Annotated in this window: 61 protein-coding genes and 1 CRISPR repeat array (1 of these 62 running past the window's edge); of the genes, 54 read left to right on the top strand and 7 right to left on the bottom strand. The window is 42.3% G+C overall.

What is annotated here, in order from left to right; all coding sequences use genetic code 11:
* Positions 1-273: 273 nt before the first annotated feature.
* From rpsO to BWR56_RS06955, 6 genes are all read left to right on the top strand, one after another.
* The gene (rpsO, locus tag BWR56_RS06980) at positions 274-543 is read left to right on the top strand and encodes a 30S ribosomal protein S15 (protein ID WP_001018251.1); all 270 of its coding nucleotides are present in this window, start codon (positions 274-276) and stop codon (positions 541-543) included.
* A gap of 342 nt (positions 544-885) precedes the next feature.
* Positions 886-1505: direct repeats of the CRISPR family, unit length 35 nt; unit sequence GTTTTATCGGTCACAATTTTGGAGACTACAAAAAC.
* 297 nt (positions 1506-1802) lie between these two features.
* The gene (locus BWR56_RS06975; protein WP_000531728.1) at positions 1803-2414 is read left to right on the top strand and encodes a CadD family cadmium resistance transporter; all 612 of its coding nucleotides are present in this window, start codon (positions 1803-1805) and stop codon (positions 2412-2414) included.
* Between the two features lie 162 nt (positions 2415-2576).
* Positions 2577-3623 (top strand): FecCD family ABC transporter permease, encoded by a 1047-nt coding sequence (locus BWR56_RS06970; RefSeq protein WP_071851230.1) that lies wholly within the window; start codon positions 2577-2579, stop codon positions 3621-3623.
* 1 nt (position 3624) lies between these two features.
* The gene (locus BWR56_RS06965; protein ID WP_049505280.1) at positions 3625-4380 is read left to right on the top strand and encodes an ABC transporter ATP-binding protein; all 756 of its coding nucleotides are present in this window, start codon (positions 3625-3627) and stop codon (positions 4378-4380) included.
* A 19-nt stretch (positions 4381-4399) separates the two neighbouring features.
* Entirely contained in the window at positions 4400-5410 is a 1011-nt protein-coding gene (locus BWR56_RS06960) for an ABC transporter substrate-binding protein (RefSeq protein WP_071851228.1), read from the top strand.
* Positions 5391-6083, top strand: a complete 693-nt coding sequence (locus BWR56_RS06955) for an alpha/beta hydrolase-fold protein (protein WP_071851226.1) — start codon at positions 5391-5393, stop codon at positions 6081-6083. The genes BWR56_RS06960 and BWR56_RS06955 overlap by 20 nt, the downstream gene beginning before the upstream one ends.
* 42 nt (positions 6084-6125) lie before the next feature.
* Here the strand turns inward: BWR56_RS06955 and BWR56_RS06950 are convergent, their stop codons facing one another.
* Positions 6126-6875 (bottom strand): lysophospholipid acyltransferase family protein, encoded by a 750-nt coding sequence (locus BWR56_RS06950; protein ID WP_071851224.1) that lies wholly within the window; start codon positions 6873-6875, stop codon positions 6126-6128.
* A gap of 132 nt (positions 6876-7007) precedes the next feature.
* Between BWR56_RS06950 and BWR56_RS06945 the strand changes: the two genes are divergently transcribed.
* The 6 genes from BWR56_RS06945 to BWR56_RS06920 all read left to right on the top strand — a co-directional run bounded on the left by BWR56_RS06945 (position 7008) and on the right by BWR56_RS06920 (position 14115).
* A complete protein-coding gene (locus tag BWR56_RS06945) occupies positions 7008-9344 on the top strand; it encodes a cation-translocating P-type ATPase (protein WP_071851222.1) in 2337 nt (778 codons plus the stop codon).
* 101 nt (positions 9345-9445) lie between these two features.
* Complete coding sequence (locus BWR56_RS06940; RefSeq protein ID WP_076984717.1) at positions 9446-10123, top strand: tRNA (adenine(22)-N(1))-methyltransferase; 678 nt, start codon at positions 9446-9448, stop codon at positions 10121-10123.
* Complete coding sequence (locus BWR56_RS06935) at positions 10110-10907, top strand: Nif3-like dinuclear metal center hexameric protein (protein ID WP_076984716.1); 798 nt, start codon at positions 10110-10112, stop codon at positions 10905-10907. The genes BWR56_RS06940 and BWR56_RS06935 overlap by 14 nt, the downstream gene beginning before the upstream one ends.
* A gap of 16 nt (positions 10908-10923) precedes the next feature.
* Entirely contained in the window at positions 10924-12027 is a 1104-nt protein-coding gene (locus tag BWR56_RS06930) for an NAD(P)/FAD-dependent oxidoreductase (RefSeq protein ID WP_076984715.1), read from the top strand.
* A 101-nt stretch (positions 12028-12128) separates the two neighbouring features.
* Positions 12129-13148, top strand: coding sequence for a UDP-glucose 4-epimerase GalE (gene galE, locus BWR56_RS06925; RefSeq protein ID WP_049505285.1), 1020 nt, complete (start codon positions 12129-12131; stop codon positions 13146-13148).
* A 1-nt stretch (position 13149) separates the two neighbouring features.
* On the top strand, positions 13150-14115 hold the full coding sequence (locus BWR56_RS06920; protein ID WP_076984901.1) for a glycosyltransferase family 2 protein: 966 nt from the start codon (positions 13150-13152) through the stop codon (positions 14113-14115).
* Positions 14116-14190: 75 nt separating this feature from the next.
* On the opposite strand, the gene BWR56_RS06915 is transcribed toward BWR56_RS06920, so the two are convergent.
* Positions 14191-14394, bottom strand: a complete 204-nt coding sequence (locus BWR56_RS06915; RefSeq protein WP_002874767.1) for a ferredoxin — start codon at positions 14392-14394, stop codon at positions 14191-14193.
* A 45-nt stretch (positions 14395-14439) separates the two neighbouring features.
* Here BWR56_RS06915 and BWR56_RS06910 point away from each other — a divergent pair, with 45 nt between their 5' ends.
* The 9 genes from BWR56_RS06910 to whiA all read left to right on the top strand — a co-directional run bounded on the left by BWR56_RS06910 (position 14440) and on the right by whiA (position 21499).
* Entirely contained in the window at positions 14440-14946 is a 507-nt protein-coding gene (locus BWR56_RS06910) for an SAG1386/EF1546 family surface-associated protein (protein WP_076984714.1), read from the top strand.
* Between the two features lie 9 nt (positions 14947-14955).
* On the top strand, positions 14956-15630 hold the full coding sequence (cmk, locus tag BWR56_RS06905; RefSeq protein ID WP_076984713.1) for a (d)CMP kinase: 675 nt from the start codon (positions 14956-14958) through the stop codon (positions 15628-15630).
* A 118-nt stretch (positions 15631-15748) separates the two neighbouring features.
* A complete protein-coding gene (locus BWR56_RS06900) occupies positions 15749-16255 on the top strand; it encodes a dihydrofolate reductase (RefSeq protein ID WP_000162310.1) in 507 nt (168 codons plus the stop codon).
* Between the two features lie 201 nt (positions 16256-16456).
* On the top strand, positions 16457-17689 hold the full coding sequence (gene clpX, locus BWR56_RS06890) for an ATP-dependent Clp protease ATP-binding subunit ClpX (RefSeq protein ID WP_076984712.1): 1233 nt from the start codon (positions 16457-16459) through the stop codon (positions 17687-17689).
* A gap of 8 nt (positions 17690-17697) precedes the next feature.
* Entirely contained in the window at positions 17698-18285 is a 588-nt protein-coding gene (gene yihA, locus BWR56_RS06885) for a ribosome biogenesis GTP-binding protein YihA/YsxC (protein ID WP_000405196.1), read from the top strand.
* Between the two features lie 9 nt (positions 18286-18294).
* Positions 18295-18675 (top strand): RidA family protein, encoded by a 381-nt coding sequence (locus tag BWR56_RS06880; RefSeq protein WP_001140423.1) that lies wholly within the window; start codon positions 18295-18297, stop codon positions 18673-18675.
* A gap of 51 nt (positions 18676-18726) precedes the next feature.
* A complete protein-coding gene (gene rapZ, locus BWR56_RS06875; RefSeq protein ID WP_000163046.1) occupies positions 18727-19617 on the top strand; it encodes an RNase adapter RapZ in 891 nt (296 codons plus the stop codon).
* Positions 19614-20591, top strand: a complete 978-nt coding sequence (locus tag BWR56_RS06870; protein WP_049505289.1) for a YvcK family protein — start codon at positions 19614-19616, stop codon at positions 20589-20591. Before rapZ ends, BWR56_RS06870 begins: the two co-directional genes overlap by 4 nt.
* Positions 20588-21499, top strand: a complete 912-nt coding sequence (gene whiA, locus BWR56_RS06865) for a DNA-binding protein WhiA (protein WP_049505290.1) — start codon at positions 20588-20590, stop codon at positions 21497-21499. Before BWR56_RS06870 ends, whiA begins: the two co-directional genes overlap by 4 nt.
* Before the next feature lie 32 nt (positions 21500-21531).
* On the opposite strand, the gene BWR56_RS06860 is transcribed toward whiA, so the two are convergent.
* Complete coding sequence (locus tag BWR56_RS06860) at positions 21532-22500, bottom strand: NAD(P)/FAD-dependent oxidoreductase (protein WP_076984711.1); 969 nt, start codon at positions 22498-22500, stop codon at positions 21532-21534.
* Between the two features lie 136 nt (positions 22501-22636).
* Between BWR56_RS06860 and cdaA the strand changes: the two genes are divergently transcribed.
* From cdaA to BWR56_RS06810, 9 genes are all read left to right on the top strand, one after another.
* A complete protein-coding gene (gene cdaA, locus BWR56_RS06850; protein WP_049505292.1) occupies positions 22637-23494 on the top strand; it encodes a diadenylate cyclase CdaA in 858 nt (285 codons plus the stop codon).
* On the top strand, positions 23481-24278 hold the full coding sequence (locus BWR56_RS06845; RefSeq protein ID WP_049505293.1) for a CdaR family protein: 798 nt from the start codon (positions 23481-23483) through the stop codon (positions 24276-24278). The genes cdaA and BWR56_RS06845 overlap by 14 nt, the downstream gene beginning before the upstream one ends.
* Positions 24279-24308: 30 nt before the next feature.
* Positions 24309-25661 (top strand): phosphoglucosamine mutase, encoded by a 1353-nt coding sequence (glmM, locus tag BWR56_RS06840; protein ID WP_049505294.1) that lies wholly within the window; start codon positions 24309-24311, stop codon positions 25659-25661.
* Positions 25662-25735: 74 nt separating this feature from the next.
* Positions 25736-26110 carry a DUF1149 family protein gene (locus BWR56_RS06835; protein ID WP_049505295.1) on the top strand — a complete coding sequence of 125 codons (375 nt, stop codon included), beginning with the start codon at positions 25736-25738 and terminating at the stop codon, positions 26108-26110.
* Positions 26111-26112: 2 nt separating this feature from the next.
* Complete coding sequence (locus BWR56_RS06830) at positions 26113-26961, top strand: DegV family protein (protein ID WP_049505296.1); 849 nt, start codon at positions 26113-26115, stop codon at positions 26959-26961.
* 152 nt (positions 26962-27113) lie between these two features.
* On the top strand, positions 27114-27881 hold the full coding sequence (dapB, locus tag BWR56_RS06825; RefSeq protein ID WP_076984710.1) for a 4-hydroxy-tetrahydrodipicolinate reductase: 768 nt from the start codon (positions 27114-27116) through the stop codon (positions 27879-27881).
* A complete protein-coding gene (locus tag BWR56_RS06820) occupies positions 27878-29077 on the top strand; it encodes a CCA tRNA nucleotidyltransferase (protein ID WP_076984709.1) in 1200 nt (399 codons plus the stop codon). The genes dapB and BWR56_RS06820 overlap by 4 nt, the downstream gene beginning before the upstream one ends.
* Complete coding sequence (locus BWR56_RS06815) at positions 29074-30942, top strand: ABC-F family ATP-binding cassette domain-containing protein (RefSeq protein ID WP_049505299.1); 1869 nt, start codon at positions 29074-29076, stop codon at positions 30940-30942. Before BWR56_RS06820 ends, BWR56_RS06815 begins: the two co-directional genes overlap by 4 nt.
* Positions 30939-31550 carry a hypothetical protein gene (locus BWR56_RS06810; protein WP_076984708.1) on the top strand — a complete coding sequence of 204 codons (612 nt, stop codon included), beginning with the start codon at positions 30939-30941 and terminating at the stop codon, positions 31548-31550. Before BWR56_RS06815 ends, BWR56_RS06810 begins: the two co-directional genes overlap by 4 nt.
* Positions 31551-31603: 53 nt before the next feature.
* Here BWR56_RS06810 and mntE read toward each other — a convergent pair whose 3' ends face one another.
* Positions 31604-32797 carry a CDF family manganese efflux transporter MntE gene (mntE, locus tag BWR56_RS06805; RefSeq protein WP_049505301.1) on the bottom strand — a complete coding sequence of 398 codons (1194 nt, stop codon included), beginning with the start codon at positions 32795-32797 and terminating at the stop codon, positions 31604-31606.
* A gap of 306 nt (positions 32798-33103) precedes the next feature.
* Between mntE and BWR56_RS06800 the strand changes: the two genes are divergently transcribed.
* The 5 genes from BWR56_RS06800 to yaaA all read left to right on the top strand — a co-directional run bounded on the left by BWR56_RS06800 (position 33104) and on the right by yaaA (position 38948).
* Positions 33104-35800, top strand: coding sequence for a cation-translocating P-type ATPase (locus BWR56_RS06800; protein WP_049505302.1), 2697 nt, complete (start codon positions 33104-33106; stop codon positions 35798-35800).
* Between the two features lie 104 nt (positions 35801-35904).
* The gene (locus tag BWR56_RS06795) at positions 35905-36315 is read left to right on the top strand and encodes a peptide deformylase (protein WP_049505303.1); all 411 of its coding nucleotides are present in this window, start codon (positions 35905-35907) and stop codon (positions 36313-36315) included.
* Between the two features lie 11 nt (positions 36316-36326).
* On the top strand, positions 36327-37922 hold the full coding sequence (locus BWR56_RS06790) for a hypothetical protein (RefSeq protein ID WP_061420548.1): 1596 nt from the start codon (positions 36327-36329) through the stop codon (positions 37920-37922).
* 86 nt (positions 37923-38008) lie between these two features.
* Positions 38009-38140, top strand: coding sequence for a DUF3953 domain-containing protein (locus BWR56_RS09905; protein WP_231071304.1), 132 nt, complete (start codon positions 38009-38011; stop codon positions 38138-38140).
* A gap of 79 nt (positions 38141-38219) precedes the next feature.
* The gene (gene yaaA, locus BWR56_RS06785) at positions 38220-38948 is read left to right on the top strand and encodes a peroxide stress protein YaaA (RefSeq protein ID WP_076984707.1); all 729 of its coding nucleotides are present in this window, start codon (positions 38220-38222) and stop codon (positions 38946-38948) included.
* 31 nt (positions 38949-38979) lie between these two features.
* On the opposite strand, the gene BWR56_RS06780 is transcribed toward yaaA, so the two are convergent.
* Complete coding sequence (locus tag BWR56_RS06780) at positions 38980-39528, bottom strand: NADPH-dependent FMN reductase (protein ID WP_076984706.1); 549 nt, start codon at positions 39526-39528, stop codon at positions 38980-38982.
* 91 nt (positions 39529-39619) lie between these two features.
* Complete coding sequence (locus BWR56_RS06775; RefSeq protein ID WP_081390680.1) at positions 39620-40066, bottom strand: MarR family winged helix-turn-helix transcriptional regulator; 447 nt, start codon at positions 40064-40066, stop codon at positions 39620-39622.
* Positions 40067-40184: 118 nt separating this feature from the next.
* Between BWR56_RS06775 and BWR56_RS06770 the strand changes: the two genes are divergently transcribed.
* The 19 genes from BWR56_RS06770 to BWR56_RS06680 all read left to right on the top strand — a co-directional run bounded on the left by BWR56_RS06770 (position 40185) and on the right by BWR56_RS06680 (position 55759).
* The gene (locus tag BWR56_RS06770; RefSeq protein WP_076984705.1) at positions 40185-40661 is read left to right on the top strand and encodes a cell wall elongation regulator TseB-like domain-containing protein; all 477 of its coding nucleotides are present in this window, start codon (positions 40185-40187) and stop codon (positions 40659-40661) included.
* Between the two features lie 9 nt (positions 40662-40670).
* Positions 40671-41849, top strand: a complete 1179-nt coding sequence (locus tag BWR56_RS06765) for a pyridoxal phosphate-dependent aminotransferase (RefSeq protein WP_076984704.1) — start codon at positions 40671-40673, stop codon at positions 41847-41849.
* A 152-nt stretch (positions 41850-42001) separates the two neighbouring features.
* The gene (gene asnS / locus BWR56_RS06760; protein ID WP_049505310.1) at positions 42002-43345 is read left to right on the top strand and encodes an asparagine--tRNA ligase; all 1344 of its coding nucleotides are present in this window, start codon (positions 42002-42004) and stop codon (positions 43343-43345) included.
* 148 nt (positions 43346-43493) lie between these two features.
* Positions 43494-43784 carry a 30S ribosomal protein S6 gene (rpsF, locus tag BWR56_RS06755; protein WP_049505311.1) on the top strand — a complete coding sequence of 97 codons (291 nt, stop codon included), beginning with the start codon at positions 43494-43496 and terminating at the stop codon, positions 43782-43784.
* Between the two features lie 11 nt (positions 43785-43795).
* Positions 43796-44266, top strand: coding sequence for a single-stranded DNA-binding protein SsbA (gene ssbA, locus BWR56_RS06750; RefSeq protein ID WP_000609595.1), 471 nt, complete (start codon positions 43796-43798; stop codon positions 44264-44266).
* A gap of 31 nt (positions 44267-44297) precedes the next feature.
* Entirely contained in the window at positions 44298-44537 is a 240-nt protein-coding gene (gene rpsR, locus BWR56_RS06745) for a 30S ribosomal protein S18 (protein ID WP_000068664.1), read from the top strand.
* 259 nt (positions 44538-44796) lie between these two features.
* Positions 44797-45306: a GNAT family N-acetyltransferase gene (locus tag BWR56_RS06740; protein ID WP_049505312.1), complete on the top strand. Its 510-nt coding sequence runs from the start codon at positions 44797-44799 to the stop codon at positions 45304-45306.
* Between the two features lie 436 nt (positions 45307-45742).
* Positions 45743-46891: a non-hydrolyzing UDP-N-acetylglucosamine 2-epimerase gene (gene wecB, locus BWR56_RS06735; RefSeq protein ID WP_076984703.1), complete on the top strand. Its 1149-nt coding sequence runs from the start codon at positions 45743-45745 to the stop codon at positions 46889-46891.
* 6 nt (positions 46892-46897) lie between these two features.
* Positions 46898-47677 (top strand): hypothetical protein, encoded by a 780-nt coding sequence (locus BWR56_RS06730; protein ID WP_076984702.1) that lies wholly within the window; start codon positions 46898-46900, stop codon positions 47675-47677.
* Between the two features lie 142 nt (positions 47678-47819).
* Complete coding sequence (locus BWR56_RS06725) at positions 47820-49130, top strand: glycosyltransferase family 2 protein (protein WP_000625493.1); 1311 nt, start codon at positions 47820-47822, stop codon at positions 49128-49130.
* A gap of 8 nt (positions 49131-49138) precedes the next feature.
* A complete protein-coding gene (locus BWR56_RS06720; RefSeq protein ID WP_076984701.1) occupies positions 49139-50242 on the top strand; it encodes a family 8 glycosyl hydrolase in 1104 nt (367 codons plus the stop codon).
* A 122-nt stretch (positions 50243-50364) separates the two neighbouring features.
* Positions 50365-51765 carry a bifunctional Cof-type HAD-IIB family hydrolase/peptidylprolyl isomerase gene (locus BWR56_RS06715; RefSeq protein WP_000338987.1) on the top strand — a complete coding sequence of 467 codons (1401 nt, stop codon included), beginning with the start codon at positions 50365-50367 and terminating at the stop codon, positions 51763-51765.
* Between the two features lies 1 nt (position 51766).
* Complete coding sequence (locus tag BWR56_RS06710; protein ID WP_076984700.1) at positions 51767-52126, top strand: S1 RNA-binding domain-containing protein; 360 nt, start codon at positions 51767-51769, stop codon at positions 52124-52126.
* A 53-nt stretch (positions 52127-52179) separates the two neighbouring features.
* Entirely contained in the window at positions 52180-52929 is a 750-nt protein-coding gene (locus tag BWR56_RS06705) for a tRNA1(Val) (adenine(37)-N6)-methyltransferase (protein WP_076984699.1), read from the top strand.
* Positions 52919-53203 (top strand): GIY-YIG nuclease family protein, encoded by a 285-nt coding sequence (locus tag BWR56_RS06700; protein WP_000349631.1) that lies wholly within the window; start codon positions 52919-52921, stop codon positions 53201-53203. The genes BWR56_RS06705 and BWR56_RS06700 overlap by 11 nt, the downstream gene beginning before the upstream one ends.
* A gap of 85 nt (positions 53204-53288) precedes the next feature.
* Positions 53289-54224, top strand: a complete 936-nt coding sequence (locus tag BWR56_RS06695; RefSeq protein ID WP_044020472.1) for a manganese-dependent inorganic pyrophosphatase — start codon at positions 53289-53291, stop codon at positions 54222-54224.
* Positions 54225-54309: 85 nt separating this feature from the next.
* A complete protein-coding gene (locus tag BWR56_RS06690; RefSeq protein ID WP_076984698.1) occupies positions 54310-54822 on the top strand; it encodes a YiiX/YebB-like N1pC/P60 family cysteine hydrolase in 513 nt (170 codons plus the stop codon).
* Entirely contained in the window at positions 54806-55456 is a 651-nt protein-coding gene (locus tag BWR56_RS06685; RefSeq protein ID WP_076984697.1) for a DUF1803 domain-containing protein, read from the top strand. Before BWR56_RS06690 ends, BWR56_RS06685 begins: the two co-directional genes overlap by 17 nt.
* Positions 55457-55558: 102 nt before the next feature.
* Positions 55559-55759, top strand: coding sequence for a CsbD family protein (locus BWR56_RS06680; RefSeq protein WP_000051185.1), 201 nt, complete (start codon positions 55559-55561; stop codon positions 55757-55759).
* Positions 55760-55794: 35 nt separating this feature from the next.
* On the opposite strand, the gene BWR56_RS06675 is transcribed toward BWR56_RS06680, so the two are convergent.
* A protein-coding gene (locus BWR56_RS06675; protein WP_076984696.1) for a UDP-N-acetylmuramoyl-L-alanyl-D-glutamate--L-lysine ligase crosses the window boundary here: on the bottom strand, positions 55795-56086 show its 3' end. Its footprint extends 1154 nt past the window's final position; the window shows 292 of its 1446 coding nt (coding positions 1155-1446); the start codon falls outside the window, past its right edge — the gene reads right to left on this strand; the stop codon is at positions 55795-55797.

Here is a 56086-nt window from a genome sequence, read left to right as displayed (position 1 = left end):
GGAATTCCTAGGCTTTCTTGTGTTTGCTCCTAGTTTTCAACTAGTTGAAAAAGCGTTATAATGATAGTAAGGAGTGACTTGATTGTAAGAAAGGTAGATATGCTCGAAGCCCTGAAATCAGTAGAGTAATTCACGGTCTTGAACAGTAAATCAGTTGACAAAGTCTCTGCTTCTTGGTAGAATAAGAACTGTCGTAAAGACAAATAACTTCTTCTTGGTTACAGGCATGCCAACCTGTCACTCGGATGAAGCCAAATAAAAAGGAGAAACATCATGGCAATCTCAAAAGAGAAAAAAAATGAAATCATCGCACAATATGCACGTCACGAAGGTGATACAGGTTCAGTAGAGGTTCAAGTTGCTGTCCTTACTTGGGAAATCAACCACCTTAACGAACACATCAAACAACACAAAAAAGACCACGCTACTTACCGTGGATTGATGAAGAAAATCGGTCGCCGTCGTAACTTGCTTGCATACTTGCGTAAAAACGACGTTAACCGTTACCGTGAGTTGATCAACTCTCTAGGACTTCGTCGCTAATCTGCTTTATTTTCCACTTACATTGCGTTGTCACCTTACCTCGATATACTCAAGTATAATCTTCGGTTACGGTTCCTAGCACTGTAAGGTAAAATAAACCAGATCATCTCCCTTCGGGGAGATTTTTTGTTTCACTAACATTTTTGTACAATCTTCGGCTTGCCGCTTAGTCTATAAACGTTTTATCCAGCAAGAATCATGATGCTAAGGGCGTTAAAAATCAGTATGAAAATAGGGAAAGGACACAGTGTTCGATGAACACAAGGAGTTTTATCTTTTTCACTAGGATTTTAGCCCAAGCTCAAATCAGCTCTCTGATATTCAGAGGGCTTTTTTATTGAGGTTTTATCGGTCACAATTTTGGAGACTATAAAAACAATCATTCTCAGTACCTCGAAGCGCATTGAGTTTTATCGGTCACAATTTTGGAGACTATAAAAACATAGTCGCTAGTGTATACATGGTTTCCGTAGTTTTATCGGTCACAATTTTGGAGACTACAAAAACCTAAAGAAAAAGTAACAGGAGCTGAGATTGGTTTTATCGGTCACAATTTTGGAGACTACAAAAACCAACTTCAACGTTGTCAAATTCATTCTTTTGTTTTATCGGTCACAATTTTGGAGACTACAAAAACAATGATCTTGGCTGTTGCAGCTCCAACATTGTTTTATCGGTCACAATTTTGGAGACTACAAAAACGCTTCAAACTCGATGGTGATAGGGCGAAGGGTTTTATCGGTCACAATTTTGGAGACTACAAAAACTCTTCGGTTATCTGCCACAAACTGTTTAGAGTTTTATCGGTCACAATTTTGGAGACTACAAAAACACAGTTTAATTTGTTTGAACGCCGAACTGCGTTTTATCGGTCACAATTTTGGAGACTACAAAAACAGGAAAATATAGACAAATTATAGATCTTTTGTTTTATCGGTCACAATTTTGGAGACTACAAAAACTCAAATGGTATCAGCTAATTACACCATAAAGGTGCGCAGCTACTCGGCTTGAAAAGTCGAGTAGCTGTCTGCAAGCCCCCTCGGAGAGCCCACACTTTACGAAGTAAAGTATAGTATGTTATACTTTACATGGAAGTAGTCACCGAATTCCAGTTAGAAATTACTTTGTAACTACGTTTTGAGGAGGAGTAAAATGCTTTCCTACGTTCGACATTACCCACTAGCGATAGCAAAATTAATGTGTCTGTGCTCTCCTAAAATCTGCTGATTTATTACTAACTAATACAGGAGGTTTTTATGGGACAGACAATCATATCTGCTATTGGTGTTTATATTTCCACCAGTATCGATTATTTAATTATTTTAATTATTTTATTTGCACAGCTATCACAGAATAAACAGAAATGGCATATTTATGCGGGGCAATATCTAGGAACAGGCTTACTTGTAGGGGCGAGTTTAGTTGCTGCTTATGTCGTTAATTTCGTGCCTGAAGAATGGATGGTTGGATTGCTTGGTTTAATCCCTATCTATTTAGGGATTCGCTTTGCAATTGTTGGAGAAGGTGAGGAAGAAGAGGAAGAAATTATTGAAAGATTAGAACAAAGCAAGGCAAATCAACTGTTTTGGACAGTTACATTGCTGACAATTGCGTCTGGCGGAGATAATTTAGGTATCTATATACCTTATTTTGCTTCGTTAGATTGGTCACAGACCCTCGTGGCGTTGCTTGTGTTTGTAATCGGCATAATTATCTTTTGCGAGATTAGTCGGATGTTATCCTCTATTCCGTTAATATTCGAGACAATTGAAAAATACGAGCGAATCATTGTGCCCATAGTATTCATTCTACTTGGACTATACATCATGTATGAAAATGGCACGATAGAGACTTTTCTGATCGTGTAGATTTTTTTGTTTCACTAGGATTCTGGCTCTAGTTCAAATCAGCTCTCAGATTTCAGAGGGCTTTTTCTATATATATTTCCATCCTTGTTCATCTAATAGAAATATGGTATACTTTTCATGAGAATTTTCTAAATTTTTAAGATTCTATCAAAGGAGGTTTGCATGCTTTCCAAATTTTCTGGAAGCCGACGGGACCTGCAATTTTTGTTACTTTTAGGTATTTTGCTAGCTGTTTTAGGGATTTCCCTCTTTCTAGCAGTTTCTATGGGATCCGTTGCGATTAATTTAGGCGATACCTATCGGATTATTTTGAGCAGGTTGGGTTTTCCTCTTGAGATAGGAGAGGTTTCCAAGTCCACTCTTGCCATTGTATGGAACATGAGATTCCCCCGAGTGTTGCTGGGTCTGATAGTAGGGGCTGGTCTTTCTATGTGTGGTAGCGTGATGCAGTCTACAGTGAACAATCCCATCGCAGAGCCTTATGTCTTAGGAATCTCTGCGGGTGCAACTCTAGGAGCAACCTTAAGCATCATTCTTGGTTTAAAATTGGTGATTAGCCTTGGAGCTTTTTTAGGAGCTATTTTGGCAACAATTGCTGTCCTTATCATTGCCTCTATGCAGGGCAGGATGACGACTTCCAGTCTGATCTTATCAGGAACGGTTGTCAATGCTCTCTTTCTGGCATTTTCCAACTTTATTATCTCAGTTGGCGCTAATGCGGACAGTGTGATGACCATTAAGTTTTGGACCATGGGCTCGCTTGCCGGGACTACCTGGTCTGACTTAGTCCTGCCAACTATAGTAGTAGGAATGGCCTTTCTATTTTTCTCTACTCAGTATCGTGTTTTTAATGCGATGATGATGGGAGATGAGGCTGCTTTAACTTTGGGAATTCCCTTACGCTTCTATTGGTATCTTTACGTGACCGTGGTGGCTGTGCTGACAGCTGTCTTGGTGGCAACTTGTGGGATTATTGGATTTGTTGGTCTGATTACTCCTCACTTAGCTCGAGGGTTAGTAGGAACGAATTACAGGAGACTTTTTCCTGTTGCGACCTTGCTGGGTGCCCTCTTTGTCATCTGGGCAGATGTACTCTCCCGTATCATCATTCCAAACGCTGAGTTGCCGATTGGTATTTTCACAGCCTTGGTAGGTGCTCCCTTCTTTATCTACATTGTTGGAGGTAGGCGAAGGGAGGTGAGGGCCTGATATGGACTTGATTTGTCAGGATGTCCACTTTGGACTAGGAGAGAAAAAAATCCTCAAAGGAGTTTCTCTTAAGGTTGAGGGGCATCAATTTCACACGATACTAGGACCAAATGGAAGTGGAAAGACCAGCCTGCTTAAACTTCTCTATCGTCAGGAAAAGGCGGACAAAGGCTTGATAAGACTAGATGAAAAGCCACTGGAGCATTGGTCACTCAAAGAAACAGCCAAGCAAATGGCAGTTGTAACCCAGTTTAATCAATTGCAGTTTGATTGTACAGTTGAGGAAATTGTCTTGCTGGGAAGAACGCCCCACCTGTCTTTTTTACAGAAGGAAAAGGAAAGAGATTATGCCCTCGTTCAAGATGCTCTCGTCAAGGTGGATATGCTTGAGAAGAAAACTCGTCTCTATTCGTCTCTGTCAGGGGGGGAGAAACAACGAGTCTTATTAGCCCGCGCCTTGGCGCAAGAACCGACTCTCTTGCTCCTGGACGAACCTACCAATCACCTGGATATCAAGTACCAGTTAGACTTGTTGGCCATTGTGAAGAATCTCAAGGTCAATGTTCTAGCTGTCCTACATGACATTCAACTTGCTTGTCGCTATTCGGATTATCTCTATCTGATGAAGGAGGGGGAAATCCTTTACCAAGGTATTCCAAAGGAGACCATCACCCCTGAGTCATTGCAAACTGTATACGGAGTTCAAAGTCAGGTTACTTGGACCGAGGATCAGCAAGCCATGATTCACTATTTATAAGAAAGAAAAGGAAAACAAGATGAAAAAAACACTAAGCATTTTACTCGTAACAGTAGCTACCCTAACTATGACAGCTTGTGGCAATACTACTACAGAAAAAACTACCACACAGTCTAGTACAGAAACAAGTCAAAAGGCCAGCACAGAGACGACTTATCCACTTACGGTCAAAACCTATGATGCTAAGGGAAATGAAGTCGAACAAGTCTTTGATAAGGCACCTGAAAAAGTTATCACCAACAATCTTTCAACCACTGAAATCTTATTGGAGTTAGGCTTGAAGGATAAAATTGCTGGCATGCTTAACCCTGATAATGCCGTGACTGACAAATACAAGGATGCGATTGCGACGATTCCTCAAATTGGGGATAAAAAAACAGTCTCACAAGAGACAGTCCTTTCTTATGAGCCAGATGCTGTGATGGGTCGAAACATGATGTTTTCTGAAAAATCCTTGGGGACAGTTAGCACTTGGAATGAAAATAAAATCCCAGTCTATACGCAAAAAGCTTCTCTCTCAACGATTCAGCAAGATTTGGGGAATATTGTAGAAGATGTCAAAAATCTGGGAATGATTTTTAATGTTCAGGACAAGGCTAACGAATACGCAGCTCAATTACAAGCTAAAATTGACGCTGTTAAGAAAGCAAACCCAGAAAGCCAAGGTGAGAAGAAAAAGGCTTTGATTATGGTTGCATATAACGACGAAACCTTCGGTGCTTACAAGTCTGCTTTGCAAGAAAGTTTGTTGAATCAACTTGGTTATACCAACGTTGCAACGGGAACATCAGGATTGACCTTGGAAAATCTCGTGTCAATGGATCCTGAGTTGATTATCTATGTAACCAGTGACCGCAATAAAAAATTGGATACCAACGCAGTAGAGTTGATGAAGGCAAATGAAGTTTTAGAAAACGTTCCTGCAATTAAGAATCAAAAAATCATGACCATTTCTTACGATGAGTTGATGGACTATGGTCCAGCAGTGATTGATTCCCTTGAGAAAATCAATGACTTTATCAATAAATAATGAGTTTGATTGGGAAGGGATCCAAGTCAAGATCAGTCTTCCTTCGACCTATGATCCCAATCAAACCTATCCAGTTATTCTCTTGAATGATGGAAACTTGGATTTCCTATCTTCCCTTTCAGAATCTGTGATTTTAGTGGGCTTGACCTCTAAAAATCGCCTAAACGACTACACTCCCTGGAAGGCATCTGCTCTGAGATATGGAGCTCCAAATTTTGGCGGTCAGGCAAATGCCTATCATGGTCATTTATTTGGAGGTCTTTTAGATAAGTTGCGGTCTCTTTATCGCCTGGACGAAGATCGCCTTGCCTATGGAGGATACTCATTAGGTGGACTGGCGGCAGTCTACAGTCTATTCAGCTTTGACAAGGTCTCCTGTATCTTCTCTATCTGCGGTTCCTTTTGGTATCCTGATTTTACGACTTATTGCAAGGATGAAAGGGTGAAAAATTTAGATTGTTTACTGTATTTACAGAATGGTCAAACAGAAGGAGTTCATCATACCAATCGTCTGGCTCAGGCACCAGCCTATGCTGAGCAGATCCATACCAGTCTTCAGAAACGTTATCCGACTGGTCAGTTTGTCTTTGATCCTTATGGGCATCATGAGCAAGTGGCTGAGCGCTTTCTAGCCTTTTCCAACTGGTTGGCCCAAAAGTGGAAAATCGAATAAAAGAAATATCCCTTGGCAAAAGCCAAGGGATATTTGTATTTTTTAACCAAGAGCCTCTCTCTTCTTATCTGGATTCCAGATAAAGCTTGCAATGAAGGTAAAGATAATCGTTAGGATACCAACAATCACAGCAAGGATGAGGGCTGGGATGCGGACAAACCACCAGAGTGGGTTTGGTTTTTTATCATTGTGCCATTGCTTGGTTTCTTCGTCTAAACGTTGGAATTCAGCTTGGATGCGGTCTGCAACCATTTCGATTCCTTCATCATTCATTTTCTTGATATCTGAGATATCGATTGGATTTCCAAAGTTCATATCGACACGTTCACGGCTGACCAATCCCTTCAAGGTCATAGGACCTGTGTAGGTAACCGGCATGATACGGACCTTGGCCATTTTAGCAATCAAGGCAACTCCACCCTTGACATCGTTTGAATGACGGCTCCCACTTGGGAACATGATGAGAGAGCGATCGCTTTTTTTGAGGACATTGATAGGGAACTTGATGGCAGAAGCGCTAGGATTTTCCCGGTCGATAGGGAAAGCACCACACATACGGATCCACCAGCCAAAGATACGGTTGTTAAACAGCTCTTTTTTGGCCATAAAGATGAACTGTTTTGGCTTGGTCGCAAAGGCCATGTAAACAGGATCCCACCAGGTACGGTGAGGTGCGACGAGGATATAGTTTTCGTCCCGGCTAGGGATTTTATCAGTATTGTGATAGTGGGCATTGCCATTGATGGACCACAAGATCAGCATGACTAGTCCACGTAAATAAGTATAAAACATGAGATCTCCTTCTATTGTATTGCTTTTATTATTATACCTTATCAAAAGACTGCTGGCAAACTTTTTCAGTTATCAGCCAACAGTTTTAGATGGGATTAGAATTCTTTTAAAAAAAATGATATGATAGAATTTATGGATAAAAAAAAGATTATGGGATTAACCCAAAGAGAAGTCAAGGAAAGACAGGCTCAAGGTTTGGTCAATGACTTTACCGCGTCGGCCAGTACCAGTACTTGGCAAATCTTCAAACGAAATGTTTTTACACTTTTTAACGCATTAAACTTTGTTATTGCCCTAGCGCTGGCCTTTGTGCAGGCTTGGAGCAATCTGGTCTTCTTTGCCGTTATCTGCTTTAACGCTTTTTCTGGGATTGTGACTGAGCTACGGGCCAAACATATGGTGGACAAGCTCAATCTCATGACCAAGGAAAAGGTCAAAACCATCCGTGATGGTCAAGAAGTTGCTCTCGATCCAGAAGAGTTGGTTCTAGGAGATGTCATTCGTCTGTCTGCTGGAGAGCAAATCCCTAGTGATGCTCTGGTTCTGGAAGGATTTGCGGAAGTCAATGAAGCCATGTTGACGGGTGAGAGTGATTTGGTGCAAAAAGAAGTGGATGCCTTGCTTTTATCAGGGAGTTTCCTAGCCAGTGGCGCAGTTTTGGCTCAAGTTCACCATGTCGGGGCAGACAACTATGCTTCCAAACTCATGCTGGAAGCTAAGACTGTGAAACCGATCAATTCCCGTATCATGAAATCGCTGGACAAGCTAGCTGGTTTTACTGGGAAGATTATCATTCCCTTTGGTCTAGCTCTCTTGTTAGAAGCCTTGATTTTAAAAGGCTTACCCCTCAAGTCATCTGTTGTAAATTCGTCAACAGCCCTTTTGGGTATGTTGCCCAAGGGAATCGCCCTTTTGACCATAACTTCGCTCTTGACTGCGGTGATCAAGCTGGGCTTGAAAAAGGTCTTGGTGCAGGAGATGTACTCTGTCGAAACCTTGGCGCGCGTGGATATGCTCTGTCTGGACAAGACAGGCACCATCACCCAAGGAAAGATGCAGGTGGAGGCTGTTCTTCCTCTGACGGAAACTTATGGTGATGAGGCTATTGCCAGAATTTTGACTAGCTATATCGCTCATAGTGAGGATAAAAATCCAACAGCTCAAGCCATTCGCCAGCGTTTCCAAGGACAGGTTGCCTATCCTGCGATCTCGAATCTTCCTTTCTCAAGCGACCGCAAGTGGGGAGCTATGGAATTGGAAGGCTTGGGGACAGTTTTCTTAGGTGCACCTGAGATGTTGCTGGACTCTGAAGTTCCAGAAGCCAGAGAGGCCTTGGAGAGAGGGTCACGTGTCTTGGTCTTAGCCCTCAGTCAGGAAAAACTAGACTATCACAAACCACAGAAACCGTCTGACATTCAAGCCCTGGCCTTGCTGGAAATCTTGGACCCCATTCGAGAAGGAGCAGCTGAGACACTAGACTATCTCCGTTCCCAGGAAGTGGGTCTCAAGATTATCTCTGGTGACAATCCGGTCACTGTATCCAGCATTGCCCAGAAAGCTGGTTTTGCCGACTATCACAGCTATGTAGACTGTTCAAAAATAACGGATGAGGAATTGGTTGCTATGGCTGAAGAGACAGCAATTTTTGGTCGTGTTTCCCCTCATCAAAAGAAACTCATCATCCAAACCCTGAAAAAAGCAGGGCATACAACGGCTATGACAGGGGATGGTGTCAATGATATCCTAGCTCTCCGCGAAGCAGATTGTTCTATCGTTATGGCTGAAGGAGATCCTGCGACTCGTCAGATTGCTAATCTGGTTCTCTTGAACTCTGACTTTAATGATGTTCCTGAGATTCTCTTTGAAGGTCGTCGTGTGGTCAATAACATTGCCCATATTGCACCGATTTTCTTGATAAAGACAATCTATTCCTTCTTGCTCGCTGTCATCTGTATCGCCAGTGCTCTTCTAGGACGGTCTGAGTGGATTTTGATTTTCCCCTTCATTCCAATCCAGATTACCATGATCGACCAATTCGTGGAAGGTTTCCCACCATTCGTTCTGACTTTTGAGCGAAATATCAAACCTGTTGAACCAAATTTCCTCAGAAGATCCATGCTTCGTGCCCTACCAAGTGCTCTCATGGTCGTCTTCAGCGTTCTCTTTGTCAAAATACTTGGAAGTAGTCAAGGTTGGTCAGAGTTAGAAATCTCAACCCTACTTTATTATCTCCTTGGGTCTATCGGTTTCTTATCCGTATTTAGAGCCTGCATGCCATTTACCCTCTGGCGTGTCCTCTTGATTGTTTGGTCAGTAGGAGGCTTCCTAGCCACAGCTCTCTTCCCAAGAATCCAGAAACTGCTTGAAATTTCGACCTTAACTGGACAAACGTTACCTGTTTATGGGGCCATGATGCTGGTATTTACGGTGCTTTTCATTCTAACCAGTCGTTACCAAGCTAGAAAATAAAGAAAGACTGCAATCTGTGGATTGTGGTCTTTTTAGGTGCAAGATTGCTAGCTGAAATATGGTATAATAAGAGGTAACAGAGTTTTGGAAAGTGAGAGAAGATGATTTCAAAGAGATTAGAATTGGTAGCGTCCTTTGTGCCACAAGGTGCCATTTTACTAGATGTAGGGAGTGACCATGCTTATCTGCCGATTGACTTGGTTGAGAGAGGCCAAATCAAAAGCGCCATTGCAGGGGAAGTGGTGGAAGGTCCTTACCAGTCTGCGGTTAAAAATGTTGAGGCTCACGGTCTAAAGGAGAAAATCCAAGTCCGTTTAGCCAATGGCTTAGCGGCATTTGAAGAGGCTGACCAAGTTTCTATTATCACCATTGCTGGTATGGGTGGCCGTTTGATTGCGACCATATTGCAAGAAGGCTTGGACAAGCTGGCTAATGTAGAGCGTTTAATCCTCCAACCCAATAATCGTGAAGACGACTTGCGCATTTGGTTGCAAGACAATGGTTTTCAGATTGTGGCAGAAAGCATCCTAGAAGAAGCAGGCAAGTTTTATGAAATTCTAGTTGTAGAAGCGGGACAAATGAAGCTATCAGCCAGTGATGTTCGCTTTGGTCCCTTCTTGTCCAAAGAAACCAACCCAGTCTTCGTTCAAAAGTGGCAAAAAGAAGCAGCTAAGTTAGAGTTTGCCCTTGATCAAATTCCAGAAAAAAATATGGAAGAACGTCAAGTTTTAGTAGATAAAATTCAAGCCATCAAGGAGGTACTCCATGCTAGCAAGTGAAGTCATTAAACGCTATGAAACCTTTTGCCCTCAGGAATTTTCCATGGAGGGAGACAGTCGTGGCCTGCAAATCGGTACTCTAGACAAGGATATCCAAAGGGTCATGGTTGCCCTCGATATTCGAGAAGAGACGGTGGCAGAGGCCATTGAAAAGGGTGTGGATTTGATTATCGTTAAGCACGCGCCTATCTTTCGTCCCATCAAGGACTTGGTAGCCAACCGTCCGCAAAATCAGATTTACATCGACCTGATCAAGCATGACATCGCAGTTTATGTCAGCCATACCAATATTGACATTGTTGATAACGGGTTAAATGACTGGTTCTGCCAGATGCTAGGCATTGAGGAGACGACTTATCTGCAGGAAACTGGCTCAGAACGTGGGATTGGACGGATTGGGAATATTCAGCCTCAGACATTTGGGGAATTGGCCCAGCATGTCAAACAAGTCTTTGGCCTAGATAGTCTTCGAATGGTGCATTATCAAGAGAGTGATTTGCAGAAGCCCATTTCAAGAGTGGCCATCTGTGGTGGCAGCGGGCAATCTTTTTATAAGGATGCTTTAGCAAAGGGAGCAGATGTCTATATAACTGGTGATATCTACTACCATACAGCACAGGATATGCTGTCTGATGGTTTGCTGGCATTGGACCCGGGCCACTATATCGAAGTGCTTTTTGTGGAAAAAATTGCTGCACTCCTTACTCAATGGAAGGAAGAAAAGGGTTGGACTATTGATATTGTACCTAGTCAAGCATCGACCAATCCTTTCCACCATATCTAGTTAGGAAGTGAAGACAATGAAAAAAGTTGCCATTATTGGAGCAGGGATTGTAGGGGCAACTGCTGCCTACTACCTCTCTAAAGAAAGTGATTTAGAGGTGACCGTTTTTGACCATGGAAAGGGGCAAGCAACCAAGGCTGCAGCGGGAATTATCAGTCCTTGGTTTTCCAAACGTCGCAATAAAGCCTGGTATAAGATGGCGCGCTTGGGGGCTGACTTTTATGTGGATTTGTTGGCTGATATAGAAAAGTCTGGTCAGGAAATTGATTTTTACCAGCGTTCGGGAGTTTTTCTCTTGAAAAAGGATGAATCCAAGTTAGAAGAACTCTATGAACTAGCACTCCAGCGTAGGGAAGAATCTCCCTTGATAGGTCAATTAGCCATTTTAGACCAAGCATCTGCAAATGAATTATTCCCTGGTTTGCAGGGATTTGACAGCCTGCTCTATGCTTCTGGTGGGGCACGGGTGGATGGTCACCTATTAGTGACTCGTTTGCTAGAAGCCAGTCAAGTCAAGCTGGTCAAAGAAAAAGTGAGTCTGACACCTTTAGCAACTGGCTATCAGATTGGCGAAGAGGTGTTTGATCAGCTTATTCTAGCGACGGGAGCTTGGTTGGGGGACATTTTGGAACCTTTAGGATATGAGGTAGATGTTCGTCCCCAAAAGGGGCAACTCCGAGATTATCAGCTTGCCCAAGACATGGAATCATACCCTGTTGTCATGCCAGAAGGGGAGTGGGATTTGATCCCTTTTGCAGGTGGGAAATTGTCCTTGGGCGCTACCCACGAAAATGATATGGGATTTGACTTGACGGTAGATGAAACCTTGCTCCAACAAATGGAGGATGCGGCCTTGCCTCACTATCCAGCCTTGGCAGAAGCGAAATCATCGGGTGATCGTGTGGGAATTCGTGCCTACACCAGTGATTTCTCCCCTTTCTTTGGGCAGGTACCAGGATTGGCAGGTGTCTATGCGGCTAGTGGACTAGGTTCATCAGGTCTCACAACGGGTCCTATCATCGGTTACCATCTAGCCCAGCTGGTCCAAGACAAGGAGTTGACCTTGGACCCAGTAAACTACCCAATCGCAAACTATGTCAAACGAGTAAAAAGCGAATAAGATTTTACTGAAATTTTAGCAGGTAGTTTAGGATGTCAAATGACATTCCCTATCAAAAATGATAAAATAAGAAAAAATAATCCGAGAATCGAGGAAAAAAGATGCAAGAAAAGATTTTGGTAACTGGTGGTGCTGGATTTATCGGAACCCACACTGTTATTGAGTTGATCCAAGCAGGTCATCAAGTGGTTGTGGTGGATAATCTTGTCAATAGCAATCGTAAAAGTTTAGAAGTTGTTGAAAGAATCACAGGAGTTGAGATTCCTTTTTATGAGGCAGATATCCGTGACACGGATACTCTCAGAGATATTTTCAAGCAGGAAGAACCGACTGGTGTGATTCACTTTGCTGGGTTGAAGGCTGTTGGCGAATCAACACGTATCCCTCTTACCTACTATGACAACAATATCGCTGGAACTGTCAGCCTTTTAAAAGCCATGGAAGAGAACAACTGTAAGAACATCATCTTCAGTTCTTCTGCGACAGTTTACGGAGATCCTCATACAGTTCCAATCCTAGAAGATTTCCCACTTTCAGTGACCAATCCATACGGTCGCACCAAGCTCATGCTAGAGGAAATTTTGACCGATATCTACAAGGCTGACTCAGAATGGAATGTGGTCTTGCTTCGTTACTTTAATCCAATCGGAGCGCATGAAAGTGGAGACTTGGGAGAAAATCCTAACGGAATTCCAAACAATCTCTTGCCTTATGTTTCGCAAGTAGCAGTGGGCAAACTAGAACAAGTACAAGTGTTTGGAGATGATTACGATACAGAAGATGGAACCGGGGTTCGTGACTATATCCATGTTGTCGATTTAGCTAAAGGTCACGTTGCAGCTTTGAAAAAAATCCAAAAAGGTTCAGGTCTAAACATTTATAACCTTGGAACTGGTAAAGGTTACTCCGTTCTTGAAATTATCCAAAATATGGAAAAAGCAGTGGGACGTCCTATTCCTTACCGCATCGTAGAACGCCGCCCAGGTGATATAGCTGCCTGCTACTCAGACCCAGCAAAAGCCAAAGCAGAGCTCGGATGGGAAGCAGAACTCGACATCACCCAAATGTGTGAAGACGCATGGCGTTGGCAAAGCAAGCATCCAAATGGATTTGAATACTAAGATGATGATTTCAATCATTGTCCCATGTCTAAACGAAGAGGAAATACTTCCTCTTTTTTATCAGTCTGTTGAAGTGCTGCTTCCTGACTTGGGAGTAGAAGTCGAATATGTCTTTGTAGACGATGGCTCAAACGATGGGACCTTAGAGCTTTTGAAGGCCTATCGGGAGCAAAATCCTGCGGTCCATTATGTCTCATTCTCACGAAATTTTGGGAAAGAGGCAGCCTTATACGCAGGCTTGCAGCATGCAACTGGAGACTTGGTGGTCGTGATGGATGCAGACCTTCAGGATCCTCCTAGTATGCTACTTGAGATGAAAGCCTTACTAGACCAAAATGCAGACATAGACTGTGTTGGGACACGGAGAACTAGTCGGGAGGGAGAACCCTTTTTCCGCAGTTTCTGTGCGGACCTCTTTTACCGCCTCATGCAAAAAATTAGCCCAGTGGCTCTACCCTCAGGTGTCCGTGATTTTCGCATGATGAGAAGGTCTGTGGTAGATGCTATTTTAACACTGACCGAATCCAATCGTTTTTCTAAAGGACTCTTTGCCTGGGTGGGTTTTAAAACGCACTATCTTGATTATCCAAACGTTGAACGACAGGCTGGCAAGACCAGTTGGAGTTTTAGACAACTCTTTTTCTACTCGATTGAAGGAATTCTCAATTTTTCAGATTTTCCCTTGAGTATAGCCTTTGTAGCGGGACTTCTATCTTGTTTTCTTTCTTTTGTGATGACAGTTTTTGTAGTGTTTCGGACTCTTATCTTGGGAAATCCGACATCTGGTTGGACCTCTTTGATGGCTGTCATTCTTTTTCTTGGAGGGATTCAACTTCTGACTATTGGGATTCTCGGTAAGTATATCAGTAAGATTTATCTAGAGACCAAAAAAAGACCACTCTATCTCGTCAAAGAAAAAAGTGACCTTTCTATTATTGAAGGAAAAAATAACCAAAAAAGACTATAATTTTACCTAGAAATATGCTAAACTAGTAGGTGTGGGAAAAATGAGAAAAAATCAATTATATTTATTCCCTGCTTCCTACGATGGATCTTTTAGAAGTGCTCTTGTAGGACAATTTTTGATGGCCTCCAGAACATCGCTGGTCTCAGCGATTTCTCTTTGCAATTCAACTGGATCATCGTAAAATCGAACGATTCCATTATCATGGTAATCAAAGAGTTCAGAATAGGTTTGGCAAAGCCCGCAGGCAATGCACCGTTCGGGTATAAGTGTGACTTTCATATTTATATTGTAATAAGAAAATGTAAAAAAAACAAGGAGTAAGGTATGGAAAAAGAACCGTGGCAAGAAGATATTTACGAAAACAATGAGGAAGAGACAAGATCAGAGCGTCGACACCGGAAACAAAAAGGGAAGGGCGTTGTTGCGAATCGTGTCTTGACGGTTCTAGCTAGCCTCTTCTTTGTAATCGTTGTAGCGATGGTAGTTGTATTGATTTACCTATCAACCGGAGGAAGCAATCGTACTTCATCTTTGAAGGACTTCTATGATGCATCGTCTCCTTCTACAAGTTCAAGTTCTAAAGTGGAAGCATCATCATCTTCAAGTAGCAAGGTAGAGGAAACATCTTCTTCTGAATCAACACCTTCAGAGAGCAGTTCGGAAGAACATACAGAGGGTGAAGGAACACTTACAGTACAGCCGGGAGAGGGAGAAGCAGCTCTTGCTCAACGTGCAGGGATTTCCATTGCCCAGCTAGAGGCTCTAAATCCTTCTCATATGTCATCTGGATCTTGGTTTGCCAACCCAGGTGATGTGATTAAGACAAGATAGGAGTCGGTCATGAAGACAATTCAAATTGCTATCGATGGTCCGGCTTCGAGTGGTAAGAGTACGGTCGCAAAGATTGTCGCTAAGGATTTTGGTTACACTTATCTCGATACGGGTGCTATGTACCGTGCTGCGACTTATATAGCGCTCAAACACCAGTTGGATGCAGGAAATGTAGATCAACTTCTCGAGCTTCTTAACCAACACCCCATTAGTTTTGGTCGTTCAGAAACTGGTGAGCAACTTGTTTTTGTAGGGGATGTTGATATTACGCATCCGATTCGTGAAAATGAAGTGACCAACAAGGTTTCAAGCATTGCTGCCATTCCTGAAGTGCGTGAGAAACTGGTTTCGCTCCAGCAAGAGATTGCTCAGCAAGGTGGTATCGTCATGGATGGGCGTGATATCGGGACAGTTGTTTTACCACAAGCTGAACTCAAGATTTTCTTAGTGGCTTCTGTTGAAGAAAGAGCAGAGCGTCGTTACAAGGAAAATATTGTTAAAGGGATTGAAACAGACCTTGAAACGTTGAAAGAAGAGATTGCGGCGCGTGACTACAAGGATAGTCATCGTGAAACCTCACCTCTCAAACAGGCTGAGGATGCAGTTTACCTTGACACAACTGGACTAAGTATCCAAGAAGTGGTCGAAAAAATCGAATCAGAAGCAAAAAAATATTTGTCCTAGGGACGAGAGGAGCAGGCTAAATGAAGCCTGCTCCTTTTCTCTCTTTTGCGCGCGTTTCAAAACAGTCTTTTTGGGAGAATTTTGATAAAATAGTAGTATCAATAAAAAGGACGGAAGCATGACAAAGAAAATCATAGCCATTTGGGCCCAAGATGAAAAAGGTGTGATTGGGAAGGAAGATCGTCTCCCTTGGCATTTGCCAGCAGAGTTGCAACATTTTAAGGAAACAACTTTAAATCATGCTATACTGATGGGGCGAGTGACCTTTGATGGCATGGGACGTCGTCTGCTTCCAAAACGGCAAACCCTGATTTTAACGCGCAATAGCGAAGAAGTCATAGATGGGGCGCTCGTATTTCAAGATGTGGAGTCTGTTTTAGCGTGGTATCAGAGTCAGGAAAAAAATCTCTATATCCTTGGCGGAAAACAGATTTTTCAGGCTTTTGAGCCCTATTTAGATGAAATCATCGTGACACAGATTCATGCTCAGGTGGAGGGAGATACCTATTTCCCTGAGGAGTTTGACTTGTCTCGTTTTGAGACAGTAGCAAGCAAATCTTACACCCGAGATGAGAAAAACGACTATGATTTTACTATCGAATACCGAGATAGAAAGGAAGTCTAATGGAGCGCAGTATATTTGGATTTTTTACAGCTTTTTTGTGTGTGATCTGTATTTTGACTGGAGCACAGGCTTTTCGTAAGAAGCGCTATGGACTGTCTGCTTTACTCTGGTTGAATGCTTTTACCAATCTGGTGAACAGTGTCCACGCTTTTTATATGACCTTATTTTAGATAGAATGATAAATTAGAATGGAAGGAAATCATGCCTACAAATAGGAAAAATGATATGATGGTTTATTGCTCATTTTGTGGCAAAAGCCAAGAAGAAGTAAAGAAAATAATCGCTGGGAACAACGCCTTTATCTGTAATGAATGTGTGGAGTTGGCCCAGGAAATCATTCGGGAGGAGTTGGCCGAGGAAGTTTTGGCAGACTTGTCTGAAGTACCAAAACCAATCGAACTCCTCAATATCTTAAACCACTATGTGATTGGTCAAGATCGTGCCAAACGTGCCTTGGCAGTGGCTGTTTACAACCACTACAAACGCATCAATTTCCACGATACGCGTGAAGAGTCAGAAGATGTGGATTTGCAGAAGTCAAACATCTTGATGATTGGCCCAACTGGTTCAGGGAAAACTTTCTTGGCTCAGACTTTGGCTAAGAGCTTGAACGTGCCTTTCGCTATTGCAGATGCAACAGCTCTTACTGAGGCTGGTTATGTAGGTGAGGACGTGGAAAATATCCTCCTCAAACTCTTGCAGGCTGCTGACTTTAACATCGAACGTGCAGAACGTGGGATTATCTACGTAGATGAAATTGATAAGATTGCCAAGAAGAGCGAGAACGTCTCTATCACACGTGACGTTTCGGGTGAAGGGGTGCAACAAGCCCTTCTCAAGATTATCGAGGGAACTGTCGCTAGTGTACCACCTCAAGGTGGACGCAAACATCCACAACAAGAGATGATTCAGGTAGATACCAGGAATATCCTCTTCATCGTGGGTGGTGCTTGTGATGGTATCGAAGAAATCGTTAAACAACGTCTGGGTGAAAAAGTCATCGGTTTCGGCCAAAATAACAAGGCGATTGATGAAAACAGCTCCTACATGCAAGAAATTATCGCAGAGGATATTCAAAAATTCGGTATTATCCCTGAGTTGATTGGACGCTTGCCTGTCTTTGCTGCTCTTGAGCAATTGACGGTCGATGACTTGGTTCGCATCTTGAAAGAACCAAGAAATGCCTTGGTGAAACAATACCAAACCTTGCTTTCTTATGATGATGTTGAGTTGGAATTTGACGATGAAGCCCTTCAAGAAATCGCCAATAAGGCTATCGAACGCAAAACGGGTGCGCGTGGTCTTCGCTCAATCATCGAAGAAACCATGCTAGACGTTATGTTTGAGGTACCAAGTCAGGAAAATGTGAAATTGGTCCGCATCACGAAAGAAGCTGTCGATGGAACGGAAAAACCAATCCTAGAAACAGCCTAGAGGTGACTATGGAAATCAATACACACAATGCTGAAATCCTGCTCAGTGCGGCCAATAAGTCCCACTATCCGCAGGATGACCTGCCAGAGATTGCCCTTGCAGGGCGTTCAAATGTCGGCAAGTCTAGCTTTATCAACACCATGCTGAACCGCAAAAATCTGGCCCGTACATCAGGAAAACCTGGGAAAACCCAGCTACTCAACTTCTTTAACATTGATGACAAGATGCGTTTTGTGGATGTACCAGGTTATGGCTATGCCCGCGTTTCCAAAAAGGAACGTGAAAAATGGGGGCGCATGATTGAGGAGTATTTGACCACTCGGGAAAATCTCCGTGCCGTGGTCAGTCTGGTGGATCTCCGTCACGACCCGTCAGCAGATGATGTGCAGATGTACGAATTTCTCAAGTATTATGAGATTCCGGTTATCATCGTTGCGACTAAGGCAGATAAGATTCCCCGTGGTAAGTGGAACAAGCATGAATCAGCAATCAAAAAGAAATTAAACTTTGACCCAAGTGACGACTTCATCCTCTTTTCATCTGTCAGCAAGGCAGGGATGGATCAGGCTTGGGATGCAATATTAGAAAAATTGTGAGGGAAAGAAATGGCAAAAACAATTCATACAGACAAAGCTCCAAAAGCAATCGGACCTTATGTTCAAGGAAAAATCGTTGGTAATCTTTTGTTTGCTAGCGGTCAAGTTCCCCTATCTCCTGAAACTGGAGAAATTGTAGGAGAGACTATCCAAGAACAGACAGAACAAGTTTTGAAAAATATCGGTGCTATTTTGGCTGAAGCAGGAACAGACTTTGACCATGTTGTCAAAACAACTTGCTTCTTGAGTGATATGAATGACTTTGTTCCTTTTAACGAGGTTTACCAGACTGCCTTTAACGAGGAATTTCCAGCTCGTTCAGCTGTAGAGGTTGCACGTCTTCCTCGTGATGTAAAAGTCGAAATTGAAGTGATCGCAGAGATTGGATAAGCTAGTTGAAGTTTGGCTCTGCCAAACTTTTTTTGATATAAGGAGAGATAGATGACAAAGAAACAACTTCACCTGGTAATTGTGACAGGGATGAGTGGCGCAGGGAAAACAGTAGCCATTCAGTCCTTCGAGGATTTGGGATATTTCACTATTGACAATATGCCACCAGCCCTCTTGCCAAAGTTTTTGCAGTTGGTAGAGACCAAGGATGATGACCACAAACTGGCCTTGGTTGTGGACATGCGTAGCCGTTCCTTCTTTTCAGAGATTCAGGCCGTTTTGGATGAATTGGAAAACCAAGATGATTTGGATTTCAAAATTCTCTTTTTGGATGCAAAAGATAAGGAATTGGTGGCCCGTTACAAGGAAACCAGACGGAGTCACCCTCTAGCAGCGGATGGTCGGATTTTGGACGGCATCAAGCTGGAGCGCGAGCTCTTGGCACCTTTGAAAAACATGAGCCAAAATGTGGTGGATACGACAGAACTTACTCCGCGTGAACTTCGTAAAACCATTGCTGAGCAATTTTCAGACCAAGAACAGGCCCAGTCTTTCCGTATCGAGGTCATGTCTTTTGGCTTTAAATATGGAATTCCAATCGATGCAGATTTGGTCTTTGATGTCCGTTTCTTGCCAAATCCATACTACCTCCCTGAACTCCGTAATCAGACAGGTGAGGATCAAGCAGTTTATGACTATGTGATGAATCATGAAGAGTCTGAAAGTTTTTATCAGCACTTACTCGCCTTGATTGAGCCCATTTTGCCAAGTTACAAAAAAGAAGGCAAGTCTGTTTTAACCATTGCAGTAGGATGTACAGGTGGACAACACCGTAGTGTTGCCTTTGCCAAACGCATAGCTGAGGACCTTGCTAAAAACTGGCCTGTCAATGAAAGCCATCGTGACAAAGACAGAAGAAAGGAAACGGTAAACCGTTCATGAGAAAACCAAAGATAACGGTAATTGGTGGAGGAACAGGTATCCCCGTCATTTTGAAAAGCTTGCGAGAAAAGGATGTTGATATCGCAGCTATCGTAACGGTAGCTGATGATGGTGGCTCTTCTGGTGAACTAAGAAAGAATATCCAACAGCTGACACCACCAGGCGATCTTCGCAATGTCCTGGTAGCCATGTCGGATATGCCTAAGTTTTATGAGAAGGTTTTTCAGTACCGTTTCTCAGAAGAGGCTGGAGCTTTTGCGGGTCATCCCTTGGGGAATATCATCATAGCAGGGCTCTCTGAAATGCAAGGATCTACCTACAATGCTATGCAATTACTCAGTAAGTTCTTTCACACAACAGGAAAAATCTACCCCTCAAGCGATCAGCCTTTGACACTGCATGCAGTCTTTAGAGACGGTTCTGAGGTGGCAGGTGAGAGCCACATTGCAGATCATCCAGGCATGATCGACCATGTCTATGTGACCAATACCTTGGATGATGAGACACCCCAAGCCAGCCGTCGAGTAGTCAATACCATTCTCGAGAGTGACATGATTGTCTTGGGGCCTGGTTCCCTCTTTACATCGATTTTGCCGAATATTGTCATCGAGGAGATTGGACAGGCACTCTTGGAGACTAAGGCAGAGATCGCCTATGTCTGCAATATCATGACCCAGCGTGGGGAAACAGAGCACTTTTCAGACAGTGACCACGTGGAAGTCCTCCATCGACACTTAGGTCGGCCTTTTATTGATACGGTCTTGGTTAATATCGAGAAGGTTCCTAGAGAATACATGGATACCAACCGTTTTGATGAATATTTGGTTCAGGTAGAGCATGACTTTGCTGGTCTTTGCAAGCAGGTCCCTCGTGTGATTTCATCCAACTTCCTTCGTTTGGAAAATGGAGGAGCCTTCCATGATGGCGATTTGATTGTAGATGAATTGATGCGCATTATACAGGTGAGAAAATGAGTTTCACAGTTGCAGTAAAAGAGGAAATTCTTGGTCAACACCATCTCAGTCGTTATGAACTATCGGCCATTATCAAGATGTCTGGTAGCATCGGTCTCTCGACTTCAGGCTTGACCTTGTCCGTCGTGACCGAAAATGCCAAGTTGGCTCGGCACCTTTATGAATCCTTTCTCCATTTTTATGAGATCAAGTCAGAAATTCGTCACCATCAGAGAAGCAATCTTCGCAAGAATCGTGTCTACACGGTCTATACTGATGAGAGGGTGCAGGAGCTTTTAGCTGATTTGCGGCTTGCGGATTCCTTCTTTGGTTTGGAGACGGGTATTGATCCCGATATTTTAGCAGATGAGGAGGCTGGTCGTGCTTACTTATGTGGGGCCTTTCTGGCAAATGGTAGCATCCGAGATCCTGAGTCTGGCAAGTACCAGTTGGAGATCAGTTCCGTTTATTTGGACCACGCCCAAGGACTAGCCTCTCTCCTTCAGCAGTTTTTGCTGGACGCCAAGGTTATTGAGCGCAAGAAAGGTGCAGTTACCTATCTTCAACGTGCAGAGGACATCATGGATTTCTTGATCGTGATTGGGGCCATGCAAGCGCGTGATAATTTTGAGCGCGTCAAGATTTTGCGTGAAACCCGTAATGATCTCAATCGGGCTAATAATGCCGAGACAGCTAATATCGCTCGAACGGTTTCTGCTAGTATGAAGACCATCAATAATATCAGTAAAATCAAAGATAGAATGGGTTTGGAAAATTTACCCGTGGATTTGCAAGAGGTAGCGCAGTTGCGGATTCAGCACCCAGACTACTCTATCCAGCAGTTGGCAGATAGCCTGAGCAATCCCCTGACCAAAAGTGGCGTCAACCACAGACTTAGAAAGATCAATAAAATAGCAGATGAACTATAAAACCACGAATCAGTTGATCCGTGGTTCTTTTCTTATAAACTGGTCGAGTGTTTGGGTTGAACTTTTTGTTCTGGGTCAATGTAGTTAATGGCATTGTTAACAGCTGTTGGAGCTTCACCCAGTCCTGTAGCGATCAAATCAATCTTACCTTCATAGTAGCAGCAGTCGCCGATAGCATAGATACCTGCTTGGCTAGACTCTTGCTTGCTGTTGACGATAATCTTGTGACGATTGAGGTCCAGACCCCATTTTTTAAGATTTCCGACAGAAGACTTGAAGCCGTAGTTGACAAAGAGGTGGTCCACCTCAATCGTTTCGGTTTCATCTGATTTGACTTTGGTGATTTCCAGTTTATCAAGTGTTTTTCCATCTCCAAGGAGTTGGCTAGGAACGAAAGGTGTCTTGATGGTTACAGATGATTCTTGTAGAGCTTGCACACTATGTTCCAAGGCGCGGAAATTATCTCTGCGGTGAACGAGGGTAGTTGGGGCAATCTTTTCAAAAGCCAATGCCCAGTCAACTGCTGAGTCCCCTCCACCAAGGATGGTCACTTTCTTACCAGCGTATTGCTGGATATTGGCAACGTGGTAGTGGATATTTTCATAGTTTTCGACGCCATCTAATTCGAGCGGACGCGGTTTAAAGGCACCGCCACCCATGGCAATGATGACTGTTTTAGTCAGGTGTCTTCCCTTGTTGGTTATAATGCTAAATCCTTGATCTTGTTTCTCAATCTCAAGAACGGTTTCGTTGAGGTGAACAGGTGTGTCAAAGCCATCTAGCTGCTCAAGCAAACGCTTGGTTAACTCTTCTCCAGTTAAGTTTGGAAAACCTGGCACATCAAGGATTTGCTTTTCAGGGTAGAGGATGGCTGGTTGACCACCGAGCTGGGGAAGGGAGTCGATGATTTGGACTTTGGCTTGGCGTAGGTGGGCGTAAAAGGCAGCAAAGAGCCCGACAGGACCGCCACCTACAATGGTAATATCATAGAGTTGAGACATGATTTCTCCTTCGTTTTTTCTAGTCAGTTTATTTTATCATAATTTTGCTTAATTTAAAATGAAGTAGGATGGGGAAAAAATGAGCAGAAAATGGTATAATAGTACGGAAAGTGTTTTGACAGGGAGGAGGCCAGGGATGAATTTTCAACAATTATCCAATTTGCAATACTGGACGAGTTTGTTTTCAAGTCCTTGGACAATAGTCACCAATCTGATTGATATTCTCATTGTGACTTATATTTTATATCATTTTACCAAAGCGATTGCAGGGACCAAAATCATGATATTGGTGCGGGGTGTTCTGGTCTTTATTTTAGGTCAGATTCTGTCCAATATGATTGGTTTAACGACCATTTCCTGGCTGATCAATCAGATCATCACTTACGGGGTTATCGCAGCGGTGGTTATTTTTTCACCAGAGATTCGGACTGGTTTGGAACGATTGGGCCGGGCTACGGATTTCTTCTACAATGCCCCTATTAGTGCAGAAGAGCAAATGGTTCGTGCCTTTGTCAAATCAGTCGAGTACATGAGTCCGCGTAAGATTGGTGCTCTAGTAGCGGTGCAGCGTGTGAGAACCTTGCAGGAATACATCTCAACTGGGATTCCTCTAGATGCTAAAATTTCCTCTGAGTTATTGATTAATATCTTTATCCCCAATACACCCTTGCACGATGGTGCGGTCATTGTCAGAGAAGACAGGATTGCCGTAACTTCAGCCTACCTACCCCTGACTGAAAATACTGGAATTTCCAAGGAGTTTGGAACACGTCATAGGGCGGCGATTGGTTTGTCAGAAGTATCGGATGCTCTTACCTTTGTGGTTTCTGAGGAAACAGGTGGAATCTCAATCACCTATAATGGAGTCTTTAAGCATGATTTGACCTTGGAAGAGTTTGAATCGGAGTTAAGAAGAATCTTGCTTCCAGCATCAGAGAAAAAACAAGGTCTGAAAGAGCGTTTGCTAGGAGGATTGAAACATGAGAAAAAATAGTCTTTATATTATTTCTTCCTTCTTTTTCGCCTGCATCCTCTTTATCTACGCGACTTCTACAAACTACCAGAATAGCAACAGTGCCAGACAAGTGCGGACAGAAACTTATACCAACACGGTCCTTAATGTCCCAATCGATATTCAGTATGACAGTGATCAGTATTTTATCAGTGGTTTTACATCTGAAGTTACTGTCTTCCTAACTGGATCAAATAGAGTTGCATTAGCGAGCGAGATGCAGGAAAGCACTCGGAAATTCAAGGTCAAAGCTGACTTAACCAATGCTAGTGTAGGAACCATCGAAGTTCCTCTAACCATTGAAAATTTACCGAGTGGTTTGACGGCTGTTGCAACACCGCAAAAGATAACAGTGAAGGTCGGTAAAAAAGCAAAACGAGATAATGTAATCGTTGTGTCAGAGATTGACCCTAGTCAGATTGATTCTCGTGTGAAAATTGATACAGTCACTGTGTCAGATGAGAAAGTAACGGTTATTAGTGACGAGGAAACTCTCTCTAGAGTAGATCGTGTCATTGCCATCTTGCCAACGAGTGAACGGATAACAGGTAACTATTCGGCTTCTGTTCCTCTACAAGCAGTCGATAAAAATGGAAATGTCTTACCAAGCGTCATTATGCCATTTGACACTACAATGAAAATTACAACCAAGACAGTATCGTCTAGCTCGAGTTCTTCGTCAGCGACCTCGTCAACGGGCTCTTCAACCAGCAGTTCGTCTTCAACGAGTTCAGAAACGAAACCAGACTCGTCTAAACAGGACTAAATAAAATAGTAGAAAAGGATGATAAATAAAATGGGTAAATATTTTGGGACCGATGGAGTCCGTGGAGAAGCAAACGTAGAATTGACGCCAGAATTGGCCTTTAAATTGGGACGTTTTGGTGGTTATGTTCTTAGCCAACATGAAACGGAAGCTCCTAAAGTCTTTGTAGGACGTGATACACGTATCTCCGGAGAAATGCTAGAATCTGCCTTGGTGGCAGGTCTTCTATCAGTAGGGATTCACGTCTACAAACTGGGTGTCCTTGCAACACCAGCAGTAGCTTATTTGGTTAAAACTGAGGGAGCTAGTGCGGGTGTCATGATTTCAGCGAGTCACAACCCAGCCCTTGATAATGGAATTAAATTCTTTGGTGGGGATGGTTTCAAACTTGATGATGAAAAAGAAGCAGAAATCGAAGCCTTGCTTGATGCTACAGAAGACACTCTTCCTCGTCCGAGTGCTGAGGGCTTGGGAACCTTAGTGGACTATCCAGAAGGCTTACGTAAGTATGAAGGCTACCTTGTTTCAACTGGAACTCCTCTTGAAGGAATGAAAGTGGCCTTGGATACAGCCAACGGTGCAGCAGCTACGAGTGCTCGTCAGATTTTTGCTGATTTAGGTGCTCAGTTGACAGTTATCGGTGAGACACCAGATGGTCTTAATATCAACTTGAATGTTGGTTCAACACACCCAGAAGCTCTCCAAGAACTAGTCAAAGAAAGCCAGTCAGCTATTGGTTTGGCCTTTGACGGAGACAGTGACCGTTTGATTGCTGTTGATGAAAATGGCGACATCGTTGATGGTGATAAGATCATGTACATCATTGGGAAATATCTTTCTGAAAAAGGCCAGTTGGCTCAAAACACCATTGTGACAACAGTTATGTCTAACCTTGGTTTCCATAAGGCCTTGGAGAGTGCTGGCATTAACAAGGCAGTGACTGCTGTTGGTGACCGCTATGTCGTTGAAGAAATGAGAAAATCAGGCTACAATCTTGGTGGTGAACAGTCTGGTCACGTTATCTTGATGGACTACAATACAACTGGTGATGGTCAATTATCAGCTGTCCAATTGACCAAAATCATGAAAGAAACAGGTAAGAGCTTGTCTCAACTGGCATCAGAAGTGACGATTTACCCACAAAAATTGGTCAATATCCGAGTGGAAAATGCCATGAAAGAAAAAGCCATGGAAGTACCAGCTATCAAAGCCATCATCGAAAAGATGGAAGAAGAGATGGCAGGCAACGGCCGTATCCTTGTCCGCCCAAGTGGAACAGAACCCCTCTTGCGTGTCATGGCAGAAGCACCAACAACAGAAGAAGTCAACTACTATGTAGATACGATTGCTGCTGTGGTTAAAGATGAAATCGGAATTGACTAAAGCCTAGAAAAACTAGATGAAATGATAAAAATGTGGTACAATTGCATAGTAAATTGTAGCAATGGGAGAGAAAAATGAATCTTAAAAGAGAACAAGAATTTGTTAGCCAGTATCACTATGATGCTCGTAACTTTGAATGGGAAAATGAAAATGGCGCTCCTGAAACCAAGGTAGACGTGAACTTTCAGTTACTCCAACACGACCAAGAAAACCAAGTAACTTCGCTAGTTGTTATCTTGAGTTTCATGATTGTCTTTGACAAATTTGTCATCAGCGGGACGATTTCCCAAGTGAACCATGTGGAAGGTCGTATTGTCAACGAACCAAGCGAATTTAACCAAGAAGAAGTCGAAACCTTGGCACGTCCATGTTTGAACATGCTCAATCGTTTGACGTATGAAGTAACAGAAATCGCCTTGGATCTTCCAGGGATCAATTTGGAGTTTTAGTCATGAAATTAGCTGTCATTACAGATTCTTCCGCCTATTTAGAGGAGAAGACGCTGCAAAGAGAGAATCTATTTATCTTGGATATTCCTGTCAATATTGATGGGGAAGAGTATGTCGAAAGTGTCAATCTGACTGCTGAGGAATTTTATCAAAAAATGGCTCAGTCTGCTGAATTGCCTAAGACCAGTCAACCAAGTATTGCTAAATTGGATGAGATTCTAAGTTCCTTGAAAGAAGATGGCTATACCCATGTCTTGGGACTCTTTCTTTCGTCAGGGATTTCAGGTTTTTATCAGAATATCCAATATATGTTAGACGAGTATGAAGGTTTGACCATTGCCTTTCCAGATACTCATATCACAAGCTCCCCTCTAGGATTTATGGTAGAGAGTGCCTTTGAATGGGCAGAACAGGGCGATGATTTTGCTCAGATTCAGGAGAAATTGGCTATTCAAATCGCTGATAACTCCGCCTTTATCATAGTAGATGACCTTGATCACTTGGTTAAGGGAGGACGTCTGTCAAATGGTGCGGCCATCCTAGGAAATCTTCTCAGTATCAAGCCCATTCTTTACTTCAATGACCAAGGTGTAATTGAAGTTTACGAAAAAGTTCGTACGGAAAAGAAGGCAACCAAACGTTTGGTGGAAATCATCAAAGAGTTGACAAAAGATGAGGACTACCGTATTACAGTCATTCATGGGAACGCTCCTCAAAAGGCAGCGGATTTACGTCAGCTTTTGATTGAGAGTGGTGTGAATTCTGAGATTCCAATTGTTAGCTTTGGTAGTGTCATTGGGACCCACCTTGGAGAAGGCAGTATTGCCTTGAGCTATACGCCAGTTGTCTAGATTGTTCTGGGCAGACTTTGTATCTTAGAAAATGAACACGGACTATCTGCCTCTTGAAAAAAGATGCCTGTCTTGCCTTTCGTGGAAAGTCAGCGCCATTCCCTATTTTTCATGGGCAGCTAACGTCCTTTGTATCTTAGTCAGGAGTAGTTATGAGTATTCGAGTGATTATTGCTGGGTTTAAGGGAAAGATGGGCCAGGCCGCTTGTCAGATGGTTTTGGCTGATCCTGACTTGGACTTGGTTGCAGTGTTGGATCCTTTTGAGTCTGAATCAGAATGGCAGGGGGTTCCTGTCTTCAATGATAAGGAAGCCTTGGTTGGATTTGAAGCGGATGTCTGGGTAGACTTTACAACACCAGCCGTTGCTTACGAAAATACGCGCTTTGCCCTTGAAAATGGCTTTGCTCCTGTCGTAGGAACAACAGGATTCACTAGTGAAGAAATTGCAGAACTAAAAGCATTTTCCCGTGAACAAGATTTGGGTGGTTTGATAGCCCCTAATTTTGCCTTGGGTGCTGTCTTGCTTATGCAATTTGCAACGCAGGCTGCCAAATATTTCCCAAATGTGGAGATTATCGAGCTTCATCATGACAAGAAAAAAGATGCTCCGAGTGGAACAGCCATTAAAACAGCTGAGTTGATAGCAGAAGTTCGAGAGTCTATCCAACAAGGTGTGCCTGATGAGGAAGAACTGCTTGCAGGAGCTCGTGGAGCTGACTTTGAAGGTATGCGGATTCACTCAGTTCGTTTGCCAGGCTTAGTAGCCCATCAAGAAGTTATCTTTGGCAATCAGGGAGAAGGATTGACCCTCCGTCATGACTCCTATGATCGCAGCTCCTTCATGACAGGGGTCAATTTGGGAATCAAAGAAGTTGTCAAGCGTCATGAGCTTGTCTATGGATTAGAACACTTATTATGAGATTAACACAAATGCCTTCTGAATTTCAGAAGGCTTTACCAGTATTAGAAAAAATTAAAGAAGCAGGTTTTGAAGCCTATTTTGTTGGGGGCTCTGTTCGAGATGCCATTCTCCATCGTCCCATCCATGATGTGGATATTGCGACCTCATCCTATCCAGAGGAAACCAAGCAGATATTTTCCCGCACAGCCGATATCGGAATTGAGCACGGAACGGTCTTGGTCTTAGATGGTGACGAGGAGTATGAGGTAACCACCTTTCGGACAGAGGATGTCTATGTAGACTATCGCAGACCCAGTGCAGTTTCCTTTGTGCGCTCGCTAGAAGAAGATCTCAAGCGCCGTGATTTCACAGTAAACGCCTTTGCCTTGGATGAGACAGGAGAAATCATCGATTTGTTCGATGGTCTCAAAGATCTGGAAAACCAAGTCTTGCGAGCGGTTGGGGTGGCTAGTGAGCGTTTCAATGAAGATGCCTTACGTATCATGCGTGGTTTTCGTTTTCAGGCCAGTCTCGGTTTTAAACTTGAGCCAGAAACTTTTGAAGCGATGAAGACCTTGACGCCACTCTTGGAGAAAATTTCTGTGGAGCGTACCTTTGTTGAATTTGACAAACTCTTGCTTGCACCTTTTTGGCGTGTTGGCTTGTTTTCTATGATTGAGAGTCAAGCTTATGATTACCTCCCTGATATGACAGACAGTCGAGAAAAGCTCCAAAAATTGTTTGATTTAGAGGCGGATTTCACCTTTGAGTCTTCTGAACAAGCTTGGGCGGCTCTCTTGTGGGTACTGGAAATTGAGGATGCTCAACAATTTTTGAAGCATTGGAAGACCTCACGCCAATTTACAAAGCAAGTACAGGATTTGCTGACTATTTTGGCTTTGCGTGAAAAGGGAGAATTGAGCAAGCGTGATTGTTACCGCTTTGACTTGGATTCCCTTCTACAAGCTGAACGTCTTCGTCAAGCCCAAGGAAAAGAGGTCAACCCCCAACTTATCACAGAAACTTACCAGAGTTTGACCATTCATGACAAGAAAGAAATCCAGATTAACGGTGGTATTTTAATCAAGGAATATGGTTACCAGCCAGGTCCAGATTTGGGAGAGATTTTAACAGAGATTGAGTTTGCCATTGTCGATGGTGACTTGGAGAATGACCGTGATGCCATTCATACTTACCTGAGGGAGAAAAAATGAGTGATTTTATCGTTGAAAAACTAAGTAAATCCGTTGGTGACAAGACCGTTTTTAAAGATATTTCTTTTATAATCCATGATTTGGATAGAATCGGTCTCATTGGTGTCAATGGCACGGGTAAGACCACCCTTTTAGATGTTTTATCAGGTGTTTCAGGCTTTGATGGGGATGTCAGTCCTTTTTCAGCTAAAAATGATTACCAGATTGGCTACTTGACTCAGGATCCAGAGTTCGATGATAGCAAGACGGTTTTGGATACAGTCCTATCCAGCGACCTCAAGGAAATCCAGTTAATTCGTGAATATGAACTGCTCATACTCAACTATAGTGAGGATAAGCAGGCTCGTCTAGAACGGGTCATGGCAGAGATGGATTCTCTCCAAGCCTGGGAAATCGAAAGTCAGGTCAAGACTGTTCTTAGCAAGTTGGGTATTCAGGATTTGTCGGCTCCAGTTGGTGAATTGTCAGGTGGTCTGAGAAGACGGGTCCAGTTGGCGCAAGTTCTTCTGGGAAACCACGACCTCTTGTTACTGGATGAGCCGACAAACCATCTGGACATTGCGACCATCGAGTGGCTGACCCTCTTTTTGAAAAATTCCAAGAAGACCGTTCTCTTTATCACCCATGATCGCTATTTCCTAGACGCGTTGTCAACACGAATTTTCGAGTTGGACCGAGCTGGTTTGACGGAGTATCAGGGAAATTATCAGGACTATGTTCGCCTCAAGGCTGAACAGGATGAACGCGATGCCGCTCTCCTTCATAAAAAAGAACAACTCTACAAACAAGAACTGGCCTGGATGCGCAGACAACCGCAAGCGCGTGCGACCAAGCAGCAGGCTCGGATCAATCGTTTCCACGACTTGAAAAAGGAAGTTTCAGGTGGCGTTGTTGAAACAGACTTGACCATGAACTTTGAAACTAGCCGTATTGGGAAGAAAGTCATCGAATTTAAAGATGTTTCCTTTGCTTATGAGAATAAGCCGATATTACAAAATTTTAATCTCTTGGTGCAAGCCAAAGACCGTATCGGAATCGTTGGGGACAACGGTGTCGGGAAGTCAACTCTGCTTAATCTCATTGCAGGGAGTCTTGAGCCGACTAAAGGTCAAGTTATCATCGGTGAGACGGTTCGCATTGCCTATTTCTCTCAACAAATCGAAGGCTTAGACGAGAGCAAGCGCGTTATCAATTACCTGCAGGAACTAGCAGAAGAGGTAAAGACCAGTGGTGGTTCTACGACTTCCATCGCTGAGTTGCTGGAGCAGTTCCTCTTCCCACGTTCGACGCATGGAACCCTGATTGAGAAATTGTCTGGTGGAGAGAAAAAACGCCTTTATCTCCTCAAATTGCTTTTGGAAAAACCAAATGTTCTTCTTTTGGACGAGCCGACCAATGACCTAGATATTGCGACCTTGACAGTCTTGGAAAATTTCTTGCAGGGCTTTGCAGGTCCTGTCTTGACAGTTAGCCACGATCGTTATTTCTTGGATAAGGTAGCGACCAAGATTCTCGACTTTGAGAATGGCAAGATTCGTACTTTCTTTGGCCATTACACCGACTATCTTGATGAAAAAGCCTTTGAAACAGAGATGGCCAATCAAGTGCAAAAGGCCGAAAAGGAGAAAGTGGTCAAGGTCCGTGAAGACAAGAAACGCATGACCTACCAAGAAAAGCAGGAGTGGGGAAGCATTGAAGGGGATATTGAAGCCTTGGAAAATCGTATTGCTGCTATTGAAGAAGAAATGCAGGCAAATGGCTCTGACTTTGGTAAACTAGCGACTCTTCAAAAAGAGCTAGACGAGAAAAACGAAGAACTTCTTGAAAAATACGAACGCTATGAATACCTAAGTGAGTTGGCATGATGGAAGAAAAAGTCATTAAACGTAGTCCCAAGAAAATCATTTGGAATACCTTGTTTGGCTTTGCTTCAGTGCTTTTCTTCTTGCTGCCTCTCTCTTATCTCCATTCGTACTCGCAAAAGGGAACTAAACTTCATACGATAAGTCTGTTATTAATACTGCTTGTCCTCTTTTGTGCTGGAGTAGTCGTTTATCAGACATACAGGCTGTTAAGTTCCGATAAGGAATATTTGAGATGTACTGTCGAGGGGTTTTACTACAAACAAAATCCAAAGAAACCTAGTCATTTCTACGCTTGGGCAGATGTAGAGGACTTTTCCTTCTCTCGGATTCGAGGGAAGTATAGGGATTCTTATCGGATTGAAGTTGATTTTAAAAACAAGGAAAATGTGAAATCCCAATCCTTTCTAGCTCTGTTGAAGAGAAGGATTCTCCCTTTTCATCAGTCAGCAGATTTAATTATCCCGATCTTTCTACTAGATGTAGGACTTCCTGAAAGGGTCTATGATGCCATGAAGTACTATGAAAGAGAATGGCGTATCGAACAAAATCGTCAAGCAAGAAAAGAGGCAAAACAAGCTTCGAAAAGCAAATCTTCCAAACCGTCATAGTCCGTCTTTGCTTAAAGTGGAATAATCAAAAAGGCCCTATCCACTGGATAGGGTCATTGTTTGTCTTCTTTTTTAGTTTCTTGGTGGAAGATGTTTTGCCAAGTTTCATGGCGACGCCAGATACTGGTATGGACGATGCCATCTAGCTCATAGCAAATGAGCTTGGTTTTCTGACTAATGGAAGTAATCTGAATGTCCTTAATCGCAGCACTAAGTTCTTTTTCGGCTTGATAAGCCTCTTTATCCATCTGCTCTCCGTCTTGACGAATATAGACAAAATCATCAGCTAATAGTTCTTCCAGTTGGTTTCCTTGGTCAATCAATTGTTCACGCATGAGCAATTTTTTATAGACATTGTCTAAAACTTCATCCTCAGGGATAGGCGCTGGCTCAATATGGACATCGGTATCAAAGACTCCAAAACGTTCTTCCAGCATGGATTCGACCTGGTCCGCAATCTCATGACTCTCATAGACTGATAAGTCAGGATTCATTTCCAGGGTGATATCAAGGTAGATATTGCTACCGTAGGTACGCCCTCTTTGGGACTTGACCTTACTAATCTTTGGAATCTCCATGATGGCCTTCTGGTAGTCCTCTAGCAGGCGGTCATCAAAACCATCTGAAAGACTGAAGGAAGACTCGATAAAGATATCATAGGCTGTTTTTAAGATAAAGAAGGTGATGATGATAGCGACCAATTTATCCACGATAGGGTAATTGAAACTGCTGGCTAGGATAGCAATGGAAGTCCCAAGCGAGGTGACAGCATCGGAAAGATTGTCCTTAGCAGCTGCCTTGAGAGCCTTGGATTTGGATTTCTTACTGAGGCGTGTGTTGTAGAGATAGACCACAAACATAATCGCTGCTGAAATGATTCCTAGAATCGCTCCCAGAGGATCAATGGGTGTTTGTTCCCGACTGAGGATTTTCTGAATGGTGTCCCGAAGCACATCAAAACCAACATAGAACATGATGATGGAAGTAATCAAGCTAGCCAAATCTTCCATCTTCCAGTGACCAAAGCGATGGTCACGGTCTGCAGGTTGGCGGGCCATCCGAATCCCAATCAAGAGAGCAACGTTTCCGATAATATCGGATACGTTGTTGAAACCATCTGCCACCAAACTGGAGGAATGCAGGAGGTGGCCAGTTGCCAATTTTGCCGCAGACAAGAGGAGGTAAGTCGAAATGCTGATAATGGCTCCACGTTCTGCCAATTTGAGATTTGACATGGATTGATTCATCGGGCTTCCTTTCTAGGCATATAGTATTCTACCATTATACTGGTTTTCATGGGAAAATTCAAATTTAGTCTTGTTTCATCTGATTTTAACCCTTGAAAACTTTTCAAATTTTGATATAATAGTACTACTCAAGGGAGTAGCTGGCAGAAACCTGTGATAGTGTCGTCATTCCGAATTGTATACTGAAAAGTATGTTTTCCGGCACTATCTTAAACAGCGAGACTTGTTATGATTAACAGGTCTCTTTTTGTTTGTCATAAAACCAAAAGAGAACTTGTTTTGCACACAATGTCAAGGAGGAGACACATGTCAAAAGAACAAAAACGCCAAGCGTTTTATACTCAGAGTCCTGAAGAGGTCTTGAAGTCGGTTGAAGCAACTGAGCAAGGTCTTTCGTCAAGCGAAGCACAGAAACGCCTAGTTGAATATGGACGCAATGAACTGGAAGAGGGTGAGAAAAAATCTCTCCTAGTCAAGTTTATCGAGCAATTTAAGGATTTGATGATTATTATTTTGGTGGCTGCAGCCATCTTGTCCGTCATAACTTCTGGTGGGGAAGATATTGCAGATGCCATCATTATTCTAGCAGTTGTTATCATCAACGCTGCCTTTGGTGTTTACCAAGAAGGAAAAGCAGAAGAAGCCATCGAAGCCCTCAAGTCTATGTCTAGTCCAGCTGCTCGCGTTATTCGTGATGGGCATATGGCTGAGATTGACTCAAAAGAATTGGTACCAGGTGATATCGTTGCTCTTGAAGCAGGTGACGTCGTACCAGCAGACCTACGTTTGCTAGAAGCTAATTCACTTAAAATCGAAGAAGCAGCCCTAACAGGTGAGTCTGTTCCAGTCGAAAAAGACTTGACCGTTGAGCTCTCTGCAGATGCTGGTATTGGTGACCGTGTCAATATGGCCTTCCAAAACTCAAACGTGACCTACGGTCGTGGTCTTGGTGTTGTTGTCAATACAGGTATGTATACTGAAGTGGGTCATATCGCTGGCATGCTCCAAGATGCTGATGAGACAGATACGCCACTCAAACAAAACTTGAACAACCTTTCTAAGGTCTTGACCTATGCAATTTTGGTTATTGCCCTTGTTACTTTTGTAGTTGGAGTCTTCATTCAAGGTAAAAATCCACTTGGTGAGTTGATGACCTCTGTTGCGCTTGCTGTTGCAGCCATTCCAGAAGGACTTCCTGCTATCGTGACGATCGTTCTTGCCCTTGGTACTCAAGTTTTGGCCAAACGAAACTCTATCGTTCGTAAGTTGCCAGCAGTCGAAACACTTGGTTCAACAGAAATCATCGCTTCTGATAAGACTGGTACACTTACCATGAACAAGATGACAGTCGAGAAAGTCTTCTATGACGCAGTCCTACATGACTCATCTGATGATATTGAACTTGGCTTGGACATGCCACTACTTCGTTCAGTTGTCTTGGCCAACGATACTAAGATTGATGCTGAAGGAAACTTGATCGGGGATCCAACGGAAACAGCCTTCATCCAGTATGCCTTGGACAAGGGCTACGATGTTAAAGGGTTCTTAGAGAAATATCCTCGTGTAGCTGAATTGCCGTTTGACTCAGATCGTAAACTCATGTCAACGGTTCATCCATTGCCAGATGGTAAATTCCTCGTGGCAGTCAAAGGGGCTCCAGATCAACTTTTGAAACGTTGTGTTGCTCGTGATAAAGCAGGAGATGTTGCTCCGATTGATGAGAAAGTTACTGAATTAATCCATACAAACAACTCTGAAATGGCTCACCAAGCCTTGCGTGTCCTTGCAGGTGCTTATAAGATTATTGATAGCATTCCAGAGAACTTGACTTCTGAAGATCTTGAAAACAACTTGATCTTTACTGGTTTGATTGGGATGATTGACCCTGAACGTGCCGAAGCTGCAGAAGCTGTTCGTGTGGCCAAGGAAGCGGGAATCCGTCCAATCATGATCACTGGTGACCACCAAGACACAGCAGAAGCCATTGCCAAACGTTTGGGAATTATCGACGAAAATGACTCGGAAGACCATGTTTTGACTGGTGCTGAGCTTAACGAACTTTCTGATGAAGAATTTGAAAAAGTCGTTGGTCAATACTCTGTTTATGCGCGTGTATCTCCAGAACACAAGGTTCGTATCGTGAAAGCTTGGCAAAACCAAGGTAAGGTCGTTGCTATGACAGGTGACGGTGTTAATGACGCTCCAGCTCTGAAAACAGCCGACATCGGTATCGGTATGGGAATCACTGGTACAGAGGTTTCTAAGGGAGCTTCTGACATGATTCTTGCAGATGATAACTTTGCGACCATCATCGTCGCAGTTGAAGAAGGACGTAAGGTCTTCTCAAACATTCAAAAGACCATTCAGTACCTACTTTCTGCCAATACGGCTGAAGTATTAACCATCTTCCTATCAACCTTGTTTGGTTGGGATGTCTTGCAGCCAGTTCATCTCTTGTGGATCAACTTGGTAACCGATACCTTCCCAGCTATCGCTCTTGGTGTTGAACCAGCTGAGCCAGGTGTTATGACCCACAAACCACGTGGACGCAAATCAAGCTTCTTCTCAGGTGGGGTCATGAGTTCTATTATCTATCAAGGTGTACTCCAAGGGGCTCTCGTCTTGACTGTTTATGGTCTTGCTCTTGCCTATCCGGTCCATGTAGGAGACAATCACGCCATTCACGCAGATGCCCTCACTATGGCCTTTGCAACACTTGGTTTGATCCAGCTCTTCCATGCCTATAATGTCAAGTCTGTTTACCAATCTATCTTGACAGTCGGACCGTTCAAGTCTAAGACCTTCAACTGGTCAATCTTGGTATCCTTCATCCTCTTGATGGCAACAATCGTTGTAGAACCGCTTGAAGGTATCTTCCACGTAACCAAACTAGACTTATCGCAATGGGGTATTGTTCTAGCTGGAAGCTTCTCAATGATACTTATCGTTGAAATCGTCAAGTTTGTTCAACGTAAACTTGGTCTTGATAAGAATGCGATTTAAAAAGAAAGTCATCTTCGGATGGCTTTTTTTGCATTTGAGGAGAATGGTTAGAAGTTATCCTCTTTTGTGCTATAATAAAGTAAAATAGCAAGGAGTGAAAGAGAATGGAAAAGAAAATTGTCCGAGATGTCTTATTCTTGTCGCAGGTCTCGAAAGCTGCAAGTCAGGAAGACCTTTATTTGGCTAAGGATTTGCAGGATACCCTGCTGGCCAATCGCGAGACCTGTGTCGGTCTAGCGGCCAATATGATTGGCGTGCAGAAGCGTGTCATTATCTTTAATCTTGGCTTGGTTCCCATGGTCATGTTTAATCCCGTTCTCCTTTCCTATAAAGGACCTTACGAGACAGAGGAAGGGTGTTTGTCCTTGACTGGGGTGCGACCAACAACTCGTTATGAAACGATTACAGTTTCCTATCGTGATAGCAAGTGGCAGGAACAGACCATTACGCTAACAGGTTTTCCAGCTCAGATCTGCCAGCATGAACTGGATCATTTGGAAGGACGGATTATTTAGGAGAAACTCAGATGAAACGTATACTTTTTGAACTTGTTTTTATCGCAACGACATGGTATATTTTTTTACCACCCTTCAATCTGACTAGCTGGGAATTCATCTTCTTTCTCTGTGGGCATTTGGTGGTGATGGGGATTTTGTTTAGTTTCCGCAAGGATACCAATCTCCTCAAAACTGTTCACCTACGCCATGGCAAGGCTACCAAAGATCTCAATCTAGAAGGATTCCTTTTTACCAAACTTAGTAGAGGATTGTTTCTGACTGCAGGTATCATTTTTGCCCTTGCTGGTCTGGTAAGCCTAGTAACCTCTAGCTTTTTCCAAGCAAAAAATTATGCTAATGTGGTATCCATTACAGAAAAAGACTTTAAAGATTTTCCTAAGAGTGATACCAGTAAGGTTCCAATCCTAGATCGGAGCACTGCAGAAAAGATTGGAGACCGTTATCTAGGATCTCTGACGGATAAGGTCTCCCAGTACGTGGCAGCAGATACCTATACCCAGCTGACGGTTGATGGCAAACCTTATCGAGTGACTCCTTTGGAGTATGCCGACCCGATCAAATGGTTTAATAATCAGTCCAAGGGAATTGGCGAGTATATCAAGGTTGATATGGTGACAGGAAATGCGGAATTGGTGGATTTAAAAACGCCAATGAAGTATTCAGACTCTGAGTATTTTAACCGCGATGTCAAACGTCATCTTCGGATCAAGTATCCGACCAAGATTTTTAAAACGCCATCCTTTGAGGTGGATGATGCAGGCAATCCTTTCTATGTAGCAACTGTTTATCAAAAGCAGTTTGGTCTAGGAGTCCCTCGCCCTTCGTCTGTTATTATCTTAGACGCCACCAATGGAGAAACCAAGGAATACAGCTTGGATGAAGTACCAGAATGGGTGGATCGTGTCTATCCAGCAGAAGAAACCATTGAGCAAATCAACTACAACGGTAAGTATAAAGACGGCTTCTGGAATGCCTTGATTTCTAAGAAAAACGTCACCCAAACGACAGAGGGCTATAACTATCTTTCTATCGGAAATGATATTTATCTCTACACAGGGGTGACTTCAGCAAATGCTGATGAAAGTAATCTAGGATTTATCCTTGAAAATATGCGCACTGGTGAAATCACCAAGTACAATCTAGCTTCAGCAACCGAAGAATCAGCCCGTGCTTCCGCAGAAGGAGCAGTGCAAGAGAAGGCCTACAAGGCTACCTTCCCTATCCTTGTTAATCTCAATGACAGGCCTCTTTATATCATGGGCTTGAAAGATAACGCAGGCTTGGTCAAGGAGTATGCATTGGTCGATGCCGTGGAGTACCAAAACGTCATCGTAGCAACTACGGTAGATGAACTCCTCAGCAAGTATGCCAATAAAAATGACCTCGAGTTGGATAATGAAACGGTAGAAAACATCAAGGGTATCGTCTCAGACCTTAAATCAGCTGTCATCAAGGGTGATACCGTCTATTTCTTTAAAGTTGATGGCAAGATTTATAAGGTCAAGGCTTCAGTGTCAGACGACCTTCCTTACCTCGAAAATGGCCAAACCTTCGAAGGTCAAGTTGGAAAAGATAATTATCTCAAGACCTTTAAAGTACAATAATACTCTTAGAAAATCAAATTCAAACTACGTCAGCGTCGCCTTGCCGTACTCAAGTACTGCCTGCGGCTAGCTTCCTAGTTTGCTCTTTGATTTTCATTGAGTATAAAAATAGGTTTTCTCAGTTCAAGGAGAAAAAAGATAAATTCTTATCTATCTTAACAAGCTTAGCTGGCACAACCCTTGTTCTCGTGGCTATCTGGTTAGGATGGCCAAAATAAACAGAGAAACCTCGGTATGAACCGAGGTTTTTAAGATGAAATTCTTGGTCGTGATTGAAAAATATGCTACACTAACAATATGAAAATTTTAATCCCAACAGCAAAAGAAATGAACACAGACCATCCTTGTATCGAAGCGCTCCCGTTGAGTGAAGAAAGTCAGGCAGTCCTTGACTCACTGGCGAATTATTCAGCTAGTGAATTAGAGACTTTTTATAAGGTATCTGTCGAGAAAGCAGAAGAAGAGTACGGCCATATTCAAGTTTTAAAAGATCACAGGGCTAAACATTATCCAGCCTTGAAACTTTTCGATGGTCTCATGTACCGCCATATCAAACGAGATGAGTTAACCAAGGCTGAACAAACCTATCTTGAAAATCATGTCCTAATTACCTCGGCTTTATACGGTGTTGTCCCCGCCTTGTCGCCCATGGCTCCTCACCGTTTGGACTTCTTGATGAAGTTAAAAGTTGCTGGTAAGACTTTAAAGAGTCATTGGAAGTCAGCCTACGATGAGGCCCTACGGGATGAGAACTTGATATTCTCACTCCTATCATCAGAGTTTGAAACCGTATTTTCTAAGGAAATTAGAGAAAAGATGGTGACCTTCAAATTTATGGAGGATAAGGCAGGTCAGTTGAAAATCCACTCAACTATTTCAAAAAAAGCCCGTGGCGCCTTTTTGACCGCCTTGATAGAGGGGCAAGTCCAAACAGTCGAACAAGCTCGCCAGCTCAGTTTTGCAGGTTTTGACTACCAACCTGATTTATCCAGTGACTTAGAACTCGTCTTTGTGAAACAAGCATAAAACCAGCTCATTCGAGCTGGTTTTTGCTGTATTAGTTGATGGCTGCAAGAAGGTCGTCAGCTTGTTTTGCAAGTGATGAAGCAGTTGCTTCTTCTAACACCAATTTTCCGTCTGCCCAAGCAGAGTCATTGACACGAGCGGCTGTAAAGTCACCAACGACTTGTGTACGGATAAATGGCAAGAGGTCTTTATAAATAGCAAAGAGTTGATCGTGACCGGCATTGGCTACAGATGAGACAGTAACAAACTTGTCTTGGAGAGCAGAAGCGCCACGTGTATCAGACAAGTCAAGGGCACGAGAGAGCCAGTCAAGCAAGTTTTTCACTGTTCCAGGGATAGAGAAGTTGTAGACTGGAGAGAAGATCCAGATAGCATCCGCAGCAAGGACTGCTTCACGAGCAGCAGCTACAGCTGGATGAGTTGGAACTTCCAAATCTTGGCTGAAGAGAGGAACAGCTGAGTAATCAAGATAGCTAACTTCTGCTTTTCCAGCAAGTACTTTTTCAGCTTCGAGGGCCATTTGGTTGTTGAAAGAACCTTGGCGTAGTGAACCGACGATAAATAATACTTTTTTAGACATGATGTGTCTCCTTTAGTTTAAAATTCAAAGAGCGAACTCTTTTGTTACCATCTATGTTACAACAAATGATACTAATTAGCAATAATTTTGCTCACAAATTTTTAAATTTTTTTAAAATGCGGATTAAGTCTTCCTTTTCGCCATCTTCCAAGATGCTGAGTGCTTCTAAGATAGAATCGATATGGTCAGGAAGAACCTCTTCGATTTTTCTGCGTCCTGCAGGTGTTAATTTCAGGAAAAAGGATCGACGATCCTTGGGGTCGCAAGTTCTAGAAATCCATCCATCTCGAACCATATTTCGAATGACAACAGTCATGTTTCCAGAAGTGGCCAACATTTTTTCAATCAAATCCTGAATGCGTAGTTCCCCCTTGCTATAGAGGGTTTCCAAAACTGAAAATTGGGTGGGTGTTAGCCCGTGTTCTTTAGCAGCCTTAGCTTCATATGGTTTAAAAGTCCGTATGGCTTTATTGAGGACGATAGCCGTTTTTAAGTCTAGTTGATTATCGGAAATTTTCTCTTTCAAATATTGTTTCATAAGGTTATTTTATCAATAATGAGAGAGAAAAACAAGAACTTATATTTTATAGGAAAAGAATCTCAGAATGTTCCTGTCTTCACTTGTAATACAGGAGGATAGATGGTAAAATAGACGAGTGAAACTAAGACAGAAAAAAGCAAAAAACAAGCTACTTATACAATACGGAATCGGCATTTCTCTGGTGATACTAGTGCTGACTGGATCCTTTCTTTACCTGATTTCGCTTAGCATGAAACCCTATCAAGATGCTAGTGTTGAAGGAGAAAAACTGGCCAAGCAGTATGCAGAATTGGAAAAGGCAGATCAGGTTGATTTTTTTAATGGTTCGGAAGCTTATTACAGCCTTCTGGGGCATAATAAAAAGCAAGAGGCCATTGCCGTACTGATTGAAAAGAATGACCACAAGATTTACGTTTATCAGCTAGATAAGGGGATTTCTCAAGACAAGGCAGCGACGATTTCGAGGGAAAAAGGTGCTAGTGACATTGACAAAGTCACTTTTGGTCGCTATCAGGACAAGCCGATTTGGGAAGTTAAGTCAGGAAACCACTACTATCTGATAGATTTTGAAACAGGAGCAGTGATCCAATAAGGAGGGCATATGAAACTATCCAAACGTGTACTAGAAATGGAAGAAAGTGTCACTCTAGCTAGTGATGCAAGAGCCAAAGCATTAAAAGCTCAGGGAAAGGATGTTCTTTTCTTAACCTTGGGACAGCCTGATTTTCATACTCCTGAAAACATTCAGGATGCAGCGGTAGAAGCGATTCGAGATGGACGAGCTTCCTTTTATACAGTTGCTTCAGGTCTGCCAGACTTAAAGGCTGCGGTTAATACCTATTTTGAACGCTACTACGGGTATTCCGTAGCGGCTAACGAGATTACCTTTGCCACTGGTGCTAAGTTCTCTCTCTACACCTTCTTTATGGCTGTGGTCAATCCAGGTGATGAGGTCATCATTCCTACACCATACTGGGTCAGCTATGGAGACCAGGTCAAGATGGCAGAAGGTGTGCCAGTCTTTGTCCAGGCTAAGGAAGACAATCACTTTAAAGTAACAGTCGAGCAGCTAGAAGCGGCCCGAACAGATAAGACCAAGGTCTTGGTTCTCAATTCACCATCGAATCCGACCGGTATGATTTACACTCGTGAGGAATTGATGGCTATCGGAAATTGGGCTGTTGAACATGATGTCCTCATCCTAGCAGATGATATCTACGGACGTCTGGTCTATAACGGAAATGAATTTGTTCCAATCTCTAGTCTGTCAGAAGCCATTCGCAAGCAAACCATCGTTATCAACGGAGTATCTAAGGCTTATGCCATGACTGGTTGGCGGGTAGGTTATGCTGTGGGAAATCCTGAAATTATCGCTGCCATGAGCAAATTAACAGGACAAACGACTTCAAATCTGACAGCAGTATCTCAATATGCTACCATTGAAGCCCTAACTGGACCGCAAGACTCTGTTGAAACCATGCGCCAAGCCTTTGAAGAACGTTTGAATACCATTTATCCACTCTTGTGCCAAGTCCCAGGTTTTGAAGTTGTCAAGCCCCAAGGAGCCTTCTATCTCTTCCCAAATGTTAAAAAAGCGATGGAAATGAAGGGTTATACAGATGTGACAGAGTTTGCAACGGCTATTCTCGAAGAAGTCGGACTGGCCTTGATTACAGGAGCTGGATTTGGAGCACCAGAAAATGTTCGTCTCAGCTATGCCACAGACTTGGATACATTAAAAGAAGCTATTCGTCGTTTGCATCAATTTATGGAAAAATAAAACTTAGAATCTTCGCCTTTTTAGCGAAGATTTTTTGTAACGAAAATCTCGCGATTTTTCTCTAGTAGAACCTAGCTATCACAGTCTATTTATGGTAAAATAGTGGGTAATGATGTCTTCGGACAAGTTAAACGAAAAAAGGAAGATAGATTATGACAAAACGTGTAACAATTATTGATGTAAAAGACTACGTTGGTCAAGAAGTGACCATCGGAGCCTGGGTTGCCAATAAATCAGGAAAAGGGAAAATTGCCTTCTTGCAATTGCGTGATGGAACAGCCTTCTTCCAAGGTGTAGCCTTTAAACCAAACTTTATTGAAAAATTTGGTGAAGAAGTGGGACTTGAGAAGTTTGATGTCATCAAACGATTGAGCCAAGAGACTTCAGTTTATGTGACAGGAATTGTCAAAGAAGACGAACGTTCTAAGTTTGGCTATGAGTTGGATATTACAGACATCGAAGTGATCGGTGAATCTCAAGACTACCCAATCACACCAAAAGAACACGGAACAGACTTTTTGATGGACAACCGTCACTTGTGGCTCCGTTCTCGTAAGCAAGTGGCTGTGATGCGAATCCGTAATGCTATCATCTATGCAACTTATGAGTTCTTTGATAAAAATGGCTTCATGAAGTTTGATAGCCCAATTCTTTCAGGAAATGCGGCAGAAGATTCTACAGAACTTTTCGAAACAGACTACTTTGGAACACCAGCCTACTTGAGTCAATCTGGTCAGCTTTACCTTGAAGCTGGTGCTATGGCCCTTGGTCGCGTCTTTGACTTTGGTCCAGTATTCCGTGCTGAAAAATCAAAAACACGCCGTCACTTGACTGAGTTCTGGATGATGGATGCGGAGTACTCCTACTTGACACACGATGAGTCACTTGACTTGCAAGAAGCTTATGTTAAAGCTCTTCTTCAAGGCGTTTTGGATCGTGCGCCTCAAGCCTTGGAAACCTTGGAACGTGATACAGAGCTCTTGAAACGCTACATTGCAGAGCCATTCAAACGCATCACTTACGATCAAGCCATTGATCTCTTGCAAGAGCATGAAAATGATGAAGATGCTGACTACGAGCATTTGGAACATGGCGATGACTTTGGTTCACCACACGAAACATGGATTTCAAACCACTTTGGTGTGCCAACATTTGTCATGAACTACCCAGCAGCTATCAAGGCCTTCTACATGAAACCAGTTCCTGGAAATCCAGAGCGCGTACTTTGTGCAGACTTGCTTGCACCAGAAGGTTACGGAGAAATCATCGGTGGTTCTATGCGTGAGGAAGACTACGATGCCCTTGTCGCTAAAATGGAAGAACTGGGCATGGATCGTACAGAATACGAATTTTACCTTGACCTTCGTAAATACGGTACAGTACCACATGGTGGATTTGGTATCGGTATTGAACGTATGGTAACCTTCGCAGCAGGTACAAAACACATCCGTGAAGCTATTCCATTCCCACGTATGTTGCACCGTATCAAACCATAAACTAGTAAAAAGAAGATATTTTCATCTTCTTTTTTCACTTTTATCTTGCTATCTATCAGTTTTTCTAGTATAATAATTAATTGTGAGCAAACCTCACTTACCCCTTGCAAAGTCTTGGGGTCATTAGACCAAAAGGAGGAACATATCAATGGCTAAATACGAAATTCTTTATATCATTCGTCCAAACATTGAAGAAGAAGCGAAAAACGCTTTGGTAGCACGTTTTGACTCTATCTTGACTGACAACGGTGCAACTGTTGTTGAATCAAAATCATGGGAAAAACGTCGTCTTGCATACGAAATCCAAGATTTCCGTGAAGGACTTTACCACATCGTTAACGTTGAAGCAAACGACGACGCAGCTCTTAAAGAGTTTGACCGTCTTTCAAAAATCAACACTGACATTCTTCGTCACATGATCGTCAAACTTGACGCGTAAGAAGGTAAATTATGATTAACAATGTTGTACTTGTAGGGCGTATGACACGTGACGCTGAGTTACGTTATACCCCATCAAATGTAGCAGTTGCGACTTTTACTCTTGCAGTAAACCGTACATTTAAGAGTCAAAATGGCGAACGTGAGGCTGATTTTATCAATGTCGTTATGTGGCGCCAACAGGCTGAAAATCTTGCTAACTGGGCTAAGAAAGGCTCTCTTATCGGGATCACAGGCCGTATCCAGACTCGTAGTTACGATAACCAGCAAGGACAACGTGTCTACGTAACAGAAGTCGTGGCTGAGAATTTCCAAATGTTGGAAAGCCGCGGAGTGCGTGAAGGACATTCAGGTGGAGCTTATTCTGCACCAACTGCTGGCCAATCAGCACCTGCAAACCCAGTACCAGACTTTTCACGTTCTGAAAATCCATTTGGAGCAACCAATCCATTGGACATTTCAGATGATGATTTACCATTCTAATGGACAATTAATACTATAAAGGAGAAAAAACATGGCTCAACAACGTCGTGGCGGATTCAAACGCCGTAAAAAAGTTGATTACATCGCAGCAAACAAAATTGAATATGTTGATTACAAAGATACTGAGCTTCTTAGCCGTTTCGTTTCAGAACGTGGGAAAATCCTTCCTCGTCGTGTAACAGGAACTTCAGCTAAAAACCAACGTAAAGTAACAACAGCTATCAAACGCGCTCGCGTAATGGCTTTGATGCCTTTCGTAAACGAAGATTAAAAAAGAGGTCCGGGTGGACCTCTTTTTCATGAGCTCGGAAATAAGAAAGCGAATTAAGACCCATACGGGTCTTTTTTTCACGAGCATGGAAATGAGAGAGCGAGTTGAGGTCCGGGGGACCTCTTTTTCAGATTTTTATGGGACTTTGTTAGAAAGGATTCCCTGTTGATCTAGTAAGATCCTTTTATCTTACTAGGTTTTTCTTTTAATCTTTATTATCGTGCTATAATGGTAGGAGAAAGCTATAAAGGAGCAACTTATGAAGACGATATGTTCAATTAGAAAAATGCAAGAATCTGACATACAAGATCTATCTCGAGGATTTATCAGCCAAGGTTGGTCAAGTAGAGAGGAGATTTTAACTCGATACTTTAAGGAACAAGAATGTGGGGAGAGAGAAGTCTTAGTTGCAGAGGTTGAGGGTGCTTTAGCGGGTTATATCACAATTTTGCCCTGCGCTAAGCAGGGGCCTTTTGCAGAAATCTATCCAGAACTCTCAGATTTCAATGTCTTTGAACCTTTTCAAAATCAAGGTATTGGAAATCTCTTGCTGGAAGAAGCAGAAAAACGAGTTAGGCTCATATCGGATAAGGTGACCCTTGGTGTTGGGCTCCATTCAGGGTATGGACCTGCCCAGAGATTGTACATCAAACGAGGCTATATTCCAGATGGGACGGGTGTTTGGTATCAGAACCATCAACCGGCCATGAATGCGGTGTATGAAGATATCGGAGAATTGGTCTTGTATCTGTCGAAAAATTTGTTTTAAGACAGATTTTATAAGATTTAAATTTTAAATATAGTAAACAATCACAGTCTCTTTTTCATTCGGAAAAGGGATTTTTTGTTTGAAATTGTTTGATTTATTCCTCAAAGTGGTAGAATATAATTGTTTGAAATATCAATACAAATATAAATATACAACAAGACATATAAATAATAGTTTGTGTATTGTCGTATTTTCTGAAAAAAATCTGAAATATATCGGGAAATGGGCTATTTTTAGTTGTAAACGATATCATTACAAAAAAAGTTACAGAATGTTAAAATTAAATGAAATGAAATAATATAATTTGGAAAAAATTTGACATATAAATAAATTGACGGTAAAATAATTATGAAAGTCAAATTAATTGAAATTGGAACTATTCGATATACAAATTAATATGATTTATCAAATTTTATTATAGTAGAAGGATAGCGTAATGAAGAAACTGAAAGTGATGGTTGTTTTTGGAACACGACCAGAAGCTATTAAAATGGCCCCTTTAGTGTTAGAATTGCAAAAACATAGTGACAGCATTGAGACGATCACAGTTGTGACAGCTCAGCATCGCCAAATGCTAGATCAAGTTCTTGAAACTTTTAGCATCGAGCCACATTATGATCTGGATATTATGGGGAAAAATCAATCCCTCTTAGATATTACTGGAAAAATTTTAGAAAAGTTTGATCCAGTTGTTAAGCAAGAACTTCCAGATATAATTCTTGTTCATGGAGATACAACAACAACTTTTGCAGCAAGTTTAGTTGCTTTCTATAATCAGGTACGTATCGGCCACGTTGAAGCTGGTCTAAGGACCTTTGATAAGTATTCTCCTTTCCCAGAAGAAATGAATCGTCAGATGACTGATAACTTAGCGGATCTTTATTTTGCTCCAACTAGTGAGAGTAAAGAAAATCTCCTCAAGGAAAATCATCCTGAGTCTGCTATTGTCATTACGGGAAATACAGCCATTGATGCCTTGAAACTAACCGTTCAATCGGATTACTATCATGAAGTTCTAGATCAATTGGATCCAGATAAGAAACTTGTATTGGTAACCATGCATCGTCGTGAGAATCAAGGTCAACCAATGAGAAATGTCTTTGCAGCTTTACGTGAGATGGTCGATCTTCATCAGGAAATTGAAGTTGTTTATCCTGTTCACCTTAGCCCTGCTGTGCAAGAAGCAGCAAAAGATATCTTATCTGGTCACGATCGTATTCACTTGATCGAGCCTTTAGATGTACTTGATTTTCATAATTTGGCTTCAAGAAGCTATTTTATCATGACTGACTCTGGAGGTGTTCAAGAAGAGGCGCCTTCTCTCGGCAAACCTGTCCTTGTCCTTCGTGACACGACGGAACGTCCAGAAGGAGTAAGAGCAGGTACGTTGAAGCTAGTTGGTACGGATCCAGTACGTGTGAAAGAAGCGATGGCAGCACTCTTAACAGATGAAACTCTTTATAGACAAATGTCTCAGGCACCAAATCCTTATGGAGATGGAAGAGCCTCTGAACGAATCGTACAATCCATTCAACAGTTCTTTGGGGCAGCGACTTCTGTATCTGAATTCAAAGGGGGGAAATAAGATAAAATGAAAAATTGGAGTCAATTTAAAAACTGGCTTATGGCTTTGCTTGCTTGTGAGGTCATTCTTTTGGTGCTTTGTTTTTTGTATGCTCGAGCAATCATTTTAGAACAAATCTTGTTTTTGGCTTTAGCCTTGTTTGCCGTGTTGGTATTATCTGACCTTTTGCTTACTTGGACTCTTATCTTAGCATTTGGTTTTGGACTTATCGTTTTGGTTGCGGGTGTGGTTTACATCCCAATCATGCAACTGATCTTCTTATTAATCAGTTTTCCTCTTTTGATTGGGATTCTACTTAAGGTTCGTTATTATTTCTTCAAGGTGGCCTCAAAGGTCCAAGAACAGGAAGACGCAGCTCGAGCAGATTACCAAGCTATGGTCGCTGAACAAAGTGATTTTACGGTTCAATCTCTATTGATTCATTGGGCACATGAAGATTTGTTCTTCCAGATTAAACCAAAAGAACATAACCAGATGCTCAGTCGTATTCAAGAGGAAATTGCTCAGGAATTGAGTTACAATGATAAGCTCTATTACGTTTCGGATGGTAATTTTCTCGTTCTATCGAGTACTAACCAACATTCTTTGAAGAAACTTTATTTGAATGGTTTGCAGGAGAAACTGAGCAGTTTAGTTTTTCACGGAGAAGATGGCAATCAAGGAATTCAGTTTCAAACAGGCTATTTGGTGATTAATTCTGATAATAAAGATAAATACCAAGACTACGCGGATGTCGCCAGTCATCTCAAACGTCAACTAGAGACAGATGTAATTGTAGAATATTAGGAGGGAAACATGACTTTAACCGAACTATTTTTTGGTATTGCTTTGGGACTCAGTCTCGTCTTTGGCATTTGTTTTATCATACTATTTATTGCATACAATATTCTTTACCACCGAGTAAACAAAAATTTTAAGGCGGTGAATCATGATTAGTCAAATGTTAATGATTTTTACCTTGCTTACAATTTGGATTTCTCTAGCATGGGGCTTGGTAATTCTCTTTTCGGCAGTACACTTTTGGTTTAAACACAGTGATTTTCGTGTAGACACTTCGCCGCTACCTTATTATCCTAAGGTCACCATTGTTGTTCCTGCACATAATGAGGATGTAGTTATTGCGCAGACGGCAAAAGCTATCTTGGATATGAACTATCCTCACGACCGTGTGGAGTTGCTCTTATTTGCGGATAACTGTTCGGATAACACCTATGCAGAATGTTTGTCTGTACAAGCCATGCCTGAATATGCAGGAAGAAATCTAACCATTATCGACCGTACTGGTACGGGAGGAAAAGCGGGCGTTCTAAATGATGCTTTGGAGATGGCAACAGGTGAATACATCTGTGTTTATGATGCGGATGCCATGCCTGAAAAAAATGCCCTTTATTTCCTTGTCAAAGAAGTGATGAAGGATCCAGAACGTCATGTGGCATCTTTTGGTCGCAACAAGACTCGAAATGCCAATCAAAATTTCTTGACTCGTTGTATCAACCAGGAAATCGTTGTTACTCAGCGCGTGCACCACGTTGGAATGTGGCATCTCTTTAAAATTGGGCGTATTCCAGGAACCAACTTTATCATTCAAACCGACTTTGTAAAGAGCATCGGGGGTTGGAAAAATGGTGCCTTAACTGAGGATACCGATATTTCCTTCAAAATCATGCAGAGTGGTAAATTGATTGCCCTTGCCTATAATTCAGAGGCTTTCCAACAAGAACCTGAGACCTTAAAGAGTTACTATATGCAACGGAAACGCTGGGCAAAAGGAAATTACGAAGTTGTTCTCTCAAACTTTAAGCATCTATTTGGCAGAGCAAACTGGCGCGTTAAACTAGAAGTCTTTAACTATTCATGTGTTTTCTTTTGGTTTAACTTTGCCATTGTCCTATCGGATTTGATTTTCCTAGCGAATGTGCTAGCGATCTGTCTTAATCTTTTCTTCCCAGATGTCAGGGTTCCATTTGCTTTTGATGCGGACAATATCTACATCGCCCAGCTCATGCTCTTCAACTGGATTCTCATGATTGGTCTTTATCTGATGCAAATTATGACAGCATTGGCAAGTCAATTTGGACAAGCTACTACAAAGCAAATCTGGTTGGCCTTGGCTGCCTATTTCACTTATGCACAGATGTTTATCGTTGTTTCCATTGATTCCATTTCTTCAATCGTTCTAGACAAGGTACTCCGAAGAAAAGAAACCAAGTGGGTTAAAACCAAGCGATTTGCAGGATAGGAGGTTCTATGAAAACGAATAAATTAAAATATGTCTGGTTTGTGCTCATCCTTTCTATCTTTTGTTTAGCCTTGTTTTTAGCAAGAGGAAGGACTAAAATCGAAATGCGTAATCGAATTTACAGCCAATGGAGCCAACAGTTCCTTGTTACAAAAGGCGATCAGTCTTATGTTCGTACGACGGATGATTCTGAGGAAACAACGGTTCTATCAGAGGCCCAAAGTTACGGCATGCTCATAACGGTTTTAGCAGCCCAAAAAGGGCAAGCAAGTCAAGCAGATTTTGATAACCTTTATCGCTATTATCAAAATCATCGTATTGAGGGAACGCAGTTGATGTCTTGGAAGCAAGTGATCACAAATGGTAGTGAAACGGTTGAGAAGCAGAACGCAACTGATGGGGATCTCTACATCGCTTATTCTTTGATTGAAGCTGCCAAGCAGTGGCCTGATAAAGCACAGGAATACCAAGCGCAAGCTAAAAAAATATTGGATGATATCCTTAAATACAATTATAATGAAGAGACAGGTGTCCTAACAGTAGGGAACTGGGCGAACAAGGATTCCGATTATTATTACTTGATGCGGACTTCTGACACCTTACCTCACTATTTCCAATCTTTCTATGACCTGACTGGAAATAAACAGTGGTTAGATGTTAAGGATAAGATGCTTGGCCAACTAGAGCAAATCAGTTCTCATTCTGATACGGGTCTCTTGCCAGACTTTATCTGGGCTGAGAAGTCAGGGGCACATCTTGTTGATGCCAATACTATCGAATCTCAATACGATGGAGCGTATTCTTATAACGCTTGTCGTTTGCCTTATCACTTGTCACAGAGCCAGGATGAAAGAAGCCAAAAACTCGTTCAAAAGATGATGGATTTCTTTATGAAAGAGCAACGCATTTATGCTGGTTATGACTTGAACGGAACGGCCCTCAATCAATACCAGGCAGGTAGTTTCTTGGCACCGATTACCTACGCGTCTGACAAGGGAGAAGGCTATCTGAAACTTCTTCAGCAAAATAAATACATTTTCACACAAGATTTACCTTTGGACAACTACTATGATGCAACGATGATTACCATGATTGCTCTAGAGATGTTCTAGAATGAAAAGGGAGGGCTAGTTTTTCTGGCCCTCTTTTTGATAGGATTTTCATCTTTTTCCAAAAAAGGAATTTCATCAGCTTTATGGTATAATGGAAAGAGTGATGGAAAAGAGGTAGAGAGATGGATGCGAAATTAAAATACAAGGCAAAGAAGATTAAAATCGTCTTTTTTGATATTGATGATACCTTGCGTACGTCAAAGACAGGTTTTATTCCAGCTACAATTCCCACTGTCTTTAAACAGTTACGTGAAAAAGGAATTTTAACAGGAATTGCCTCTGGTCGTGGTATTTTCGGTGTCGTTCCAGAGATTCGTGAGCTCAAGCCGGACTTTTTTGTAACCCTAAATGGGGCTTATATAGAAGACAAAAAAGGGAAGGTGGTTTATCAACATCAGATTGACAAGTCAGATGTTGAGGAGTACATTTCTTGGACAAAGGAAGAGAGAATTGAGTACGGCTTGGTTGGTAGCCATGACGCCAAACTTTCTACTCGAACAGAACTGATCAGTGAGGCGATTGACCCGATTTATCCAAACTTAGATGTGGATCCTAACTTCCATGAAAAAGCAGATATTTACCAGATGTGGACCTTTGAGGATAAAGGGGATGATTTGCACCTACCAGATAGTCTCTCAGGTAAACTTCGCATGGTGCGTTGGCATGAACATTCATCAGATATCGTGCCGATTTCAGGTTCAAAAGCCACAGGCGTAGCCAAGGTGGTAGAACATCTAGGCTTGAAACCAGAGAATGTCATGGTCTTTGGAGATGGGCTCAATGACTTGGAACTCTTTGATTATGCTGGAATCAGTATTGCCATGGGAGTTTCCCATGAAAAAATCAAAGAAAAAGCAGATTATATTACAAAAACAGTAGAAGAAGATGGCATTTTTGATGCCTTAGAAGGATTTGGTATGGTAGAAAAAGAATTGCATTTCCCACAAGTAGAAATTGAAACAGTAGAAGGTCCTCTTGCGACCATTAAGACAAATCACGGAGACTTGCGTATCAAGCTTTTCCCTGAACATGCTCCTAAAACAGTGGCTAACTTTGTTGCTCTGTCAAAAGACGGTTACTATGATGGTGTGATTTTCCACCGAATTATCAAGGACTTTATGATCCAAGGTGGAGACCCAACTGGTACTGGTATGGGTGGTGAGTCAATCTACGGCGACTCTTTTGAAGATGAATTTTCAGAAGAACTCTACAATATCCGTGGTGCCCTTTCTATGGCCAATGCGGGTCCAAATACCAATGGTAGCCAGTTCTTTATCGTGCAAAACCAACATTTGCCATACTCTAAGAAAGAGATTGCGCGTGGTGGCTGGCCTGAACCTATCGCTGAGATTTATGCAGAACAAGGTGGGACTCCTCACCTTGACCGCCGCCATACTGTTTTCGGGCAGTTGGTAGACGCAGAATCTTTCGCAGTCTTGGATGCCATTGCAGCTGTTGAGACTGGTGCAATGGACAAGCCAGTTGAAGATGTAGTAATTGAAACGATTGAAATTGAGGACTAGAATGAAAATTGGTGATAAGCTAAACGGGCGTATTACAGGAATTCAGCCCTATGGTGCCTTTGTCGAGTTAGAGACAGGGGTGACAGGGCTGATTCACATCTCGGAGATTCGGACGGGATTTATTGAAAATATCTATGACATTTTAAAAATTGGCGATGAAGTTCAAGTTCAGGTGGTGGATTTTGACGAATACACTGGGAAGGCCAGTCTTTCTATCCGTACCTTGGAAGAGGAAAAACATCAATTGCCAAGACGGAGACGTTTTTCAAATGATCGGATCAAGCACGGTTTTGAACCACTTGGACGAATGATGCCTGTTTGGACGCGTGAGGCATTAGAGCATTTAAAGAAGAAGCCATAAATACGATTATCTAAATCATTTGTAATATTAACATAATTTGTTATAATGAAAATATGAAAGAAGAACAATTATTAAAATCAGGAGAGCGAATCAATCAGCTCTTTTCGACAGATATCAAGATCATTCAAAATAGAGAGGTGTTTAGCTATTCGGTGGATAGTGTTCTTTTATCACGCTTTCCTCGCTTCCCTAAACGGGGTTTAATTGTGGACTTTTGTGCTGGAAATGGTGCAGTGGGACTTTTTGCTAGTTCACGTACTCAGGCGCGGATAATATCTGTAGAGATTCAGGAGCGCTTGGCGGATATGGCAGAGCGTTCGGTTCAGTTGAATGGCTTGGAAGAGCAGATGCAGGTCATCTGTGATGATTTGAAAAATATGCCTGCCCACATTCAGGGAAGTAAGGTGGATATGATTTTGTGCAATCCGCCTTATTTTAAGGTGGATCCGCATTCCAATCTGAACGAGAGTGAACATTACCTTCTGGCCAGACACGAAATTACGACTAACCTAAAAGAAATTTGCCGTAGTGCTCAGAGTATTCTCAAGTCTAATGGCCGTTTGGCCATGGTTCATCGTCCAGATCGGCTCTTGGATATCTTAGACATGCTTCAACGCCATAATTTGGCACCCAAGCGCCTGCAATTTGTCTATCCTAAACGTGAGAAGGAGGCTAATATGCTCTTAATCGAAGCTATCAAGGATGGATCGACCAGTGGCTTTAAGGTCTTGCCACCACTCATCGTTCACAATGATGATGGTTCTTATACACCAGAAATTCAAGAGATTTACTATGGATCATAAGGCCTATATGTATGTGGTGGAGTGTCGCGACGGTTCTTACTATACGGGCTATACAACGGATGTGAAGAGGCGCCTTGCCGTTCATAATAGTGGTAAGGGAGCCAAGTATACCCGAGCTCGCTTGCCAGTCAAACTCATCTATGTAGAGGGTTTTGCCAGTAAGGAAGAAGCCATGTCTGCCGAGGCTCTCCTCAAACGAAAGAAACGTCCTCAGAAAGAACGATTTTTATCTGAAAATCAAGAGAAAAATCTAGTCAACCATATTGATGTCTAAGGAGGAGTCTTTTGGCTCCTCTTACTTTTGTCAAAAGAGGAAAAAAGTGCTACAATAAGATGAATAAATTTAAAGAGGTATTATCATGTCTAAGATTCTAGTATTTGGTCACCAAAATCCAGACTCAGATGCCATCGGGTCATCTGTAGCCTTTGCCTATCTTGCAAAAGAGGCTTATGGATTAGACACAGAAGCAGTAGCACTTGGAACTCCTAATGAAGAAACAGCTTTCGTTTTGAACTATTTTGGTGTAGAAGCACCACGCGTCATCACATCTGCTAAAGCAGAAGGTGCAGAGCAAGTCATCTTGACTGACCACAATGAATTCCAACAATCTGTATCAGATATCGCTGAAGTAGAAGTTTACGGTGTTGTGGACCACCACCGTGTGGCTAATTTTGAAACTGCAAGTCCACTTTACATGCGTTTGGAACCAGTTGGATCAGCGTCTTCTATCGTTTACCGCATGTTCAAAGAACATGGTGTAGCTGTTCCTAAAGAAATCGCAGGTTTGATGCTTTCAGGTTTGATTTCAGATACCCTCCTTTTGAAATCACCAACAACTCACCCATCTGATAAAGTCATTGCTCCTGAATTGGCTGAATTGGCTGGTGTCAACTTGGAAGAGTACGGTTTGGCTATGCTGAAAGCTGGTACAAACTTGGCTAGTAAATCTGCTGAAGAATTGATTGACATCGATGCTAAGACTTTTGAACTCAACGGAAATAAGGTCCGTGTTGCCCAAGTAAACACAGTTGATATTGCTGAAGTCTTGGAACGTCAAGCAGAAATTGAAGCTGCAATGCAAACTGCCAATACAGCAAACGGATACTCTGACTTTGTCTTGATGATTACAGACATTGTCAACTCAAACTCAGAAATTTTGGCTCTTGGATCAAACATGGACAAGGTGGAAGCAGCCTTTAACTTCAAACTTGAAAACAACCACGCTTTCCTTCCAGGTGCCGTTTCACGTAAGAAACAAGTGGTGCCTCAGTTGACAGAAAGCTTTAATGGGTAATAGTCTGTGAGATAATTGACACGAGAAAACGATGTTTTCCTTATAGCTAAAGGGGTTTCGGCTCCTTTTTTTCTAGGAGAGAAAGATGTTAGAAAATGGCGATTTGATTTTTGTGAAGGACCTTTCAGATATGGGGCAGGCTATCCAGGCTTCTACTGGAAACTATAGTCATGTAGCTATCTTTTTGGACGGTTTCATCTACCATGCTAGTGGGAAAGCTGGTGTCATTTGTCAAGAACCGGCTGAATTTTTTGAACCAACTCATCTTTACGATCTTTATGTCTATCCAGAGCTGGAAGCTGACTTGGTAAAGGAGAGAGCTAGCAAACATTTGGGTGCACCCTATAATGCCTCTTTTTATCCAGATGGTTCTGGCTTTTATTGCTCCCAGTACATCGCAGAAATCCTACCTATTTTTGAGACCATTCCGATGAAATTTGGGGATGGGGAGCAGGAGATCAGTGATTTTTGGAGAGAATACTACAGGAAACTCGAACTTCCTGTGCCTCTGAACCAACCAGGGACCAATCCCAGTCAGTTGGCAGCATCTCCTCTTTTAGAATGTAAAGAAAGGAATCTTCATGATTCAGATTTTTAATCCATCACGTTTGACGCGACAGCCATTTTTTATAGATTTGGTGAACTATCTGGACCAGCATGATGATGTAATCCTCCGAGAAATCAAGGCTAAGTTTCCAGATTCGGCAGTTGATAAACTGATGGAAGAGTATATTAAGGCAGGCTTGATCCGAAGGGAAAACAAACGCTATTTTCTCAATCTCCCTTTTTTAGAATCTACGGATGATTTAGCCCTTGACCAAGAAATTTTTATCAGAGAGGACAATCCAGTCTATCAAGCCTTGCTAGAGAAGACTTTTGAGACAGAATTGCGCAATCAAACCAATGCAGCCATTTTAGTCGAATATACGGATTTTGCGCGGACAAAAATGACCCTGTCTAATTATTTCTACAAGGTCAAGAATCATTATCCTTTGACAGAAAAACAGCAGGAACTCTATGCCATTTTGGGAGATGTCAATCCTGAGTATGCTCTCAAGTATATGACGACGTTTTTGCTCAAGTTCCTCAAAAAGGACCAGCTCATGCAGAAACGGCGTGATATTTTCGTTGAGAGTTTAGTCGTCTTGGGTTATATTGTTCAAAACGAAGAAGGAAAGTATGAGTTGGCTGTTGATTTTGACAAGGAACGCTTGTTTTTCTATTTGTCTTAATTGTTTGCTTTTGAGCAGATTGTTTGACTTTACCAAAGAATAAGCATAAACTAAATGTAAGCGATAACCATTATCGTATTAAAACAAAAAGGAGACAGAGCTATGTCACTTGAAAATAAATTGGAACAAGCAACTGGTGCTATCAAAGAAGGATTTGGTAAAGTTACTGGCGATAGCAAAACAGAAGCAGAAGGTGCTGTAGAAAAAACAGTTGCCAAAGCAAAAGAAGTTGTCGAAGATGCTAAAGGTGCTGTAGAAGGTGCCGTTGAAGGTCTTAAAAACTCATTTAAGAAAGAAGACTAAAAAATCAAGGGAAAACTTCCCTTGATTTTTTGATTTTATAGGTAACGTTCTGCGACAGCAGCGTCACCAGGGTAGGATTCTTTCACTCCATTGACGATTTGGTAGCAATCAGCACCCTTACCCGCAATAATCACGGCATCGAGTTCTTGATTTGTGACGGCCATCGCCGCCTTGATGGCTTCTTCACGATCGGCAATCTTTTCAATAGGATGGCTGATATAGCTACTGATCTCATCTGCAATCGCCATAGGATCTTCATAGTTGGGGTCATCAGCGGTGAGAAAGACTTGAATCTCAGGATGTTGATTGAGAAGGAGTCCAAAGTCT

Source organism: Streptococcus oralis, assembly GCF_001983955.1.
Taxonomy (GTDB): domain Bacteria; phylum Bacillota; class Bacilli; order Lactobacillales; family Streptococcaceae; genus Streptococcus; species Streptococcus jiangnanensis.
This window is presented reverse-complemented; position numbering and strand designations above follow the sequence as displayed.

What these genes read in the sequence shown, in the direction of transcription:
- rpsO (WP_001018251.1), top strand. Translation starts at nt 274, where the DNA reads ATGGCAATCTCAAAAGAGAAAAAAAATGAAATCATCGCACAATATGCA.
- BWR56_RS06975 (WP_000531728.1), top strand. Translation starts at nt 1,803, where the DNA reads ATGGGACAGACAATCATATCTGCTATTGGTGTTTATATTTCCACCAGT.
- BWR56_RS06970 (WP_071851230.1), top strand. Translation starts at nt 2,577, where the DNA reads ATGCTTTCCAAATTTTCTGGAAGCCGACGGGACCTGCAATTTTTGTTA.
- BWR56_RS06965 (WP_049505280.1), top strand. Translation starts at nt 3,625, where the DNA reads ATGGACTTGATTTGTCAGGATGTCCACTTTGGACTAGGAGAGAAAAAA.
- BWR56_RS06960 (WP_071851228.1), top strand. Translation starts at nt 4,400, where the DNA reads ATGAAAAAAACACTAAGCATTTTACTCGTAACAGTAGCTACCCTAACT.
- BWR56_RS06955 (WP_071851226.1), top strand. Translation starts at nt 5,391, where the DNA reads ATGACTTTATCAATAAATAATGAGTTTGATTGGGAAGGGATCCAAGTC.
- BWR56_RS06950 (WP_071851224.1), bottom strand. Translation starts at nt 6,875, where the DNA reads ATGTTTTATACTTATTTACGTGGACTAGTCATGCTGATCTTGTGGTCC.
- BWR56_RS06945 (WP_071851222.1), top strand. Translation starts at nt 7,008, where the DNA reads ATGGATAAAAAAAAGATTATGGGATTAACCCAAAGAGAAGTCAAGGAA.
- BWR56_RS06940 (WP_076984717.1), top strand. Translation starts at nt 9,446, where the DNA reads ATGATTTCAAAGAGATTAGAATTGGTAGCGTCCTTTGTGCCACAAGGT.
- BWR56_RS06935 (WP_076984716.1), top strand. Translation starts at nt 10,110, where the DNA reads ATGCTAGCAAGTGAAGTCATTAAACGCTATGAAACCTTTTGCCCTCAG.
- BWR56_RS06930 (WP_076984715.1), top strand. Translation starts at nt 10,924, where the DNA reads ATGAAAAAAGTTGCCATTATTGGAGCAGGGATTGTAGGGGCAACTGCT.
- galE (WP_049505285.1), top strand. Translation starts at nt 12,129, where the DNA reads ATGCAAGAAAAGATTTTGGTAACTGGTGGTGCTGGATTTATCGGAACC.
- BWR56_RS06920 (WP_076984901.1), top strand. Translation starts at nt 13,150, where the DNA reads ATGATGATTTCAATCATTGTCCCATGTCTAAACGAAGAGGAAATACTT.
- BWR56_RS06915 (WP_002874767.1), bottom strand. Translation starts at nt 14,394, where the DNA reads ATGAAAGTCACACTTATACCCGAACGGTGCATTGCCTGCGGGCTTTGC.
- BWR56_RS06910 (WP_076984714.1), top strand. Translation starts at nt 14,440, where the DNA reads ATGGAAAAAGAACCGTGGCAAGAAGATATTTACGAAAACAATGAGGAA.
- cmk (WP_076984713.1), top strand. Translation starts at nt 14,956, where the DNA reads ATGAAGACAATTCAAATTGCTATCGATGGTCCGGCTTCGAGTGGTAAG.
- BWR56_RS06900 (WP_000162310.1), top strand. Translation starts at nt 15,749, where the DNA reads ATGACAAAGAAAATCATAGCCATTTGGGCCCAAGATGAAAAAGGTGTG.
- clpX (WP_076984712.1), top strand. Translation starts at nt 16,457, where the DNA reads ATGCCTACAAATAGGAAAAATGATATGATGGTTTATTGCTCATTTTGT.
- yihA (WP_000405196.1), top strand. Translation starts at nt 17,698, where the DNA reads ATGGAAATCAATACACACAATGCTGAAATCCTGCTCAGTGCGGCCAAT.
- BWR56_RS06880 (WP_001140423.1), top strand. Translation starts at nt 18,295, where the DNA reads ATGGCAAAAACAATTCATACAGACAAAGCTCCAAAAGCAATCGGACCT.
- rapZ (WP_000163046.1), top strand. Translation starts at nt 18,727, where the DNA reads ATGACAAAGAAACAACTTCACCTGGTAATTGTGACAGGGATGAGTGGC.
- BWR56_RS06870 (WP_049505289.1), top strand. Translation starts at nt 19,614, where the DNA reads ATGAGAAAACCAAAGATAACGGTAATTGGTGGAGGAACAGGTATCCCC.
- whiA (WP_049505290.1), top strand. Translation starts at nt 20,588, where the DNA reads ATGAGTTTCACAGTTGCAGTAAAAGAGGAAATTCTTGGTCAACACCAT.
- BWR56_RS06860 (WP_076984711.1), bottom strand. Translation starts at nt 22,500, where the DNA reads ATGTCTCAACTCTATGATATTACCATTGTAGGTGGCGGTCCTGTCGGG.
- cdaA (WP_049505292.1), top strand. Translation starts at nt 22,637, where the DNA reads ATGAATTTTCAACAATTATCCAATTTGCAATACTGGACGAGTTTGTTT.
- BWR56_RS06845 (WP_049505293.1), top strand. Translation starts at nt 23,481, where the DNA reads ATGAGAAAAAATAGTCTTTATATTATTTCTTCCTTCTTTTTCGCCTGC.
- glmM (WP_049505294.1), top strand. Translation starts at nt 24,309, where the DNA reads ATGGGTAAATATTTTGGGACCGATGGAGTCCGTGGAGAAGCAAACGTA.
- BWR56_RS06835 (WP_049505295.1), top strand. Translation starts at nt 25,736, where the DNA reads ATGAATCTTAAAAGAGAACAAGAATTTGTTAGCCAGTATCACTATGAT.
- BWR56_RS06830 (WP_049505296.1), top strand. Translation starts at nt 26,113, where the DNA reads ATGAAATTAGCTGTCATTACAGATTCTTCCGCCTATTTAGAGGAGAAG.
- dapB (WP_076984710.1), top strand. Translation starts at nt 27,114, where the DNA reads ATGAGTATTCGAGTGATTATTGCTGGGTTTAAGGGAAAGATGGGCCAG.
- BWR56_RS06820 (WP_076984709.1), top strand. Translation starts at nt 27,878, where the DNA reads ATGAGATTAACACAAATGCCTTCTGAATTTCAGAAGGCTTTACCAGTA.
- BWR56_RS06815 (WP_049505299.1), top strand. Translation starts at nt 29,074, where the DNA reads ATGAGTGATTTTATCGTTGAAAAACTAAGTAAATCCGTTGGTGACAAG.
- BWR56_RS06810 (WP_076984708.1), top strand. Translation starts at nt 30,939, where the DNA reads ATGATGGAAGAAAAAGTCATTAAACGTAGTCCCAAGAAAATCATTTGG.
- mntE (WP_049505301.1), bottom strand. Translation starts at nt 32,797, where the DNA reads ATGAATCAATCCATGTCAAATCTCAAATTGGCAGAACGTGGAGCCATT.
- BWR56_RS06800 (WP_049505302.1), top strand. Translation starts at nt 33,104, where the DNA reads ATGTCAAAAGAACAAAAACGCCAAGCGTTTTATACTCAGAGTCCTGAA.
- BWR56_RS06795 (WP_049505303.1), top strand. Translation starts at nt 35,905, where the DNA reads ATGGAAAAGAAAATTGTCCGAGATGTCTTATTCTTGTCGCAGGTCTCG.
- BWR56_RS06790 (WP_061420548.1), top strand. Translation starts at nt 36,327, where the DNA reads ATGAAACGTATACTTTTTGAACTTGTTTTTATCGCAACGACATGGTAT.
- yaaA (WP_076984707.1), top strand. Translation starts at nt 38,220, where the DNA reads ATGAAAATTTTAATCCCAACAGCAAAAGAAATGAACACAGACCATCCT.
- BWR56_RS06780 (WP_076984706.1), bottom strand. Translation starts at nt 39,528, where the DNA reads ATGTCTAAAAAAGTATTATTTATCGTCGGTTCACTACGCCAAGGTTCT.
- BWR56_RS06775 (WP_081390680.1), bottom strand. Translation starts at nt 40,066, where the DNA reads ATGAAACAATATTTGAAAGAGAAAATTTCCGATAATCAACTAGACTTA.
- BWR56_RS06765 (WP_076984704.1), top strand. Translation starts at nt 40,671, where the DNA reads ATGAAACTATCCAAACGTGTACTAGAAATGGAAGAAAGTGTCACTCTA.
- asnS (WP_049505310.1), top strand. Translation starts at nt 42,002, where the DNA reads ATGACAAAACGTGTAACAATTATTGATGTAAAAGACTACGTTGGTCAA.
- rpsF (WP_049505311.1), top strand. Translation starts at nt 43,494, where the DNA reads ATGGCTAAATACGAAATTCTTTATATCATTCGTCCAAACATTGAAGAA.
- ssbA (WP_000609595.1), top strand. Translation starts at nt 43,796, where the DNA reads ATGATTAACAATGTTGTACTTGTAGGGCGTATGACACGTGACGCTGAG.
- rpsR (WP_000068664.1), top strand. Translation starts at nt 44,298, where the DNA reads ATGGCTCAACAACGTCGTGGCGGATTCAAACGCCGTAAAAAAGTTGAT.
- BWR56_RS06740 (WP_049505312.1), top strand. Translation starts at nt 44,797, where the DNA reads ATGAAGACGATATGTTCAATTAGAAAAATGCAAGAATCTGACATACAA.
- wecB (WP_076984703.1), top strand. Translation starts at nt 45,743, where the DNA reads ATGAAGAAACTGAAAGTGATGGTTGTTTTTGGAACACGACCAGAAGCT.
- BWR56_RS06730 (WP_076984702.1), top strand. Translation starts at nt 46,898, where the DNA reads ATGAAAAATTGGAGTCAATTTAAAAACTGGCTTATGGCTTTGCTTGCT.
- BWR56_RS06725 (WP_000625493.1), top strand. Translation starts at nt 47,820, where the DNA reads ATGATTAGTCAAATGTTAATGATTTTTACCTTGCTTACAATTTGGATT.
- BWR56_RS06720 (WP_076984701.1), top strand. Translation starts at nt 49,139, where the DNA reads ATGAAAACGAATAAATTAAAATATGTCTGGTTTGTGCTCATCCTTTCT.
- BWR56_RS06715 (WP_000338987.1), top strand. Translation starts at nt 50,365, where the DNA reads ATGGATGCGAAATTAAAATACAAGGCAAAGAAGATTAAAATCGTCTTT.
- BWR56_RS06710 (WP_076984700.1), top strand. Translation starts at nt 51,767, where the DNA reads ATGAAAATTGGTGATAAGCTAAACGGGCGTATTACAGGAATTCAGCCC.
- BWR56_RS06705 (WP_076984699.1), top strand. Translation starts at nt 52,180, where the DNA reads ATGAAAGAAGAACAATTATTAAAATCAGGAGAGCGAATCAATCAGCTC.
- BWR56_RS06700 (WP_000349631.1), top strand. Translation starts at nt 52,919, where the DNA reads ATGGATCATAAGGCCTATATGTATGTGGTGGAGTGTCGCGACGGTTCT.
- BWR56_RS06695 (WP_044020472.1), top strand. Translation starts at nt 53,289, where the DNA reads ATGTCTAAGATTCTAGTATTTGGTCACCAAAATCCAGACTCAGATGCC.
- BWR56_RS06690 (WP_076984698.1), top strand. Translation starts at nt 54,310, where the DNA reads ATGTTAGAAAATGGCGATTTGATTTTTGTGAAGGACCTTTCAGATATG.
- BWR56_RS06685 (WP_076984697.1), top strand. Translation starts at nt 54,806, where the DNA reads ATGATTCAGATTTTTAATCCATCACGTTTGACGCGACAGCCATTTTTT.
- BWR56_RS06680 (WP_000051185.1), top strand. Translation starts at nt 55,559, where the DNA reads ATGTCACTTGAAAATAAATTGGAACAAGCAACTGGTGCTATCAAAGAA.